Source organism: Burkholderia sp. Bp9140, assembly GCF_003853425.1.
GTDB lineage: Bacteria > Pseudomonadota > Gammaproteobacteria > Burkholderiales > Burkholderiaceae > Burkholderia.
The window spans coordinates 1-56,626 of the sequence record NZ_QTPQ01000049.1 but is presented as its reverse complement, the minus strand read 5'-3'; the positions used below and the strand labels follow the sequence as shown (position 1 = coordinate 56,626).

Sequence of the window (56,626 nt, the reverse complement as noted above, 5' to 3'; positions counted from 1 at the left end):
CCTGCCCGAGCCGCACGCTGTACCCGGCGATCACGTTCGTGCGCTCGAGCCGCGCGATGCGCGCGACGACTGTCGTGCGTGCGACGTCGAGCTGCCGCGCGAGATCGGCGACGCTTGCGCGCGCATCCGCTTGCAACAGCGCAACGAGTTGCCGGTCGAGGTCGTCGAGTTGGTCGAGGCGAGGTGGACGCATGAGGCTGGGCCGGCGTGCAGCGCGCCGGCGAAATGGAACGTGACGCGATGATAGCGCCGAACGCCGGTGCGCCCAAACGGCATCGCGCGCCGTCACGGGCTCACGCGTGGGCACCACCCTCCTCGCGCGCATGCGGCGCCCGGCGTGCCGATCGAACGCTACCGCCCTCCGCCCGCCATGTCCCTTTCAATTTCGATTCGTATCGGATGTAAGCAAGTGTCGCTTTCGCTGTCGCGCTGTACGCAACGTGCTACTAATAATGTGCGACGCGAGATGCGCGCTCGCGGCACTGGCCGCCGCGCCCGCTCGCACGACACCACCCCGGAGAGCCAACCATGAAGAAGATCTCGCTCACCCTCGCTACGCTCGCCGTTGCGGCCAGCGCATTCGCGCAAACCCCGCCGCAACCGCAGACGCCCGCACCGGCGCCGACGACGGCCGCGTCGGCGCCAAGCGCCGAGCAGCGTGCGGCACGCCACGAAGCACGCATCGAGCAGCGCATCAAGTACCTGCACGACCAGTTGAAGATCACGTCGGCGCAGGAACCGCAATGGAAAACGTTCGCCGACACGATGCGCGAGAACGGCGACACGATGGGCCGCCTCTATCGCACCCGGATGGAAAGCCACAACGTGTCCGCGGTCGACGACATGAAGCAGTACGCGGAACTCGCGCAGGCGAACGCGGACGGCGCGAAGAAGCTCGCCGACGCATTCGCGCCGCTCTACGAGCGCTTCCCGGCCGACCAGAAGGCGCTCGCCGACACGACGTTCCGCAGCTGGCTGCACCACGGCGGCGAACACCGCGGCAAGGGCAACGCCAAGAGCAAGGAAGGCAAGGCAGCCGCCGCGCCGGCTGCCAGCACGCCCACCCAACCCTGACGTCCGCCATGCCGGCGCCGCACGGCCCGCAACGGCCAAACGGCGTCGCGCTTCCCGCGGGAAACCGGCGCGTCACACGGCGCGCCGATTTCGGGATAAGCTCCCGGCTTTTCCCGCACTTCCCCCGCCATGCTCGAACTCAAGCACATCGATCTGCGTACCGACCCGCAGGCCCGTCGCGTCGTCAAGGACGAAACCGTCACGGTCGCCTTCGCGGATGCCGACGGCGAACTGATGAGCCTCGAAGGCCCGAACCGCTACGTCGCGGGCGACGCGCTGATCACCGGCTCGACCGGCGACCGCTGGGTCGTGTCGCGCGCGCGCTTCGACGCGAAGTACCTGCCTGCCGATCCGGCGCTCGCGCACGGCACGCCGGGCGCCTACCGGAACCGGCCGGCCGTCGTGCTCGCCCGCCGCATGGACGAGCCGTTCACGATCGCCCGCTCGGAAAACGGCGACACGCTGCGCGGCGTCGCCGGCGACTGGGTGATGCAGTATGCGCCCGGCGACTACGGTGTCGTGCAGGCGCAGCGTTTCGCACAGGTCTACCGCGACGCGTAACACGTAACGCGCTATACGCCGGCGTCGCGCCGGCGCGCGCGTGAGCGCTCAAGCGAAGTCTTCGTCGAGTTCGAGTTCCGCGTCGCGCTCGACGGCCTCGCCGGCCGCGTGCCGCTCCTCGAGCGAGCCCAGCATCGCTTCCGTGTACGCATGCAGCACCGCATGGCTGCGGGCGCGCTGCATCGGCCTGAGCGCCAGATAGCGCGCGAGCGCCGCCGGCACGATGCGGATGTCGAGCGTCATCCGCTTCGGCGCCGAGCCGAAGCGCATCGCGAGCCAGTGCACGGACAGAAACCGGCCGCGTTCGTCGCTGCTTTCGGCAAAGCGCGTCTGCTCCGGAAAGAGATCGCAGATCACGCGCGCGAGCGCGTCGAATTCGGCGCTCCGGCATTCGATCAGATAGTCGTCCATTCCGCCCTCCCGTCAGGCCGCCGCGTGCGGCGACCGGCACGTCTTCACCAGCACGGCGACCAGGATCGCGGCCAGCACGAAATACACGGCCTCGAGCGACCCGGCCGGCAGCACGCGCACCTGGTACAGCAGCGCCGGCGCGGCAGCCAGCGCATGCAGCACGATCGCGAGCGGCAGCGCACCCGCGCGGCCGGCGCGCACGCCGCGCCAGACCAGCACCGACAGCGCGAGCTGCACCACGAACGCCGCGCAGCGCTCGAGCAGCAACAGCAGGATCGACTGTGCCGACAGCGTCGCCAGCATCACGTGCAGCCGCACGACGGTATCGCCGGGCAGGTCCGCGAGCTGCGTCTCGAGCTGCCCGCGGCTCGCGAGCCACGCGAGATACGACCACTGGCCCCATACGAGCACGCCGACGAACCAGGCTTCGGCACCGGCATGGCCGATCCCGTAGCCGATGCCGCGCCCGTCGCCGGCCGACGCGCCGTAGCGGCGGTTCAGGAAGCGCATCCCGAGATAGCGGCCGATTTCCTCGAACACGGCGGTCGCGAGCGCGCTGTACGCGACGAACGCGAGCGGCTGCGTGAGCCAGCCGCCGGCGGGCGTCTGGCTCAGCACGAGGCCATGGAAGGCGCGTTCGACGATCATCGCGAACAGCGTGAAGACGGCGACGCCGACGATCGTGTCGCGGCGGTCGAGCGCAAGCGGCTTGCGCAGGGTACGGAAGAGAACGAACGGCAGTAGCGCGATGATCAGCGTGGCGGCGATCAGCACCGCCAGCGTGACGGGGGCGACAGTCATGAATTTCCTTGTTCGGGGCAGCGCACCTGACGCGCTGCGTGCCCCGAATGATACTCAGCTTGCGGTCGACGCGCGCGCAATCAGCTCGCCGCGCAGCATCGCGACGCGCACGTCGCCGGCCGCACCGTCGATGCGCTCGTGCACGAATTCGACAGCCTTGTAGCCGATCTCGTAGGTCGGCTGGCGGATCGTCGTGATGCCGATCAGTTCGGCCCACTCCGGATCGTCGATCGACAGCAGCGCGGCCTTTTCCTGCCACGCGGCGCCGAAACGCGCGCGCAGGTGGCGCGCGATCGCGAGCGCAACCGGCGCATTCGCGGCGAACAGCGCCGCACGCACGCCGCGCCGCGTTGCGTCGTCGATGCGCGCGTCGAGGTCGGCGAGTGCCGCGGCTGCCGCGGCGGGTGCGTTCAGATCGAGCACGACCGTCGGCGGCACCGGCAGCCCGCGCGCGTCGAGGGCCGCGCGGAACGCAGCCTCGCGCAGGCGCCGCGAGCTGACGCGCTCGAACGGCTGCACGACGAAATGGATCGCATCGAAACCGCGCGCGATCAGGTGCGCGAGCGCCGTCTCGATCGCATCGGTGTTGTCGAGCCCGATCAGGTCGGCCTCGAAACCCTCGACCGTCCGGTCGACGAGCACGGCCGGGATGTCGCCGCCGCGCAGCGGGCGCAGCACGTCTTCCTCGGCGCCGAGCGCGTTGACGATCAGACCTTCGACCCGGTAGGTCGTGAGCAGCTGCAGGAAGCGCCGTTCCATCTCGACTTCATTCGCCGCGTGACAGATGAGCGGCATGTAGCCGAGCGCGTGACACGCCGCCTCGACACCCTGCAGCACTTCGACGGTATACGGATTGGTCAGGTCGGCCGCGAGCATGCCGAGCAGCCGGTTGCGGCCGCGCTTCAGCCCGCGCGCCATCTGATTCGGCCGGTAGTTGAGGCGCGCGATCGCCGCCTCGATCCGCTGGCGCAGATCGGCGGACAGCACGTGCGTCTCGCCGTTCAGATAGCGCGAAACACTGGTCTTGCCCGTGCCGGCTTCGCGCGCGACGTCGCTGATCGTCGCCGGACGCTGCGTGGAAGGGTGCGAATCGCTCAAGTCGTGCCTCGCGACGTACGATCCGCGCCGCTTCGTGTGCGGACGGACCTTTGTTGTTGGATACGAAAGCCACCGGGCGGACGCCGCTGCCCCCATGCTTCGCGGTCGACCGAAACCGGCGCGTTCGCGCCCGCCCCGGTCACCTGAAACGGACGGCGATCGGCCGCACCGGACCTGGCACGGATGCCCGCCGCCGGACGCCGCCGGCCGCGTGGCCGGGTCGTCGATGCGACGAGCGGGCGATCATAACGCAGCCTGCCCTCCCGCACCAAGACCATCGACTCTAACGGCGCCGGCAGCCCCGCCGGCCGGCCGTCGCCCCTCAGGCGCGCGCAAGCGCGTCGGGGTTGACGAGGTTCGTGCGCAGCGTGCCGGCCAGCGCGCCGACCAGGTTTTCCGCGGCGCAGCGCGCCATCGCATGGCGCGTCTCGTGCGTCGCCGAGCCGATATGCGGCAGCGCGACAACGTTGTTCATCCGCAGCAGCGCCGAATCCGCCGGCAACGGCTCCTGCTCGAACACGTCGAGCCCCGCGCCGCGGATCGTGCCCGCGCGCAGCGCGTCGATCAGCGCGGCCTCGTCGACCACCGGCCCGCGCGATGCGTTGATCAGGATCGCGCCGCGCTTCGTCTTCGCGAATTCGGCCGCGCCGATCAGGTGATGCGTTTGCGGCGACAGCGGCACCTGCAGGCACACGAAATCCGACTGCGCGAGCAGCTCGTCGAGCGTCACGCGGCGCGCGCCGTACTGCCTCTCGGCTTCGGCATGCGCGGAGCGGTTCGTGTACAGCACCTGCATCCGGAAACCGAGCGCCGCGCGGCGCGCGACCGCGCCGCCGATCCGCCCGAGCCCGACGATGCCGAGCGTCTTGCCCTGCACGTCGGTGCCGTACAGATCGGGGCCGATGCTGCGATGCCAGTGGCCGGCCTTCACCCACTCCGCCAGCTCGACCACGCGCCGCGCGGACGCAAGGATCAGCGAGAACACGGTGTCGGCGGTCGATTCGGTCAGCACGTCGGGCGTATGCGCGAGCACGATCCCGCGCCGCGTGAAGTCCGCGACGTCGAAGTTGTCGTAGCCGACCGAGATCGTCGACCAGGCCTTCAGCCGCGGCGCGCGATCGAGCATCCGCGGCGCGACCTTCAGGCTCGCGCCGATCGCGCCATGGGCGTCGCCGAGGGCATCGGCAAGCGCGTCGGCGCCGTCGGCCTGCACGACGTCCGCATGCTCGCGCAGGTACGCGAGGACGTCATCGGGCAGCGGCTTGTACGCGACGATACGAGGCTTCATCGTTCTCATTTTCCTTGCAGCGGCGCCGCGAGCGAGTGCGCATCGCGCGCCTGGGGTTTGACGGACAGCGTGAGGATCACCGCGGCGACGAGCGCGGCGCTCATGAACGCATACGACGCGACGGGCGACCCGGTCGCCCCGTTCAGGTAGCCGACGAAATACGAGCCGACGAACGAGCCGAGCGCGCCCATGCTGTTGATCAGCGCCATCGCGCCGCCGGCGACGTTCTTCGGCAGCAATTCCGGGACGATCGCGAAGAACGGGCCGTACGGTGCGTACATCGCGGCGCCCGCGACGACGAGCAGCGCATACGAGATCCAGAAGTGCGACGAGCCGAGCGCATACGATGCGGCGAACGCGGCCGCGCCGACCAGCAGGAACGGCCACACGAAGCCGCGGCGCGAGCCGACCTTGTCGGACGCCCACGACGCGGCGAGCATCGCGATCGTCGCCGCGAGATACGGCAGCGCCGACAGCCAGCCGGTCGCGACCATCCCGAGCTCGGAACCGTTCTTGACGATCGACGGCAGCCACAGCACGAAGCCGTACACGCCGATGCTCCAGCAGAAGTACTGCGCGCACAGCTTGATCACGGCCGGCGAGCGGAACGCCTCGCCGTAGTTGCGCACGGGCTTGATCGCCGCCTGTTCGGCCGCGAGCGCGGCGTCGAGGTCGCGCTTTTCCTGCGCGGTGAGCCACGGCGAATCGGCCGGCTTGTCCTGCACGAGGAACCACCAGCACACGGCCCAGATGATGGCCGGCACGCCTTCGGCGATGAACATGTGGCGCCAGCCGAACTCGTGGACCAGATAGCCCGACACGATCGACATCCACAGCACGGTGACCGGGTTGCCGAGGATCAGGAACGTGTTCGCGCGTGAGCGCTCGTTCTTCGTGAACCAGTTGCTGATGTAGATCAGCATCGCCGGCATCACGGCCGCTTCGACCACGCCGAGCATGAAGCGGATCACCATCAGCGACGGGATGTTGGCGACCACGCCCGTGAGTGCCGCGCAGGCGCCCCACAGCACGAGGCTGGCGAACACGAGCTTCTTGACGCTGCGGCGCTCCGCATAGATCGCGCCCGGAATCTGGAAGAAGAAATAGCCGAGGAAGAACAGCGCGCCGATCAGCGACGACAGGCCCTTGCTGATCCCGAGGTCCTGGTTGATGCCGGCCGCGGCCGCGAACCCGTAGTTCGCGCGGTCGAGGTAGGCGAGGCTGTAGGTGATGAACACGATCGGCATGATCGTCCACCAGCGTCGTGCTGCGAGATTGGCTGCCATCAAAGTGTCTCCTTGGTAGACCGGCATCGACGAATCGTTGCGCCGTCCGGCCTCATGCAAAACCGTGCGCGAAGCACGAAATGGGTCCGCGGATTGTGCCGTGTCCGGCCTCTCATTGCGCGGTGACGCTTTCCTCTAAGCGATCGGTGCGATTGCTGACGTTTTCGAGCTGATCGAGTGCCGCACGGGTCGGCAGGCCTTCCGAATCGCCGATCACCTGGATCGCGAGCGCCCCGATACGGTTGCCGCGCGCGACCGCCTGCTCGACGGACCGGCCTTCCAGCAGCGCGCTGACCACGCCGACCGCGAAGCCGTCGCCGGCGCCGACCGTGTCGACCACGTTCGCGACGCGCTCGCCCGCGACGGTGCCCTCGCGGCCGTCGGCCATGCGGAAATACGCGCCTTCGGCGCCCAGCTTGATCACCACGCCGCGCGCGCCCTGTGCCAGGTAGAAGCCCGCGATGTCGGCCGGCGCGTCATGCCCGGTAAGCTGCCGCCCTTCGGCGAGACCCGGCAGCACCCAGTCGGCGAGCGTCGCGAGCGCATTCAGCGTCTTCGCCATCACGTCGGCGGACGGCCACAGCGTCGGGCGCAGGTTCGGGTCGAACGAGATCGTCTTGCCGGCCGCGCGCATCTCGCGCGCCAGCCGGAACGCGAGTTCGCACGACGTCGCGGAGATCGCCGGCGCAACGCCCGTCAGGTGCAGGTGCCGCGCGCCGAGCACGTAGTCGGCCACGTAGTCGTCGCACGACAGGTGGCTCGCGGCCGAGCCCTTGCGGAAATATTCGACGGTCGGGTCGCTGCCGTCGTCGTTGCGCGACTTCAGCTGGAAGCCGGTCGGGTAACGCGGATCGACGGTCACGCACGACGCGTCGATGCCTTCGCGCGCAAGCGTGTCGAGCACGTAGCCGCCGAACGAATCGCGGCCGACCCGGCTCATCCAGCCGACCCGGAAGCCGAGCCGCGACAGGCCGATCGCGACGTTCAGGTCCGCGCCCGCGATCCGTTTCGTGAATTGCGCGGCGTGCGCGAGGTGGCCGGGCTCGGCGGCAACGAACATCGCCATCGCTTCGCCGTAGGTCACGACATCGAGTGCTGCTTTCATGAATGAACTCCTCCGTATCCTTCCGGCGTCACGCGGCGGCGAGCCACGCGACGCGCCGGCCGGCATCGCCCGCCGGATCGGCCGCATCGAACGGAAACTCGATGCCGCGCGGCGCCGCTTGCGGCAGGGCCGCGAGCACGTCCGTGACGAGCAGATCGCCCGGCGCCGGCGCCACCGCGAAACGGCGCGCGCCCTCGCCCTCGACTGCCTTGCAATGAATGTATTCCACGTGCGGCGCGAGTGCGTGCGCGCACGCGAGCGGCGCTTCGCCCGGCCACTGCCAGTTGCCGATGTCGAACGTCATGCCGAGCGCATCCGGCATGCCCGCCTCGGTCAGCGCATCGAACAGCCCGCGGAACTGCGCGAGCGCGCCGCCCACCGCCAACTGGCCGTTCTCGACCACCACGCGGGCACGCGCGCCGCGCGACAGCGCGACGATCTCGGCCGCATGCGCGTCGCCGGCAAAACCGCCGAGCTGGAACTTGACGAAGCGCGCGCCAAGCGCGTCGGCTTGCGCGAGCGTGTCGCGCAGCGCATCGGCGTCGAGCGCGCCTGCTTCCGTGTACAACGTGGCCGGCGTCGAATAGACCGACCACAGCCCGTGCGCGGCGAGTGCCGTGCCGAGCTCGGCCAACGCGCCGGGCGCCGCGTCTTCTTCCGATGCGAACAGCTCGCGCCGCACCTCGAAGCCGGTCGCGCCGGACGCCGCCGCGGTCGCGATGAATGCGCGGTGGCCCTCCTGGCGCACGCGGTCCATCCCGAATGCGCTCGCCACGATCACGATGTCTGCCATGTCTGCCCTTTTTACCGGAATGGAACCGGTTCCATTTACTTGAGACGGATGGTGCGCTTCGCGCCTTGTGCCCGCCATAGAGGAAATCCCTAAGGCCGGTCGCCGCGTGAATACGCGCCCGTGCACGTGCATCCGGCGCGCTCCCGCAGCGGCTTGCGCCGCTTATCCGGCGTGGTGCGTGAGGCTCAGGTCGAGAAACTGCGCGGCCACGCGCGACGGCGCGGCGCCGTGCGGCACCAGGATCGAGAAATGGCGCGTGAGCGGCGCGGGCGCCAGCGAGCGCGGCACGAGCGCCGCATCCTCGTGGCGCAGCGACATCGCGGACACGAACCCGACGCCCATCCCCGCGCGCACGGCCTCCTTCACGGCCTCGACGCCCGCGATCTCGAACGCGACGCGCATCGGCGCGCCGCCGTGCGCGAACGCGCGTTCGACGAGCTGCCGCACGCCGGAGCCCGCCTCGCGCAGCACGAGCGGATGCGCGGCGAGTGCGTCGAGCGTCACGCCGGCGTCATAGCCGGGCGCGGCGAGCGGATGTCCGGCCGGCACGACCGCGACGATCTCGTCCTCGTGCCACGCATGCACCGCGGTGCCGGGCGGCAGCGCCTCGCCGGGCGGCCCCTCGATCATCGCGATGTCGAGCGACGCCAGCGCGGCGACCACGTCGGCCGTATTGCCGCTCATCGTCTGGATTGCCACCCGCGGCGCGCGCGGCTGGAACGCCGCGATCAGGTACGGCAGCAGGTAGCTTGCCGGCGTCGTGCTCGCGCCGATCCGCAGCGTGCCGGCGTCGAGCCCGCGCACCGCGTCGCGAAACGCGCGCGCCTGCGCGAACGTGTCGCGCTGCGCGTTCGCGTACTGCGCGAGCTGTTCGCCGACCGGCGTCAGGCGGATGCCGCGGCCGTCACGCTGGTACAGCGGCTCGCCGAATTCGTCCTGCAGCAGGCGCAGCTGGCCCGACACGGCCGGCTGCGACAGATGCAGCGCCACGGCAGCGTGGCTGATGTTCAGATGTTCGGCGACGGCCGCGAACGTTATCAGTTGATCCGGGGTCATGGGGTTGAATTATCGGCTTTCCGGATAGTTTACGTCACAAATCACAATTTTTCATATCGATATAACCAAATTAGGATTAAGGCATCGCAACCTGCTTCATCACGGTGCCCCATGTCCACTGCCCCGACTCCCCCTCTCAGCCACGCCGCGCCGTCGATGCGCGGCCAATTGAACGGCGTGCTGTTCGTCGCGCTGTTCGCCGCCGCCGTCACGAGCCTGTCGCAACTGCCGGCGATCGCCGGGCTCGGCCTGTCGCCGCTGATCGTCGGCATCGTCGCGGGCGCGCTGTACGGCAACGCGCTGCGCGACGGCATGCCCGCGAGCTGGGCGGCCGGCGTCAACTTCTCCGCGCGCAAGCTGCTGCGCATCGCGGTCGCGTTCTTCGGCCTGCGCGTGAGCCTGCAGGAAATCGCGCAGGTCGGCCTGCCGGGCCTGACGGTATCGGTGCTGGTCGTGATCAGCACGCTCGCGATCGGCACCTGGGTCGGCATGAAGGTGATGAAGCTCGATCGCGATGTGGCACTGCTGACCGCCGCCGGCAGCGCGATCTGCGGCGCGGCCGCCGTGCTCGCGTTCGAGTCGACGCTGCAGTCGAAGCCGCACCAGAGCGCAATGGCCGTGGGCAGCGTGGTGCTGTTCGGCACGCTGTCGATGTTCCTGTACCCGCTCGCGTATCACGCCGGTCTGCTGAATCTCGACCCGGCCGGCCTCGGCCTGTTCTTCGGCGGCACGATTCACGAGGTCGCGCAGGTGGTCGGCGCGGCGAGCGACATCAGCCCGGAGGTCGCGCACGTCGCGACCATCGTGAAGATGACCCGCGTGATGCTGCTGGTGCCGGTGCTGCTCGCGCTCGGCTGGTGGCTCGCCCGCTCGGCACGCTCGGCCAATGCCGCCGCCGACGGCGCGCACGGCAAGCGCAAGGTGGCCGTGCCGTGGTTCGCGCTCGGCTTTCTTGGCTTCGTGATCGTCAATTCGCTGAACGTGCTGCCCGCCGACGTCACGCATACGCTGAACGTGCTCGACACCTTCGCGCTGACGATGGCGATGACCGCGCTCGGCATCGAGACCCGCGTGTCGCAGATCCGCGAGGCCGGCCCGCGCGCGCTGACCACCGGCCTGATCCTGTATGTCTGGCTGATCGCCGGCGGTTACGGGATCACCTGGGCGGTGCAGCACTGGCTTGGCTGAGCCGCACGTCCACGCCGCGACACGCGCCGCGCCCGACGGGAAGGTCCCGCGGGCGCGGCGCAGTGCTATGCTTCGCGTCGTTTTCCTTCGTCCTCTTCATCACCCTCTTTCAGCCGTGCTCTCGTTCCTGCTGAAGCTGCGCACTCGCGCCCAGACGCTGTTCCGCCTGTCGGACGCCCATACGATGCTGATCTGGTCGGCCATCGTCGGCGTCGGCGGCGCCTTCGCCACCATCGCATTCCGCGAAGGCATCGACCTGATGCAGCACCTGATCTCCGGGCACAGCGGCAGCTTCGTGCAGATGGCGAGAAGCCTGCCGTGGTACGTGCGCTTCTGGATGCCGGCCGCGGGCGGCTTCCTGGCCGGCTGCGTGCTGCTGCTCGCGACGCGCGGCGACAGGAAATCCGGCAAGACCGACTACATGGAAGCCGTCGCGCTCGGCGATGGCGTCGTGCCGGTGCGCCAGAGCCTGTGGCGCAGCGTGTCGTCGCTGCTGACGATCGGCAGCGGCGGCTCGATCGGCCGCGAAGGCCCGATGGTGCAGCTCGCGGCGCTCGCCGCGTCGCTGGTCGGCCGCTTCGTGCACTTCGACCCGCCGCGCCTGCGCCTGCTCGTCGCATGCGGCGCGGCGGCCGGCATTACGTCCGCGTACAACGCGCCGATCGCCGGCGCGTTCTTCGTATCCGAAATCGTGCTCGGCGCGATCGCGATGGAGAGCTTCGGGCCGATGGTCGTCGCATCCGTCGTCGCCAACATCGTGATGCGGGAATTCGCCGGCTACCGGCCGCCGTACGAGATGCCGGTGTTCCCGGCCGTGACGGGCCCCGAGGTGCTGCTGTTCGTCGTGCTCGGTGCGCTGTGCGGCGTGCTCGCGCCGCAGTTCCTGCACCTGCTCGATGCGTCGAAGAACCAGTTCAAGCGGCTGCCCGTGCCGCTGCCGGTGCGGCTCGCGCTGGGCGGCCTCGTGGTCGGCGTGATCTCGGTGTGGATTCCGGACGTATGGGGCAACGGCTACAGCGTCGTGAACCACATCCTGCACTCGCCGTGGACCTGGCAGGCGCTCGTCGCGGTGCTGGTGTTCAAGGTGATCGCGACGGCCGCGACGGCCGGCTCGGGCGCGGTCGGCGGCGTGTTCACGCCGACGCTGTTCGTCGGCGCCGTGTTCGGCTCGCTGTTCGGGCTCGCGATGAACGCGCTGTGGCCCGGCCATACGTCCGCGTACTTCGCGTATGCGATGGTCGGGATGGGCGCGTTCATGGCCGGCGCCACGCAGGCGCCGCTGATGGCGATCCTGATGATCTTCGAGATGACACTGAGCTACCAGGTCGTGCTGCCGCTCCTGGTGTCGTGCGTGTTCGCGTATTTCGTCGCACGCGCGACCGGCACGACGTCGATGTACGAGATCACGCTGCGCCACCACCAGGACGCGCAGGAACGGCTGCGGCTGCGCACCACCCAGATGCGGGAGCTGATCCAGCCCGCGCAGACGGTCGTGCCGCTCACCGCGAGCGTGGCCGACATGACGCGCGTGTTTCTCGAATATCCGGTGAAGTATCTGTACGTGACCGACGACGCCGGGCGCTTCCGCGGCGCGGTCGCATTGAAGGACATCACGTCCGACCTGCTCGACAAGCGCGACACGACCGACAAGACCGCCGCGCACTACGCACATACGCCGTTTCCGCTGCTCACGCCCGACATGCCGCTCGCGACCGCACTCGAACGCTTCATGGCGTTCCAGGGCGAACGGCTGCCGGTGATCGAAAGCGAAACCGAGCCGACGCTCGCGGGCGTCGTCTACAAGACGTCGCTGCTCGACGCGTACCGTCGCATGACGGGTGAGCGCTGACGCACAGGGTGCGCGGCACCCGGTGCGGCTTGCACTGCCGCACTGCATTCCCTGCCGCCTGATCGTTCAGTCCGGCGCGCGCCCCAGCACGACCCGTGCGAAGAACCCCGCAAGCACCGATTCGGCCGCGTCGGCCGACACGTGCTGCGGATCGGCCGTGTAGTACGACTGCACGCCGTCGCACAGGCACATCAGCCCGAATGCGAGCGTCTCGGCCGGCAGCAGCAGCGGCGTGCCCGCGCGCTCGGCGAAGCGCTGGATGAACTCGGCCATCTGCAGCCGCTTGCCGTGCAGGAACTGATTGAAGCGCACGCGAAACTTCGCGTCGCGCGCCGCCTGCAGCTTCGCCTCGCCCCACAGCAGCGAATACTCGTCGTCGCGAAAGAGCGTCCGGTAGTACGCGAGCGCCGTCGACTCCATCTGCTCGCGCGGCCCGCCTTCCTCGAAGATCGCCTCGAAATCGGCCCGCACCGAATCATGGTCGCGCTCGAGCAGCTCGAGCAGCAGTTCCGACTTGCTGCGGAAATTCGAGTAGAACGCGCCGCGCGTGTAACCCGCCGCCGCCGCGACGTCCTCGACGCTCGCGGCGACATAGCCTTTCTTCAGAAAAATCCGGTGCGCGGCATTCAGCAGACGTTCACGCGTCTGGTCCCTGCTCTGCTCGCGAGTCAAGCGCTGTGGTTTCATGGCGCGCAGTCTAGCATCAACTCCCTTTCGGATTCATCTTTGCATTCAGATACAGGTGTGTATTAGAATCCGCCACAGTTTCCGAACGACCTCGTTCGTCTCTGTCCGTGCGCGCCGTGCTGGCGCCACTCGGGGCAAGCGCCCGCCGCGCTTGCCGGCTTCGTTCCGCTCTCACCTCATCTGGGGGTTTCGTGAATCGCTCCGGTTCCCGCGCCGTGCTGCTGATCGGCACCGCGCTCGTCCTCGCCGCCTGTCATCCGAAGGAAACCGCGCCGCCCGCGCCGCGCCCGGTCGTCGCGCTGCCCGCGCACGCCGACGGTGCCGCGGCCGCGGCCACGCTGCCCGGCGAGATCCAGCCGCGCTATGCGACGCCGCTGTCGTTCCGCATCGCGGGCAAGATCGTCGAGCGCAAGGTGCGGCTCGGCGATACCGTCAAGGCCGGCCAGGTCGTCGCACTGCTCGATCCGTCCGACGTCGAGAAGAACGCCGCAAGCGCGCAGGCGCAGCTCGATGCCGCGTCGCACAGCCTCGCGTTCGCGAAGCAGCAGCTCGACCGCGATCGCGCGCAGGCGCGCGAGAATCTGATCGCGGCCGCGCAGCTCGAGCAGACCCAGAACAGCTACACGTCGGCGCTCGCGCAGCGCGACCAGGCGCAGCAGCAGCTCGCGCTCGCGAAGAACCAGCTCCGCTATGCGATGCTCGTCGCCGATCACGCGGGCACCATCACCGCCGAACAGGCCGACACGGGCCAGAACGTATCGGCCGGCCAGGCCGTCTACCAGCTCGCGTGGTCCGGCGACGTCGACGTCGTCAGCGACGTGCCCGAAGCCACGCTCGCGTCGCTCACGCCCGGTCACGCGGCGAGCGTCACGCTGCCGTCGCTGCCGGGCCGCCAGTTCGCCGCGAAAGTCCGCGAAATCGCGCCGGCCGCTGATCCGCAAAGCCGCACGTATCGCGTGAAGCTCACGCTTGCCGAACCCGATCCGGCCGTGCGCCTCGGGATGACCGCGAACGTCGCGTTCGACAGCGCGCCGGTTGCCGGCAACGCGCCGAGCATCACGCTGCCCGCGACCGCGCTGTTCCACGAAGGCCCGCATCCGGCCGTATGGGTCGTGCGCACGAAGGACGACACGCTCGAACTGCGTCGCGTCGACGTCGCACGCTTCAACGAACGCACCGTCACCGTGTCGCACGGGCTGCAGCCGGGCGAGCGCGTCGTGCTGCAGGGCGTGCATACGGTCAGCGCGGGCGAGAAGGTGCGGCCGATCGCGCCGCTGCATCCGGAGGACTTCGCGTCATGAGCGGCCCCCGCGAAGAAGGCCGCTTCAACCTGTCGGCGTGGGCGCTGCGCCACCAGGCACTGGTCGTCTACCTGATCGTGCTCGCGACGCTCGCGGGCATCCTCGCGTACACGCGGCTCGCGCAATCCGAAGACCCGCCGTTCACGTTCCGCGTGATGGTGATCCGCACGTTCTGGCCCGGCGCGAGCGCGCGGCAGGTCCAGGAACAGGTGACCGACCGGATCGGCCGCAAGCTGCAGGAAACGCCGGCCATCGACTTCCTGCGCAGCTATTCGCGGCCCGGCGAATCGCTGATCTTCTTCACGATGAAGGACTCGGCGCCGGTGAAGGACGTGCCCGAGACCTGGTACCAGATCCGCAAGAAGGTCGGCGACATCGGCCATACGCTGCCGCCCGGCGTGCAGGGCCCGTTCTTCAATGACGAATTCGGCGACGTCTACACGAACATCTGGACGCTCGAAGGCGACGGCTTCACGCCCGCGCAGCTCCACGACTATGCGGACCAGCTGCGCACCGTGCTGCTGCGCGTGCCGGGCGTCGGCAAGGTCGACTACTTCGGCGATCCCGACCAGCGGATCTTCATCGAGGTGAACAACGCGCAGCTCACGCGCCTCGGCATCTCGCCGCAGCAGCTCGGGCAGGCGATCAACGCGCAGAACGACATCTCGTCGGCCGGCGTGCTGACGAGTGCCGACGATCGCGTGTTCGTGCGGCCGAGCGGCCAGTTCGACAACGTCGCCGCGATCGCCGACACGCTGATCCGCATCAACGGCCGCACGTTCCGGCTCGGCGATCTCGCGACCGTGAAGCGCGGCTACGACGATCCGCCCGTCACGCAAATGCGCACGGCCGGCAAGGCCGTGCTCGGCATCGGCGTCACGATGCAGCCTGGCGGCGACGTGATCCGGCTCGGCAAGGCGCTCGACGCCGAATCGAAGAACCTGCAGGCGCAGCTGCCGGCCGGCCTGAAGCTGACGCTGGTGTCGAGCATGCCGCATGCGGTGTCGCATTCGGTCGACGACTTCCTGGAAGCGGTTGCCGAAGCGGTTGCGATCGTGCTGGTCGTGAGCCTCGTGTCGCTCGGCCTGCGCACCGGGATGGTCGTCGTGATCTCGATTCCGGTCGTGCTCGCGGTCACCGCCCTCTTCATGTACCTGTTCGACATCGGGCTGCACAAGGTGTCGCTCGGCACGCTGGTGCTCGCGCTCGGGCTGCTCGTCGACGACGCGATCATCGCGGTCGAGATGATGGCCGTGAAGCTCGAGCAGGGCTACAGCCGCGCGCGCGCCGCCGCGTTCGCGTACACGAGCACCGCGTTCCCGATGCTGACGGGCACGCTCGTCACGGTGTCGGGCTTCCTGCCGATCGCGCTCGCGAAATCGAGCACCGGTGAGTACACGCGCTCGATCTTCGAGGTGTCGGCCATCGCGCTGATCGCGTCGTGGTTCGCGGCCGTCGTGCTGATTCCGCTGCTCGGCTATCACCTGCTGCCCGAACGCAAGAAGCACGCGCACGAAGCCCACCTGCCGGACGATCACGAGCACGACATCTACGACACGCGCTTCTACACGCGGCTGCGCGGCTGGATCGACTGGTGCATCGAGCGGCGCTTCGTCGTGCTGCTGATTACCGGGGTGCTGTTCGTCGTCGCGCTGGCAGGCTTCTCGCTCGTGCCGCAGCAGTTCTTCCCCAGTTCCGACCGCCCCGAGCTGCTGGTCGACCTGCGGCTGCCCGAAGGCGCGTCGTTCGCGGCGACGCTGCGCGAGACCGAACGCCTCGAGAAGGTGCTCGACAAGCGGCCCGAGATCGATCATTCGGTGAACTTCGTCGGCAGCGGCGCGCCGCGCTTCTACCTGCCGCTCGACCAGCAGCTGCAGTTGCCGAACTTCGCGCAGTTCGTCGTCACCGCGAAATCGGTCGAGGATCGCGAGAAGCTCGCGACCTGGCTCGAAACCACGCTGCGCGACCGGTTCCCGGCCGTGCGCTGGCGCCTGTCGCGGCTCGAGAACGGGCCGCCCGTCGGCTACCCCGTGCAGTTCCGCGTGAGCGGCGACGACATCGCGACGGTGCGCTCGATCGCCGAGAAGGTCGCGGCGACGATGCGCGGCGACGCGCGCACGGTGAACGTGCAGTTCGACTGGGACGAGCCGGCCGAGCGCTCGGTGCGCTTCGAGCTCGACCAGAAGAAGGCGCGCGAACTGAACGTCACGTCGCAGGACGTGTCGAGCTTCCTCGCGATGACGCTGTCCGGCACGACCGTCACGCAGTATCGCGAACGCGACAAGCTGATCGCGGTCGACCTGCGCGCGCCGCGTCCCGATCGCATCGATCCCGCGAAGCTCGCGGGCCTCGCGATGCCGACGCCGAACGGCCCCGTGCCGCTCGGCTCGCTCGGCCGCTTCACGCCGACACTCGAATACGGCGTGGTGTGGGAGCGCGATCGCCAGCCGACCCTCACCGTGCAGTCTGACGTGCGCGCCGGCGCACAGGGCATCGACGTCACGCATGCGATCGACGGCAAGCTGAACGCGTTGCGCGTGCAACTGCCGGTCGGCTACCAGATCAACATCGGCGGGTCGGTCGAGGAAAGCGCGAAGGCGCAGACGTCGATCAACGCGCAGATGCCGCTGATGGCGATCGCCGTGTTCACGCTGCTGATGATCCAGCTGCAGAGCTTCTCGCGCGTGCTGATGGTCGTGCTGACCGCGCCGCTCGGGCTGATCGGCGTGGTCGGCACGCTGCTGCTGTTCGGCCAGCCGTTCGGCTTCGTCGCGATGCTCGGCGTGATCGCGATGTTCGGGATCATCATGCGCAACTCGGTGATTCTCGTCGACCAGATCGAGCAGGACATCGCGGCCGGCCATGGACGCTTCGACGCGATCGTCGGCGCGACCGTGCGGCGCTTCCGCCCGATCACGCTGACGGCCGCGGCCGCCGTGCTCGCGCTGATCCCGTTGTTGCGCTCGAACTTCTTCGGGCCGATGGCAACCGCGCTGATGGGCGGGATCACGAGCGCGACCGTGCTGACGCTGTTCTACCTGCCCGCGCTGTACGCCGCGTGGTTCCGCGTGAAGCGCGACGAACGCGACCCGCTCGACGGCCCGCCGCACGATGGCGGCACGCCTGCCGCGCCGTCGGGAGCCTGACCATGGACTTGTCGATGAACCTGAAAACCCAAGCCGTGCGCGCGCTCGCGGTCGCGAGCCTCGCCGGCCCGCTCGCCGGCTGCGCGTGGTTCGCGCCGAGCGGCGAGCCGCCCGCGATGCCGTCGCCCGCGCATTACGGCGCCGCGCCGCAGGTGCAGCAGACCGTCGCCGCGCAAGGCGTCGCGCAGCAGTTCGAAGTCGGCGCGCAGCCCGTGCCCGACTGGTGGACGCAGTACCGCTCCGATGCGCTGAACGCGCTCGTCGACGAAGGGCTGCGCAACAACCCGACGCTCGGCGCGGCGTCGCATTCGCTGGATGCCGCGCGCGAACAGCTGCGCGGGCAGATCGGCAGCTCGATGCTGCCGTCGATCGACGCGGGCGGCCAGGCCACGCGCCAGCGTGCGCTCGGCGTGCCGATCCCCGCGCTCGGCGCGCCGACGCTGCTGTACGACACGTTCGTCGGGCAACTGCAGGCGAGCTACACGATCGACCTGTTCGGCGCGGCGCGCTTCGCGAACCGCGCGCTCGCGAAACGCGTAGACGTCAGCGCGTTCCAGCTCGAATCGGCGCGACGCGCGCTCGCCGCGAACATCGTCACAGCGTCGATCACCGTGTCGGTACTCAACGCGCAGATCGAAACCACCGAGCGGCTCGTCGCGCTCGCGAACGACCAGGCGCACGACGCCGAGCGCCGTTACGCGCTCGGCTCGGCGTCGCGCAGCGATGCGCTGAACGCACGACAAAGCGCCGACACGTTCGCGGCCAGCCTGCCCGCGCTGCGCCAGCAACGCGACTCGGCACGCCACGCGCTCGCGGTGCTGGTCGGCCGCACGCCCGACCGGCCGCCGGCCGATCTCACGCTCGCCGACCTGCACCTGCCCGAGCAGGTGCCCGTCGTCGTGCCGTCGGACCTGTTGCAAAGCCGCCCCGACATCCAGGCGGCCGACGCGGGGTTGAAGGCGGCCGCGGCCGAAGTCGGCGTCGCGACCGCGCAGATGTTCCCGCAGCTGTCGCTGTCGGCGGCGATGGGCAAAGGCGGCTTCAGCTGGCCGACGATGCTGTCGGGCGCCGGCGCGATCTGGAGCGTCGGCGCATCGCTGAGCCAGCCGCTGTTCCATGGCGGCGCGCTGCTCGCGCAGCGCCGCGCGGCGAAGGCGACCTACGAAGCCGCGGTCGACCAGTACAAGCAGGCCGTGCTCGCCGCGTTCCAGAACGTCGCCGATTCGCTGGCCGCGCTCGAGCACGACGCAGAGGCGCTCGATGCGTCGTCCCGCGCCGCGCTGTCCGCACGCGGCGCATACGACGACGCGGCCGCCCGCGTGCGGCTCGGCGCGTTGCCGCCGTCGGCCGCGCGCGCCAGCGAGCTGCAGTACCGCAACGCACGGCTCGACGAAATCCGCGCGACCGGCGCGCGCTTCGCGGATACGGCGCGGCTCTACCAGGCGATGGGCACGCCGCAGGCCGACCCGACCGGGAAGGCCGGGAAGGCGGCGAAAGCCGACACGGCCGGCGACACCGGCAATGCGGCGCAAAACGCTCCCGGCACCCAGGCGCGCACGGCCACGCCCGACGCGTCGCCGCCACCGCAATAACGCGTTCCTTCCTGCCGGCGCACGGCGCGCGGGACCGTCCCGCGCGCCGCTTCGCGATCTTCCGCTTGACCCTCACGTAGCGTAACGTTCGAGACTCCAGTGTGCGCACCGAACGGAGGACACCATGCGGCTGAAAGTGGGAGAACTGGCGAAACGCAGCGGGCTGACCGTCCGCACGCTTCATCACTATCACGCGATCGGCCTCTTGACGCCTTCGGCGCGTGCCGACAACGGCTACCGGCTGTACGACCGCGACGACGTCGCCCGGCTCCATCAGATCCAGGCGCTGCGTCGCTTCGGGCTGTCGCTCGCCGAAATCGGCGCCTACCTGCACCAGCCCGGTACCCCGCTCGTCGAGCTCGTCGCGCAACAGATCGCGTCGCTCGACCGTCAGCTCGCGCAGACCGCGCAGCTGCGCGAGCGGCTCGTGCACCTGCACGCGCAACTCGCCGCGGGCGCCGAGCCGGAACTGGCCGATTGGCTCACCACACTGGAGTTGATGACCGTGTACGACAAATATTTCTCCGAGGAAGAACTCGCGCGCATGCCGATGTACCGCAAGAGCCAGACGGGCGACGCGGAATGGATCGCGCTCGTCGGCGAGGTCCGTGCGCTGCGCGATGCGGGCGTGCCCGCCGAGGACGAGCGCGCCCGTATGCTCGCCGCTCGCTGGATGGCGCTGCTCGTGCGCGACACGAACAACGATCCGCGACTGCTGGCGAAGCTCAACCTGATGCACGAACACGAGCCGGCGATGCAGTCGAAGATCGGCATTTCGACCGCACTGCGCGACTATGTGCTGCGCGCGTCGTCGGAAACGAAGATGCGGATCTTCGAAAAGTACCTCGCGCCGGACGAGATCCGCTTCATGCGGGCGCACTACGGCGAACGCGCGATGGAATGGCCGCAACTGATGGGCGACGTGCGCGACGCGATCGAGGCGGGCGCGAAGCCCGATTCGCCGCAAGGCCGCGCGCTCGCGCAGCGCTGGCTCGAGCTGTTCTGCAGCTATGCGGGCCACGACCCGGCCACGCATGCGAAATTCCGCGAGGCGATGATGACCGAGCCGGTGCTGACGAAGGATTCGTGGGTCGACGACACGCTGATCGGCTTCGTGCGGGAGGCGATGGCGCAGCTTGCGCCGGCGCGCTGAGCGCGTGACCGTGCGGGCGGCAGGCCGGGTTTCCCGCGTGCCGCCCGCTTCGCCATTTGCGGCCCCGCCGCCTCGGCACCGCGCGGTTGCGATGTGTCAGTCCGGCTCGCCGACACCGTCATCGCTGAACGCGAGCAGGTCGCCAGGCTGGCAGCCGTGTCGATGCCAGCCAGCCATGACGCGCCCGCTCACCGGTCGCGCACCCCGAGCCCGAGCGCCTTCATCCGCCGGTACAGCGTGCGCTCGCTCATCCCGACGTGCTCGGCCAGCGCCTTGCGCGTGCCGTCGAACGTGCCGGCAATCCGCACGAGCTGCGCGTCCGACACGCCGCGCGCGTCCGCCGCGCGCGCCTGCGGCGCGGCCGATGCCGCGACCAGTTCGGCCGGCAGATGCTCGACGCGAATCGTCCCGTCGTCCGCGAACAGGCACGCGCGTTCGAGCACGTTGCGCAGCTCGCGGATGTTGCCCGGCCATGCATACGCATCGAGACACGCACGCGCCCGCTCGGTCAGCACGAACGGCCGCGCGCTCGCGTCGCCCGCGCCGGCACGCGCATTCGCGATCCGCCGCAGGATCGACTCGGCCAGCAGCGCGACGTCGCCGCGCCGCTCGCGCAGCGCGGGCAGCGGAATCGGGAACGCGTTGATCCGGTAGTACAGATCCTGGCGGAACCGGCCGTCGTCGATCATCTCGCGCAGCGGCTTGTGGGTCGCCGCGACGAGCCGGAAATCCGCGCGCAGCGCCTCGACGCCGCCGACGCGCCGGAACGTCCCCGACTCGATCAGCCGCAGCAGCTTCACCTGCATCGGCAACGGCACGTCGCCGATTTCGTCGAGAAACAGCGTGCCGCCCTGCGCGGTCTCGACGAGCCCCGGCTTGCGCTGGCTCGCGCCGGTGAACGCGCCCTTCTCATAGCCGAACAGCTCGCTCTCGAACAGCGTTTCGGCGATGCCCGAACAATCGACGACCACGAACGGCCCCATCGCACGCTCGCTCGCCTCGTGCAGCGCCCGCGCGAACAGCTCCTTGCCGGTGCCCGATTCGCCGAGCAACAGCACGGGCAGCATCGACGGCGCGACGCGCTGCAGCGCGCCGAGTGCCGCATTGAACGCGTCGGCGCCGCCGACGAGCCCTTCCGCGCTCGGTTGAGCGGACGCGCTGCGCACCGTCGTCAGCCGTTCGACGTACGCGATCACGTCGCCACGCGCATCGAAGATCGGCCGCAACTCCACATCGACGTGCTCGGGACCGCGCGGCGTATGGTGAATGTGCAGCACGCGGTTCAGGCTGCGCGACTCGAGCGCCTGCTTCATCGGGCAATGCTCGCCGGCCTGGTCGCACGGCACGTCGTAGTGATGCGAGACCTGAAAGCAGTGCCGGCCGACATGCTCGACGCCCGCCACGCCGAACTGGCGCCGGTACGCATCGTTCGCCGCGAGGATGCGGTACGCGGGATCGAGGACGATCATCGGCTGCGGATCCTGTTCCAGATAGGCGACGAGCGCGCGCACATCGGGCATCACGTCGGGCGACGGCGACGGCGCCGGAACGATCGGAATGGTGTCGTGCGAATTCATGGGGGCTCGAGAACGGATGGCCGGACGAACTGCCAGGCCGACTGCCAATTCTGCCACGACACTGCCAGATCTGGCAGCCCCTGCCGGCAGCCATTCGCCGGCCATCCCCGCGACGCACCGCGAGCCTGCCGAAAATCCGAGCCGAATCAAGTACCTGCCCGATCGGCCGACCGCGCGGCACGGACTGGCACGCTTCTTGAAGATGGGATTCCCGATTGCAGATGCAGAACCCGATCGAGGACATCCCGTGAGCCATGCCCCCCTGCTGTCGGTCGAAGGCTTTTTCGACCCGGCGACCCACACCGTCAGCTATCTGCTGCTCGACACCGCGAGCCGCGCGTGCGCGCTGATCGACAGCGTGCTCGACTACGACCCGAAATCCGGCCGCACGCACACCGCCAGCGCCGACCGGCTGATCGCGCGCGTCGCCGAACTCGGCGCGACCGTGCACTGGCTGCTGGAAACGCACGTGCACGCCGACCACCTGTCGGCCGCGCCGTACCTGAAGGCGCACGTCGGCGGCCGGATCGCGATCGGCTCGCACGTGCGCCGCGTGCAGCACGTGTTCGGCACGCTGTTCAACGCCGGCCCCGGCTTCGCGCAGGACGGCAGCCAGTTCGACCGCCTGCTCGACGACGGCGACACGCTCGCGCTCGGCGGGCTGACGATCCGCGCGCTGCACACGCCGGGCCATACGCCCGCGTGCCTGACCTACTGCGTCGACGACGCGGCGCAGCGCGCGGCGTTCGTCGGCGACACGCTGTTCATGCCCGACTACGGCACCGCCCGCTGCGACTTCCCCGGCGGCGACGCACGCACGCTGTACCGCTCGATCGCGCGCGTGCTGGCGCTGCCGCCCGACACGCGCCTGTACCTGTGCCACGACTACCAGCCGGGCGGCCGCGACGTGCAGTTCGTGACGACCGTCGCCGAGCAGCGCCGCGCGAACCTGCACGTGAAGGACGGCGTGACCGAGGACGATTTCGTCGCGATGCGCACCGCACGCGACGCGACGCTCGACATGCCCGTGCTGATGCTGCCGTCCGTGCAGGTGAACATGCGCGCCGGCCACCTGCCCGAGCCCGAAAACAATGGCGTGCGCTACCTGAAGATCCCGCTCGACGCGATCTGAGCCGCCGCCCCGACCGGAGAACCCCCGACATGACCATCCGCACGCTGACCGACCTGCTGTCGGTCTCGCCCCAGATCGCCGCGACCGACCTGCCCGCGCTGCACGCGGCGGGCATCCGCTCGATCATCTGCAACCGCCCGGACGGCGAAGGCGCCGACCAGCCGACCGTCGCCGAGATCCGCGCGGCGGCCGCACCGCTCGGTATCGCCGTCCACTACCTGCCCGTCGATACCGGCAAGGTCACTGACGACCAGGCCGCGCAGTTCGGCGCGCTCGTCACGACGCTGGCCGGCCCGGCACTCGCGTACTGCCGCAGCGGCACGCGTTCGGCGACGCTGTGGGCGCTGTCGCAGGCAGGCAGGCGCCCGGCCGGCGACATCGTCGCGATCGCCGCCACGGCCGGCTACGACCTCGGCGCGCTCGCGCCACGTCTTGCGCAGGGCGGTCATCAAGCCGCGCCGGGCGTCGACGCGCAGCACGACATCGTGATCGTCGGCGCGGGCGCAGCCGGCGTCGCGGTCGCGTCGAGCCTGCTTGCACGCGACGCATCGCTCGATATCGCGGTGATCGACCCGGCCGATACGCACTACTACCAGCCGGGCTGGACGATGGTCGGCGCGGGCGTGTTCCGGCCCGACACGACCGCGCGCCGGATGGCCGACCTGCTGCCGCGCGGCGTGAAATGGATCCAGGCAGCCGTCGCCGGCTTCGAGCCCGACGCGCACGCGGTCGTGCTCGACGGCTGCCGGCGCATCGGCTACCGCAGGCTGGTCGTGTGCCCGGGGCTCAAGCTCGACTGGCACGCGATCGACGGCCTCGCGGAAACGCTCGGCCGCAACGGCGTCACGTCGAACTATCGCTACGATCTCGCGCCGTACACGTGGGAGCTGGTGCAGGCGTTGCGCGGCGGCCATGCGCTGTTCACGCAGCCGCCGATGCCGATCAAGTGCGCGGGCGCGCCGCAAAAGGCGATGTACCTGTCGTGCGATCACTGGCGGCGCACGGGCCGCCTGGGCGCCGCGAACGTCGAGTTCCTGAATGCGGGCGGCGCGCTGTTCGGTGTCGCCGACTACGTGCCCGCGCTGATGGAGTACGTGAAACGCTACGACATCGCGCTGTCGTTCGGCCACAACCTCATCGCGATCGACGGACCGGCACGGCGCGCGACGTTCCGGCGCACGCTGCCCGACGGCGGCACGCAAACCGTCGAGCGCGCGTTCGACATGATCCACGTCGTGCCGCCGCAGCAGGCGCCCGATTTCGTGCGCGCGAGCGCGCTCGCCGACGCGGCCGGCTGGATCGACGTCGATCCGGCGACGCTGCGCCACAAGCAGTTCGCGGATATCTTCGCGCTCGGCGACGTCACCAACACGACCAACGCGAAAACCGCCGCGGCCGCGCGCAAGCAGGCACCCGTGGTCGCGCACAACCTGCTCGCGTCGCTGGGTCGCGCGCGTGGCGGTGCCGCGTACGACGGCTACGGATCGTGCCCGCTCACCGTCGAGCGCGGCAAGATCGTGCTCGCCGAATTCCTGTACGGCGGCAAGGTCGCGCCGACCTTCCCCGCGTGGCTGATCGACGGCAAGCGTCCGTCGCGGCTCGCGTGGCTGCTCAAGGAGCGCGTGCTGCCGCCGCTCTACTGGAAGGCGATGCTCAAGGGCCGCGAATGGCTCGCGAAGCCCGCGATCGCACGTTGACCGGAACCCGATGACACCATGCTGATTTCCCTCGTACTCGGCGGCTTCGTCGGCGCGGTGCTCGGCCTCACCGGCGCGGGCGGCGGCATTCTCGCGGTGCCGGCGCTCGTCGTCGGGATGGGCTGGCCGATGCCGCAGGCCACGCCCGTCGCACTCGTCGCGGTCGCGGGCAGCGCCGCGCTCGGCGCGCTCGAAGGGTTTCGCCGCGGGCTGGTGCGCTATCGCGCGGCGCTGCTGATGGCCGTGGCCGGCGTGCCGCTCACGACGCTCGGCGTGCGGCTCGCGCACGTGCTGCCGCAACGCGTGCTGCTGGCGCTGTTCGCGCTGACGATGCTGGTCGTCGCGGCGCGCCTGCTGCGGCAGGCGCTGCGCCACGCGCCCGGCGACACGGACGAGTCGCCGCTGTGCGTCGGCCGCGTGAATCCCGATACGGGCCGGCTCGTGTGGTCCTGGCCGGTCGGGCTCGCGCTCGCGTCGACCGGCGCGGTGACGGGGCTGATGACCGGCTTGCTCGGTGTCGGCGGCGGCTTCGTGATCGTGCCGATGCTGCGCAAGTTCACGAACGTGTCGATGCACGGCGTGGTCGCGACCTCGCTGATGGTGATCGCGCTGGTCGGCACCGGCGGCGTGTTCGCGACGCTCGTGTCGGGCACGCACGCCCCGCTCGACATGATGCTGTGGTTCACGGTCGCGACCGCGATCGGGATGGCCGCCGGCCGCCACGCGTCCCGGCACCTGTCCGCGCGGCACGTGCAGGCCGGCTTCGCGGCCGTGCTCGTCTGCGTGGCGTTCGGGCTGCTGGCGAAGACGGCGTTCGGCGCATGAGCCGCACGCGGCGCAATCCGCCAAACGAAACGCCCGGTCCGACTCGTCGTCGGTACCGGGCGTTTTTCGTTGCGTCGGCAACCTGTGCGTGAGGACCTCAGGCGGCGAACGCGGCCATCCGCTTGCGCTCCTGGCGCAGCATCACGAAGTTCGCGATCACGACGCCGGCCGTCACCGCGACGATGAACAGCGTCGCGAGCGCATTCATCTCCGGATTCAGGCCGAGGCGCACGCGCGAGAACACGACGAGCGGCAGCGTCGTCGAGCCGGGACCCGACAGGAACGCCGACAGCACGAGGTCGTCGATCGACAGCGTGAACGACAGCAGCCAGCCCGCGATCAGCGCCTGCGAGATCAGCGGCAGCGTGATCGTGAAGAACACCTTCAGCGGCGTCGCACCCAGATCGAGCGCGGCTTCCTCGAGCGACGGGTTCAGCTCGCGCACGCGCGACTGCACGATGATCGCGACGTACGAGATGCACAGCATCACGTGGCCGAGCCAGATCGTGAAGATGCCCCGCTCGGCCGGCCAGCCGATCCACTTCGCGAGTTCGATGAACAGCAGCAGCAGCGAGATCCCCTGGATCACCTCGGGAATCACGAGCGGCGCGTTGATCATCCCGCTGAACAGCGCAAAGCCGCGAAAGCGGCCCATCCGCGCGAGCACGAAGCCGGCCCACGTGCCGATGAACACCGACGCGAACGCGGTCAGCAAGCCGATCTTCAGCGACAGCCACGCGGCCGTCAGCAGCTCGTCGTCCTCCACGAGCGCCGAGTACCAGCGGAACGAAAAGCCCGACCATACGGTGACGAGCTTCGACTCGTTGAACGAATAGACGATCAGGCTGATGATCGGGATGTACAGGAACGCGAAGCCGGCAAACAGCGCCGCGAACTGCAGGTAACGATTCGGCTTCATCGGCGGCGGCCCTCCTGGTCCTTCGCCTGGAAGTGCTGGAACATCGCCATCGGCACGAGCAGCAGCAGCACCATCGCGCAGGTCACGGCCGACGCCATCGGCCAGTCTGCGTTGTTGAAGAACTCATTCCACATCACGCGACCGATCATCAGCGTGTTCGCGCCGCCGAGCAGTTCCGGAATCACGTACTCGCCGACCGCCGGAATGAACACGAGCAGGCAGCCCGCGATGATGCCGTTCCTCGACAGCGGCAGCGTGATCTGCACGAACGCCCGCCACGGCTTCGCGCCGAGGTCGTACGCGGCTTCGAGCAGGCGCAGGTCCATCTTCACGAGGTGCGCGTACAGCGGCATCACGAGGAACGGCAGGTACGAATACACCATCCCGATGTACACCGCGTAGTTCGTGCGGTACAGCTCGATCGGCGTGTGGGTCAGGCCGATCCACATCAGGAAGTTGTTCAGGAGCCCGTTGTTCTTCAGGATCCCGATCCAGGCGTACACGCGGATCAGGAACGACGTCCAGAACGGCAGCATCACGCCCATCATCAGCAGGTTGCGGGTCGCCGGGTTCGAACGCGCGATGTAGTACGCCATCGGATAGCCGATCAGCAAACACAGCAGCGTCGTGATCGCGGCGACCACCACCGAATTCACGTAGGTCGCGAAATACAGGCTGTCGGTGAGCAGGAACGCGTAGTGCGACAGGTTCAGCGCGATGTGCACCACGCCGTCCGTGTACGACGCGAGCTCCGTGTACGGCGGGATGCCGAGCTGCAGCTCCGCGAAGCTGATCTTCACGACCAGCACGAACGGCACGAGGAAGAACAGCACGAGCCACGTGTACGGCCCCGCGACGACCGCCGCGCCGCCGGTCAGGTTGAAGCGCCGCACCGGCCAGGCGAGCAGGGACTTGAGCGCGTTCATGACGTCAGCACCACGCCTGCGGTCGCGCTCCAGCGCACGTAGATCTCGTCGCCCAGCGCCGGCGTGTCGAGCTCGGTGATCGCGAGGCTCGACACGTTCGCGATCACCGTCTTGCCCGCGTCGAGCTTCACGTGATACAGCGAATAGCCGCCCATGTACGCGATGTTGGTGATCCTGCCGCGCGCCCAGTTGAACGCGCCTTCGGGCGGCTTGCGCGTGAGCGCGATCCGCTCGGGGCGCACCGACACCGTGACCGGCATCCCGAGCGGGCCCGTGATCCCGTGGCTCACGTACAGCCGGCTCGGCAGCTCCGGCGATTCGATGTACACGTGGTCGGGTTCGTCCTCGATCGTGACGCCGTCGAACAGGTTCGTCGAGCCGATGAACTCCGCCGAGAAGCGGCTGTTCGGATATTCGTAGACTTCGTTCGGCGAGCCGATCTGCACGATCTGCCCTTCGCTCATCACGGCGAGCCGGTTCGCCATCGTCATCGCCTCTTCCTGGTCGTGCGTGACCATGATGCAGGTGACGCCGACCTTCTTCAGGATGTTGACGAGCTCGATCTGCGTGCGCTGGCGGATCTGCTTGTCGAGCGCCGACATCGGCTCGTCGAGCAGCAGCACCTTCGGGCGCTTGACGAGCGAACGCGCGAGCGCGACGCGCTGCTGCTGGCCGCCCGACAGCTGGTGCGGCTTGCGCTTCGCATACTTGCTCATCTGCACGAGCTCGAGTGCCGCGGCGACCCGCTCCTTCAGCTCGGCCTTCGGCGTGCCTTCCTGCTTCAGGCCGTATGCGACGTTGGATTCGACCGACATGTGCGGGAACAGCGCATACGACTGGAACATCATGTTCACGGGCCGCTTGTACGGCGGCATCTGCGCGAGGTCCTCGCCGTCGATCAGGATCTTGCCCGACGTGACCGTCTCGAGGCCCGCGAGCATCCGCAAGAGCGTCGACTTGCCGGAACCCGAGCTGCCGAGCAGCGCGAACAGCTCGCCCTGGCGCACCGTCAGGTTCACGTTGCGCACCACTTCGGTCTCGCCGAATTTCTTGACGGCGTCGACGATCTGGACAAAATTCTCGGCACGCGAATCGGCACCGGACGAAGGAACGAAGGACGGCGCGCCCGCGACCGGCGCGCCCGACTGGCTATTCATGATGTGCTGCTTCTCTCCTGCGTTTGACGAACAAAGCCCCCGGGGACACCAGGGGCTTCATGACTGCTGGCTTACTCCGGCTCGCGTCAGCGGCCCGATTTCAGCTCGGTCCACAGACGCGTCTGCAGACGCTGGATTTCAGGCGGCAGCGGCTTGAGCAGGAACAGCGTCTTCACGACGTCGGCCGGCGGGTAGACGGCCGGGTCGTTCGCCACGTCCGGCCGCACGTACTTGCGGGCCTCGGCGTTCGCGCTCGGGTAGTACACGGCGTTCGTGATCGCCGCGTGCACCTTCGGATCCTCGATGTAGTTGATCCACTGCAGCGCGGCGTCCTTGTTCTTCGCGTCCTTCGGGATCGCCATCACGTCGAACCAGACCGGCGCGCCGCCCTTCGGAATGTAGTACTCGACCTTGTACGGCTTCTTCGCCTCGATCGCGCGATGCTTCGCGATCACGACGTCGCCCGACCAGCCGAACGCGAAGCAGATGTCGCCGCCGACCAGGTCGTTGATGTAGCCCGACGAGTTGAACTGCGTGATGTACGGGCGGATCTTCTTCAGCACGTCCATCGCGGCCTTGTAGTCGGCCGGGTTCGTGCTCATCGGATCCTTGCCGATATAGTGCAGCGCCGCCGCGAACATCTGGTCCGGCGCGTCGAGCACCGACACGCCGCAGGTCTTCAGCTTCGCGAGGTTTTCCGGCTTGAACAGGATGTCCCAGTTGTCAAGCGGGACCTTGCCGAGCGCCTGCTGCGCCTTCGTCAGGTTGTATGCGAGACCGGTCGTGCCGTATGCCCAGGGCACCGTGTACTTGTTGCCCGGGTCGGCGCCTGCGACGAGCGCCATCAGCTGCGGATCGAGGTGCTTGAGGTTCGGCAGCTTCGACTTGTCGAGCGGCGTGAAGATGCCGGCCGCGATCTGCTTGCCCGCGTAGTTGCTGGTCGGCACGACGATGTCGTAGCCCGAGCTGCCCGTCAGCAGCTTCGCCTGCAGCGTGTCGTCGCTGTCGTAGTTGTCGTAGCGGACCTTGACGCCCGCCTGCTTCTCGAAGTTCGGGATCGTGTCCTTCGCAATGTAGTCCGACCAGTTATAGACATTGAGCTGCGTATCCTTCGCCGCCGCCGCCGATGCACCCACGCACAGCGCAAGCGCTGCGAACCGGCCCGCTACCTTTGCTTTCATCCCGTTCTCCCTCCGGCCGGACCGCTTGTCCGGCTGCCGTCTGCCTCGTCATGGCGGCGCATTCTGGCACGCCGCCCCTCGAAAACCCCGAACGCTACCACCATTCGCGCTCCGTCACAAAAAAATCATGCCCGTGTCGCGCAAACGGAACAGATTCCCGCCACGAGCCGCCCGGGCGGCCCGCACGACGGGGCGTTCCGGGGGAATTCTATCGGGTAATCGGCGTCTGTCCATCAGGAAAAGAAGGCGGTGACGAAACCGTCCGGACGGGCGGCCGTCGCGCCGCCGGCATCGCTGCCCGGCCGCGTCATCCCGATGCATTAAAATGACGCCCTGACGATTCAAAGCGCGAACCTTCCCGATGGCCTCCAATCTCCACGACCTGCCCGACAGCCCCTGCATCGGCGTGTGCTCGACCCTCTTCGACGAAGTCTGCAAGGGCTGCGGCCGAACGGCCACCGAAGTGTCGAACTGGGTATTCCTGAGCGACGACGAAAAGCGCACCGTGTGGGAGCGCATCACGCGCGAAGGCACCGCGATGCGTTTCCAGTACGACAAGCTGTAAGCCGTCCCGCGTCGGCGCGTGCCGACGCGATGCGCCCGCCCGGGCGCTCCCGGCCCGATCACGGGCCACCCGCCGGCCGACTCCGACCGCCCGCCCCCGTCCCGCCCCCGCACACGCCCCGTCGCGATCAACGCGACGCACGCCGCTTCCGTTCCGACTTCCCGCTGCCGGCAAACGCCATGGTCGCAATGACGCCGCGCGTCCTCGGTCAGGATCGTCCATCGCCAACCCGCATGCCAGGATCGCGCCACCCGATCTTCGACATTGTCCGCTCAGATCAAAGCCATACCGCTCAATCGTTACCGAAGCTGAAAAATATTGCATCTGACATTCGTAACGATCAAAACACCAGCTTCCATCGATAAATCGAATTATTTTCACGATTAACCAACGTTAATTTCGTAAAAATAGCCAAAAAAATCTGTACAAGTACGATTTCAATTCACAAATCCAATTGATAAATTCCACCCGTTCTCCGGAAATTCCGGCGAGCGATCCAACTTCCATTAATCAAAACCCGGATCACCGAATTAATTTCGTAATTCCGGCCAGTTATCAGGAACCCATTCAGATGAAATTCGTTAAGATGACGAAACAAGCCTCGAGCCTCGTGGTTGCAGGCCTGCTCGCGCTGGGAAGCGCATCTGCGTACGCCGACTCGTTCGACGTCAAGGTCACCGGGAAGATCAAACCCGGCGCCTGCACGCCGACGCTCGCCGGCGGCGGCACGTTCGATTACGGACTGATCGGCGTGGCCGAACTCAACCCGACCTCGCCCACGCTGCTCGCGGTCATGTCGGATTCGATCACGATCACCTGTGACGCCGCCGCCCGCGTCGCGCTGACCGCACAGGATAATCGTGCCGGCACCGGCGCATTTACCGGCAACATCAACTTCTTCGGCTCGTCCAATTCGGTCGCCACGCAATTCGGCCTCGGCTCGGCGGGCGGCAAGAATATCGGCGCCTTTGCATTCCGTTTCAGAACGAATACGTTCCAGGCGGATGGTGCAGCAGTCGATTCGATTTATTCAAGCACCAACGGCGCCAGCTGGGTGACGTCCAACGGAATCGTCAACAACACCGGCGGCTACGAGTCGTGGGCGAAGAAAGGCCAGACCGTCCCGGTCGCGGCGAAGGTCTTCACCGGCACGCTCGACGTGCAGGCCGCGATCGACAAGACGTCGAACCTCGACCTGAGCCAGGAAATCAATCTCGACGGCCTCGCCACCGTGTCGCTCGTGTACCTGTAATTCCGGTACGCGTCTTTCCTCCGATCGTGTCGATCGCCTGACTGGCGTCGACCGCGCCGCCGCTTCGCCGAAGCGGCGGCGCGCTGCACGATGCCCCCTAGCCTGCCACCGCCATGAAATTCCCTGCACGCCACACCCTGCGGGTGTCATTGCTCATCCCGCTCCTCGGTTGCCTGATCGATTCGAACGCCGTACACGCCATGGGCGTCGTGCCCGAAACGTCCGTGGTGATCGTCGACGAAGCCGACGGCGAAGGAACGATCTCGGTCAAGAATACCGACAGCCATCCAACGCTCCTGCACACGACGATCGAGCCCATTCCCGAGGACAGGGCCGAGCTCGTCATCGTGACACCCCCGATCGCGCGCGTCGAAGGCGGTGCGGTGCAGCTCGTCCGGTTCGTTCTCGCTGTGAACCAGCCGCTCGCCACGCAGCGCCTCGCCCGTGCGTCGTTCTCCGGCATTCCGCCGAAACGCCCGGGCAGAAACGAGATCCAGACGATCATTCGCCAGAACCTGCCGGTGCTGATCCAGCCGCAGGACCTCGCGCGCAACGACAGACCGTGGGAACTGCTGAAGTGGTCGATCGAGGACGGCAAGCTGATCGTGCGCAACGACAGCCGCTACGTGGTGCGTCTCGAACAGAAAGTGCAGTTGCTGCCGTCGCAGCAGATCGTGTCGCTGCCGGCACCCTACGTGCTGGCCGGCCAGACCCGCCGGATCGCATTGGCCCGCGAGGCCGCGACGCCCGAGCGCGTGCGCCTCTTCCCCGCCACCGTCTATGGCTACTCGGTCGACCACTACGACGCATCGCTCGCCCCCGCCGCGACCGAAGCGGTCACGCACCGGTAAGCACCGCGCCTTCGAATCCGGATCTGCAATGTCAGGTGCCATCCAGGGCCGGGGCGGCCTGCTCGCGCTCGGGCTGTCCCTCGTCGCGGGCTGCATGCCGTGCGCCGCCGCAGCCAACCCGGGCGGCACCGCGCCCGACGCGCTCGAGTTCGATGCCGGCATGCTGCGCGAGCACGGGATCGACGCCGCGGCGAGCCGCTATTTCGCGCACGCGCCGCGCTTCATGCCCGGCACGGCCTCCGTTCGGCTGACGGTCAACGGCAAGCGCGCCGGCCGCGCCGATGTGCGATTCGACGACAACGGCAACCTGTGCGCGACACCCGGCCTGCTGCGTGTGGCCGGCCTCGTCGTGCCCGACGCGCTCCGGGAGACAACCGCGCGCGACACCAGCGCCGACATGCCCCCATGCTACGACTACCGGCACGCCTATCCGCAAGCGATTGTCACGCTGCGCCCGGCCGACGGCGCCGTCGACCTCGTCGTGCCGGCCGATGCACTCGATACGGGCCGGCGCACGCCCGACACGTTCGAGCGCGGCGGTTTCGCCGGGCTCGTCAACTACGACTTGCTCGCGATGACAACGCGCAATCCGGCCGGCACGTCGCAATACTGGCAAGCCACGACCGAAGCCGGCTTCAACGCGGCGGACTGGATCGTGCGCAGCAGCCAGATCGCCACGGCCGTGGACGGCCATGTCGGCGTCGACCATCAGGCTGCCTATGCACAGCGCACGTTCGCGTCGCGCGGCACGATATTGCAGGCCGGGCAGATCGTCCCGCGCTCGACGCTGTTCTCGATCGGCCGGATGTTCGGGGTGCAAACGTTTCCCGACGAGGCGCTGGCGGCCGCGCCCGGCACGGCCGCACGGGTCACCGGAATCGCGCGCACGCAAGCGCGTGTCGAGGTGCGCCAGCTCGGCGTACTGATCCACTCGTCGCAGTTGCCGCCCGGCCCGTTCGCGCTGGGCGACCTGCCGCTCGTCAGCGGCACGGCGGACCTCGACGTCACCATCGTCGAGGCAACCGGCGACATCCAGCATTTCATCGTGCCGGGCTCGTCGCTGCCCGGCGCCGGGCTCGCCGCCGGGCAAGGACTGGCGCTCGCGGTCGGCCGCCTGCAGAACGACGGATACGCGCAAGCCCCATGGCTCGCGACCGCCACGCACGGCTGGCAACTCTGGCAACGCGCCCGGCTCAATGCCGGCATCCTGGTATCGTCGCCGTTGCAGTCGGGTGCCGCGAGCGTCACGTTCACCCCGCTTGCCGGTATCGACGCGGCCGTCGGCCTCGACGTCAGCCGTACCGCCGGTCGACGCGGCACCCAGGCCCGTGTCGCGCTGGCGAGCAGCCGCGGCACGGCACTGAGCGCCAATGTGTCGTTCGTCCGGCGCACGCCCGGATATCGGGAGCTGACCGATGCGGTCCAGGAGACGGACACATTCACGCCGCCCTCGCATACCCAGTTCGCCGCTGCGCTGGGCTGGCACGCTCGCGCGCTCGGCATGCTGTCGCTCGACTACACGCGGGTCGGATTATTCGACGGCCCCGCCATGCAGCGCGTCGCCGGCACGTGGACTCGCCTGCTCCGGCGGGGATCGGTTGCGCTGAACGTGAACCGTACGCTCGGCACCCGCGGCAGCGGCGGTACGCAGGTCTATGTCACCATCACCGTGCCGATCGGCACGCGCAGCGTCAGCGCGTATGCGAACGTCACCGGCGATTCGGTGCGCTCGGGCGCCCGCTATTCCGACACGTTCGGCCGCACCGGCAGCTATGGTGTCGCGGCCGACTACGACACCGCGATCCGGTCGCCGTCGATCCGCGCGACGGTCAGCGCCACGCCGAACCATGCGCGCGCGACCCTGAACGCCGGCCTCTACGGCGCCGGCCGCTCGACGATCGGCGTCAATCTGCGCGGCGCGGTCGCGCTGCTCGATGGCGTCGGCATGCTGTCGCCGTACGAGATTCGCGACACGTTCGCGCTCGCCAGCGTCGGCGAGCGCGCCGGCATCGAACTCGCGACGCCGTCGGGCCCGGTCTGGACCGACCGGCACGGCCGAGCCGTCATCGCATCGCTGCCCCCGTACGCGCAAGCGTTCATTCGGATCAATACGAAAAGCCTGCCGCGCGATGTCGACCTGAAGAACGGCATGCAGACCGTCGAAGCCGGCCGCGGTTCGGTCAGCCGCGTCGAATTCGCCGTCGAGCAAACGCGGCGCGTGCTGCTGACCGTGACGCAGGCGAACGGCGCACCGCTGCCCGTGCTGTCGACCGTCATCGACGACGGCGACCGGTTCGTGACCGTCACCGGAAGCGAAGGCAGGCTGCTGCTCACGGGCACCCAGCTGACGACGCCGCTGCGGGTCGCGTTGCCGAACGGCACGTACTGCCGCCTGGCGATCGCGCTGCCGGACACGCCGCCTGCCACGACGCGCTATTACGAGCGGGCCGAGGCGCGCTGCGAGTCGTTGCCCGCGTCCGTCGCGGATGCCGCACAAAAAAAGAGCGGCATGCCGACTGCCATGCCGCCAACCCCAACTCTGTTCTTTCCCGCGCGCGCCTAGAACTTCATCCCGACGCCCACGCCCACGATCAGCGGATCGATGTGCAGCGTGCCGATGCCCTTGTCGCCGAGCGTCGCATCGGTGCTCATCCAGATCTTCTTGACGTCGACGTTCATGAACACCTTCTTCGTCAACTGCACGTCGACGCCGAACTGCAGCGCCGGACCGAAGCTGCTCTTGTTGATCGACACGCCCTCGCCGCCGACGTTGAGCCCGTTGTTGTAGAAGTACGTGTAGTTCAGGCCCGCGCCGACGTACGGACGCACCTTGCCGGCATGGTTGAAGTGGTATTGCAGCAGCAGTGTCGGCGGCAGCACGCCCACGCCGCCGAGATTGCCGAGGCTCGACGTCATCTGGTGCCGCGACGTGGCGAGGATCAGCTCCACGCCCAGGTAGTCGCGGATCATGTAGGTGAAGTCGAGCTCCGGCACGATCGCGTTGTTCACGCCGGTGTTGATCGCGCCGAGCGTGTCGCTCGCGCGCTCGTTCGGCTGGATGCTGATCGCGCGCAGCCGGACCAGTACGTCACCCTGGTTGATGCCGTCGCCCGGCGATGCCGCGTGCGACAGCGAAGGCATCGCGGCGAAACTTGCCGCAACGGCGGCAGCGGTGACACAAGTTCGAATCGTTTTATGCATGGTACGGACCCCCAAAGAATGGTTTCCATTCTCCCAGTAGGGTCTTTTCGCCATCTTGATATCCGTCAAGCCAGCGTAAACGTGGGGCGGTTTGCCGCAGGCTCGGTCGCACGGCCCGTCAGCAGCAGGTCGAGCAGATCGCGCACGCTGCGGATCGCACGGCCGAACGGCAGCGCTTCGCGGCCGCGGAAGAACAGCCCGTTCGCGACGTCGCCGCGCAGCGCGGCCGCGAGCCGCGTGTCGATGCAGAAATGGCCGAACTTCTCGATGCCGTCGCGCAAGCCGCAGACGCTCAGGCATTCGAGCGCGGTCGGACAGCGCTGCTTCAGCACGCCGAGCTTGTCGCGGATGCGCGTTTCGTTGCGCAGGTAGCGATCGAGCCAGGGGGTCTTCACCGCGCGCGCCGGCAGCCCCGTCACGCTGACGAATTCGACGATGTCGTCGGGCAGCGCATCGGCCAGCACGCGCTTGAAGTTCGGATGCGCATCCCCCTCTTCCGTCACCGCGAACGGCGTGCCCACCTGCACGCCGTTCGCACCGGCCGCGAGCGCCGCTCGCACCGTGTCGTGACTGTTGATCCCGCCCGCGACGATCAGCGGAATCGTGTCGCGCGCAAGGCCGAGCGATGCCATGACCTGCGCGGTCTCGTCGAGCACGCGCGCGAAATCGAAGCGCGCATCATGCATGTCGTCGATCTGCGTGACGCCGAGGTGGCCGCCCGCATGCGCGGGATGCTCGATCACGATCGCATCGGGCAGCCGCCCCTTCTTCATCCACTTCTTCAGCACCAGCGCGATCCCGCGGCTGTCCGACAGGATCGGGATCAGCGCGATGTCGTGACCCTGCGTGAGGTCAGGCAGATCGAGCGGCAGGCCCGCACCCATCACGATCGCGTCCGCGCCCTCTTCGCACGCGACGCGCACGTAATCCGCATGTGCGCTCACTGCCTTCATCACGTTGACCGCGATCATCCCGCGTCCTTCGCTGTAGGTCTTCGCGAGACGAATCTCGCGCGCGAGCGCTTCGAGGTTCGCGGCCTCGAGCGTCGCACGATCGGGATTCGCCCGACAGCGCGCGAGCAGGTCCGCATGGTGGTGACGCAGGTCGATGCTGGCGATCGTGCCGAGCGCGCCTTCGCGCGCGACGCTGCCGGCGAGGCGGTGCGCGGAGATGCCGACGCCCATGCCGCCCTGCACCACGGGCAGCAACGTGCGGCCGCGAATCGTGAGCGGCGGGAAGGAAGTGCGTGCGGTCATCTGAACCTCGTCGAAACATCGGCAATCGGAAACGCGATGATCGACGATCCACCGGCGCGCACCTTGACGGTCGTCAATAAAAAAACGGCACGCGAGCGTGCCGTTTTCCGGTCATGCGGCTTGAAACGCTCAGCCCTGATTCGCCGGCTTGAGCTGCATCGACTTGTACTCGAGATACTCTTCGAGCCCGTACACGCCGTTCTCGCGGCCGTGTCCCGACTGCTTGTAGCCGCCGAACGGCGCTGCGCCGTTCCACGTGCCGCCGTTGATGTCGACCTGCCCCGTGCGGATGCGGCGCGCGACGCGCATCGCACGTTCGTCGCTGCCCGCCCATACCGCGCCGCCGAGCCCGTACGGCGAATCGTTCGCGATCCGCACCGCTTCCTCTTCGTCGCGATACGTGATGATCGACAGCACCGGCCCGAAGATCTCTTCCTGCGCGATCGTCGATTTCGGGTCGACGCGGCCGAACACCGTCGGCTTCACGAAGAAGCCCTTCGCGAGCCCTTCCGGCAGGCCCGTGCCGCCCGTCACGAGCTCCGCGCCGTCGTCGATCCCGCGCTGGATGTAGGCCTGCACGCGCTGCTGCTGAACGGCCGATGCCAGTGCGCCGAGGCGCGTCGTTTCCTGACGCGGGTCGCCCGCCACATACGCTTCGGCCGCCGCCTTCGCGATCGCGCGCGCCTCGTCGTAGCGCGCCTGCGGCACCAGCATCCGCGTGTGCGCCGAACAGGTCTGGCCCGCGTTCAGGTAGCACGCATTGACCGTGCCCTTCACCGCCGTCACGAAATCGGCATCGTCGAGGATCACCGACGCCGACTTGCCGCCCAGTTCGAGCGCGACGCGCTTCACGCCCGCGGCCGCGAGTTCAGCCACGCGCTTGCCGGCACGCGTCGAACCCGTGAACGACACCATGTCGACGTCCGGATCGCTCGCCAGCGCCTCGCCGACGACCGGGCCATAACCGCACACGAGGTTGAACACGCCCGGCGGCAGACCCGCCTCGTGAATCGCCTCGGCGAGCATGAACGCATTGAGCGGCGCGACTTCGGACGGCTTCAGGACGACCGTGCAGCCGGCCGCGAGTGCCGGTGCGACCTTCAGCGTGACCTGGTTGAGCGGGTAGTTCCACGGCGTGATCGCCGCGACGACGCCGACCGGCTCGCGCACCACCAGCGAGTTGCCGACCGTCGCCTCGAATTCGAACGATTCGGCGAGCTTCGCGTACGCCTTCCAGTTGTAGATCGGGCCGCCGACCTGGATCGCGCGCGACAGCTTGATCGGCATCCCGACTTCGCCGGTGATCGATTGCGCGAGTTCCTCGCTGCGCGCCTGCAGGCGCTCGACGATCTTGCGCAGGTAGCCCGCGCGCGTCGCGGCCGGCGTCGCGGCCCACGCGTCGAATGCCGCCCGCGCCGCGCGGACCGCGTCCTGCGCGTCCGACGCGACACCTTCGGGAATCCGGCCGATCACGGCCTCGGTGCCCGAGTCGATCACGTCGATCGTGCCCGTTCCGGCCGGTTTGCGCCATGCGCCGTCGATGTAGAACTGGTCGTAGGTTTTCATCGCTTCCTGTCTCCCGGAAAACGGCCATTCTAACGAGTGTGGCGCGGCACGGCGACGATGTCGAACGAGGCCGCAAGGGCAGGCCAATGGTCCGCCAGCACGCCGGCGGAACGCGTGCCGGACGCCCGCTTCCCGCGGCTGCGGCATCCGCGCCACGCGGTCGCACCAGGTGGCCCGCATCGTGCTATGTTTTTAGTATCGGCGCCGGCCGCTGCAGGCCGCGCCACCCGGAATCGATGCCTTCGTGAGCGCTGCCATGACCGACGCATCCCGTACCCTCGGCTCGCAAGATCGCCTGGAGCTGCTGTGCTGGCTCACCTGCGGCAATCTCGGCGCGTTTTACCTGAATGAATCGTGGCCGGACGCATCGTTCCAGGTGCAGGCGGCGCACCGGTGGCTCGACCGCCATCACCGGCAGGCCGACTGGCTCGCGATCGCGAAGCTGGCCGCGCTGGCGCAGGACATCGCCAAGCGGCACGCCGGCTTCGTCGACGCGTCATGGGCACGCGACGCGGTCGAGGAAATCGTCGATACCGACGATCTCGACTACCGGGCGAAACTCGTGCAATGGGTGTACGAAGATTGCTGCAAGGCGCTCGCCGACAAGCGGCTGGCGGATTGACGCGCCCGGCAGTGCGCGAGGCGGTGCTCACGTCGCGATCGCGGCGACGGCCGGCCGGGGTTGGCGCCGCCGCGCCGAATCGTCATCGCGGGCGCAATGCCCGACCTGACATTTGCCCTTCAACGGCCCGTCGGGCCGGCGATGGCCGACATCCGCCCGGATACGAAAAAACCCGCCAGGCTTCCACCTGGCGGGCTTCCGGTACATCAGGCCGGGCATGATCGCCCGGGCACTTACTCCTGCCCCTGACTCGTCAGGAACTCCTCGTAATTGCCACCGAAGTCGAACAGCGTGCCATCCGTGCGCACTTCGACGATCCGGTTCGCCAGCCCGCTCACGAATTCGCGGTCGTGCGACACGAAGATCAGCGTGCCTTCGAACTGCTCGAGCGCGATCTGCAGCGACTCGATCGACTCCATGTCCATGTGGTTGGTCGGCTCGTCCATCAGCAGCACGTTGTGGCGGCCGAGCATCAGCTTGCCCCAGATCATGCGGCCCTTCTCGCCGCCCGACAGCACCTTCACCGACTTCTTGATGTCGTCCGACGAGAACAGCAGGCGGCCCAGCGTGCCGCGCACCATCGTCTCGTCGTCGCCGTCCTTGCGGTACTGGTCGATCCAGTCCATCAGCGTGATGTCGTTCGGGAATTCCTCGTACGTGTCCTGCGGCATGTAGCCGACATTCGCGTTCTCGGACCACTTCACCGAGCCGTGGTCGAGTGCCAGCGCGCCGAGCAGCGAACGCAGCAGCGTCGTCTTGCCCGCGCCGTTCTCGCCGATGATCGCGATGCGCTCGCCCGGCTGCACCGACAGGTTGAAGTTCTGGAAGATCGTGCGCTCGTACTTCTTCGTGATGTCTTCGGCGACCACCGCGACGTTGTGCAGCTTCTTCTCGAACTCGAAGCGGATGAACGGGTTCTGGCGCGACGACGGCTTGAATTCCTCGATCTTGATCTTGTCGATCTGCTTCGCGCGGCTCGTTGCCTGGCGGGCCTTCGACTTGTTCGCCGAGAAGCGGCGCACGAAGTCCTGCAGCTCCGCCACGCGCTCCTTCGCGCGCGCGTTCGCCGCGGCCTGGCGCTCGCGCGCCTGTGCCGACGCGAGCATGTAGTCGTCGTAGTTGCCCGGCCAGACCTTCAGCGTGCCGAAGTCCATGTCGGCCATGTGCGTGCACACCGAGTTCAGGAAGTGACGATCGTGCGAGATGATGATCATCGTCGAGTTGTACTCGTTGAGCGTGTGCTCGAGCCAACGGATCGAGTTGATGTCGAGGTTGTTGGTCGGTTCGTCGAGCAGCAGCACGTCCGGCTTCGAGAACAGCGCCTGCGCGAGCAGCACGCGCAGCTTCCAGCCCGGCGCGACGTCGGCCATCGTGCCGTTGTGGAACTTCTCCTCGATGCCGATGCCGAGCAGCAGCGCGCCCGCGCGCGCCTCGGCGTCGTAGCCGCCGTATTCAGCGAACTTGCCCTCGAGCTCGGCCGCGTGCATGTAGTCGTCGTCGGTGGCTTCCGGGTTCGCGTAGATCGCGTCGCGCTCGGTCATCGCGGCCCACATCTCGGTGTGGCCCATCATCACGACGTCGAGCACGCGCACGTCTTCATACGCGAACTGATCCTGGCGCAGCTTGCCGAGACGCACGTTCGGCTCCAGCGCGACGTTGCCGGCGCTCGACTCGAGGTCGCCGCCGAGGATCTTCATGAAGGTCGACTTGCCGCAGCCGTTCGCGCCGATCAGACCATAGCGGTTGCCCTCGCCGAATTTGACCGAGATATTCTCGAACAAGGGCTTCGGCCCGAATTGCATCGTGATGTTGGCAGTAGAAAGCACGGCAGGTCCCGTAAGAGAGAAATCGACGGAAAACCGTGTATTTTAGCAGGTGTCGGAGAAACTGCCGACCGCACTGTTCCGGCCCCGCCAGCCGGGCCGCTGCATGCGGCGCCGGCACCTGCGTCGGGCACCGTCACTTGCCGGCCTTCGCCGCCGCCTTCTGCGCCGCCTTGGCCTTCATCTGCCCGAACAGCTCCGAGCACGGCACGTCGCGGTTGTTGCTCGGCGCGATCAGCGGGATCAGCGCCGCGAACGGGTTGATCAGCCCGAGCCCGACCATCGCGCCGGCGCGCAGCGCGAGCGCACCCGCGTCGACACCGACCTTCGGGTTCTTGAACGTGCCCTTCGCATACAGCGGCGAGCGCAGCGAGAAGACCCGGAAACCCTTCGTGTGCGGATGGATCTTCAGGTCGAGCGATTCGTCGCGCAGGTTGATCGGGCCGTCGACGTTGATCAGCGCGTCGTCCGTATCGAACGCGAACACCTTCGTGTCGAGGATGCCGTCGGTCGCAACGAAATCGATCGCCGCGCAATTGATGTTCACGTCGCGACTGCCGAACAGCTTCTCGTAGACGACGTTCGCGACGTTCAGCCCCGCGGCCTCCATCAGCAGGAGGCTGATGCGGCCGTCCGTGATGAGCGCCTTCACTTCGCCGGTCGACGTCGCCGCGAGCGCGGCCGGCGAGTTGCCCGTCGCCGACAACGACGCGTCGCCGTTGATCTCGCCGAGCGCGGATTGCATCACCTTCTGCGTCGGGAACAGCTGCTTGAGCTTCAGGTGCCGCGCGGCCACCGTGAAGCGGCCCTTGAGTGGCGCGCCGCTGCCGTCCAGATGCGCGGTCGTCGCGAGCGTGCCGCCCGCGACGCCGAACTGCAGCGGTTCGAGCGTCAGCACGCCGTCCTGCATCAAGATGTGCGTGTACAGGTTCGTGATCGGCAGGTTCGCGCGCTTGATCAGCTTGCGGCCCGTGAACTTCACGTCCGCGTCGATCGCGCGCCAGCGGTCGGTGCGGAACGTCTCGACCGGCAGCACGCGGTCCGTCGGCTGGCGCGTGGTATCGCCGCGCCGGGCCTTGCTCGCGGCCGTGTCGGCGCCGATCACCGGTGCGAGGTCGGAGAACTGCAGCAGGTTCGACACGAGCTCGCCCGACAGCTTCGGCCGCGGCTCGCGCTGCGCCCAGGTGAGCGTGCCGCCGAGATCGCTGCCACCGACGCGGCCATTGAAGTTCTCGTAGCGGAACGTGCTCGCGTGCGGCTTGAAGTTGCCGATCAGGTGCCCCTCGGTCGCATACGGCGGCGTGTCGGGCAGCGTGATGCCGGTAATCTGGTAGAGGTGCGACATCGACGTGCCCTGCAGCCACAGCCGCAGGTCGAGCGCCCCGAGACGCCTCGGGTCGGTCAGCGTGCCGACGATCGCGAGCCGCGTGTCGCCGGCCTTCACGTCGGCCTGCAGCGGGAACGGCTGCGTCGTGCGCTCGATCGCCAGCACGCCGCCCACCTTGCCGGTGCCGCTGATCGGCACGTTCTTGTAGCGGCCGTCGACCTTGAGCCCGAATGCATACGTCGGGCCGGACGGCTTCGCCGGCACGGCAGCACCGGATGCACCGCTCGCGCCGGATGCCGCGGCGGCTGTCGATGCGGAGGAAACCGAAGTAGTCGCTGAAGCGGACGCCGCACCCGATGCGGCCGCGGGCGTCGACGCGGCGCTCGCTGCCTGCGCCGCCGACGCGCCCGACGCGGCCTCGGCACTCGCCTTCGCGCTCAGTTGCGCGGCGCCGCGCTTGCCGACGCGCTGCGCCGACGCCTCGCGCGACGTCTGTTCCTGTTCCTTCAGCACGTCGCCGAGCGGAATCGGCTGGCCGAGCGTATCGATCGCGACCGTGAGATCGGCCTTCGTGATCGCGTCGCGATACGTGACGATGCCCTTCGCGAAACCGAAGCTGTCGAGCCGTACCTTCCATGGCGACGGCTGCGCCGATTGCTTGAACTGGAAGGTCCACGTATTGCGGCCGTCGGCGAGCCGCTCGAGATCGACCGCGGGATTGACGACGTCGATCGACGGAATGACGATCTCGTGCGCGAGGAGCGGCAGGACCGCGAGGTCGAAATGCGCGGCATCGAGCGTGACGAACTTGGGCCCTTTCGCCCAGTCGGGATTGCCGATCTCGAGTTGCGTGGCCGAGAAGCTCGGCCAGGGTACCCATGCGCGCCAGCCGGTCTCGCCGTCGGGGCGGCGCCAGCCGACCTTGAGATCGCCGTTGATCGCGAACGGGCGGCCGAGCGCGGCACTCACCTGTTCGTTGACCCACGGCTTTGCGCGGTTCCAGTCGAACGTGAAGATAAAGATGCCGGCTGCCGCGACGATCAGTGCGACGATACCGACGATCCATGCAGCCGATTTGCCGATGGCTCGGGCTAGCGTCATGGCGGTTCCGTTGTTGTTCTGCAGAGTTGCCGCGCCATGTCGGGCCGCTTGCGTGAACGAACGGCGCACGACAATCGCGGCTTTTCGATGGGTATTATGACGCACGCCGCGGCAACGCTTCGGCGCCGTTAACGCTTTTTTTCATTTGTGACATGACAGCTCCCACCGGTCTCATCGATGCGCAGCACATCACGCGCCGCGACGCCGGCAGCGGCAAGACCCTGCTCGCGCCGACCGACTTCAGCCTCGCCGCGGGATCGCGAATTGCTATCACGGGGCCGTCGGGTTCCGGCAAGAGCGTGCTGCTGCGCGCACTCGCGTTGCTCGATCCGCTCGACGGCGGTCACATCCTGTGGCGCGGCCAGCGGATCAGGCGCGGCGCGATTCCGCGCTACCGGCGCAGTGTCGCGTACGTGCGCCAGCGGCCCGCGCAGATGGACGGTACCGTCGACACGCAATTGCGCTACCCGTACTCGCTCGCGATCTATCGCGACGTGACGTTCGACCGCGCGCGCGCCGAAGCGCTCGCGGCACGCGCCGGTCGCGGCGCCGATTTTCTCGACAAGCGTGCGAGCGAACTGTCGGGCGGCGAAGCGCAGATCGCCGCGCTGCTGCGCGTGCTGCAGCTCGACCCCGACGTGCTGCTGCTCGACGAGCCGACGTCCGCGCTCGACCCCGATTCGACGCGCGCGATCGAAGCGCTCGTCGGCGCCTGGTTCGACGCGGCATCCGACGCGCGCGCGTACATGTGGATCTCGCACGACCCGGCGCAGGCCGCACGGATCGGCACGATGCGGCTCGTGATGCAGGCCGGCGTGCTGCACGCCGCGAGTGCGACGGAGGCCGCGCAATGAGCCCGGCGCTGCAGGACCTGAGTCTCGTCGACGTCGGCATCGCCGCCGCGCTCGTCGCGGTCAACGGTGCGATCTCGGCCGCGCTGTCGCTCGGCCTCGGGCGCAAGCTCGCGCTTGCCGCCGTGCGCACCGTCGTGCAACTGCTCGCGATCGGCTACGTGCTCGGCTGGGTGTTCGGCCATCCGCACTGGACCGTCGTGCTGCCGCTCACCGCGTTGATGACGCTGATCGCGGGCTTCGCGGGCGCCGGTCGCGGCAAGCACACCTATCGCGGACAGCGCATCGACAGCATCGCGTCGATCTGGTTCAGCAGCTGGTTCGTCGCGGCCATCGGCCTGTTCGTCGTGATCCGCATTCATCCGTGGTACGCGCCGCAATATGCGATCCCGATTCTCGGGATGATCCTCGGCAATACGCTGACGGGCGTGTCGCTGGGCGTCGAACGGATGATGGAGGAACTGACCGCACGGCGCGACCGCGTCGAGACCGCGCTCGCGCTCGGTGCGACGCGCTGGGAAGCCGCGCAGGACGCCGCGCGCCAGGCCGTGCGCGCGGGCATGCTGCCGACGCTCAACCAGATGGCCGTCGTCGGCGTCGTGAGCCTGCCGGGGATGATGACCGGTCAGGTGCTGGCCGGCCAGTCGCCGCTGCAGGCCGTGCGCTACCAGATCGTGATCATGTTCCTGATCGCCGCGGCGTCCGCGCTCGGCACCGTCGGCGCGGTGCTGATGACGTATCGCCGCTTGTTCTCGGCCGACCACCGCTTTCTTGCATCGCGGCTCGAGGAACGCGCGCATTGATGCGAGACGCCGCAATGCGCGCGGCATTCGCGCGGCGTGCGGTCAGCGGGCAGCGCGGCGCTTGCCGAGGGCCTGGCGCAACGCGGCCGTCACGTCGGCGTCGGGCGCCAGGCCGTCGACCGACGCGACGAGCCGCACCGCTTGCCGCGTCGTCACATAGGCCTGCGCACCGACATAGCCGCCGCTGCCGGCCGAGCGCGTCGTGACGACGAGCGCCTGCGGCGCACGTGCGCCGAGATCGGCGGTGAACGCATCGGCGACGGTGCCGTCACGCGCATGCAGCATGCCCGTCACGTAATCGTCCGTATCGAAGCCGGGCGCCGCGTGCGCGGTCGAATACACGCGTACCGCATAGCTGCCCGTCGAGCACGGTTCGAGCGCGCCGCTCGACACGACGGCGGCCTGCTGTCGCGACGGCAGCGCGACTTTTTTCACGAAGCTGCAATCGTCGGCCGCCTGCGCCTGGGCAGCGACGAACGCAGCGGCCGACAGCAGCGCGCACATGCGATGTTTCATCGGGATGTCGTTCGGGGAAGATGGAGGATGCCGGGAGCATAACGTGACAACCGCATGACGTCACGCAAGCCGCCGGGCAAATGACTGCGCCCTCGGCGCGCGCCCGGCGTGACGACGCAAACATCAAGCGACGGAAAAGCCCGAAGCCGCGCGCCACGAAACCGTCACGCGCGGCCCTGTCCGGATCGCCCGGCTGCGCACCGGGGTTGGTTGCGCGCGCACCGGACCGGCCCGCGCACACCGCTCAGCGCTTGATCGACACCGTCACCCTGGTGCCGTCGCTCATCGTGACGGACTTCGAACCGCCATTGGTCGAAATCGACACCCACTTGACCTGGCTCAACGACACGACGTCCGGACACAGCAGCGACTTGCCGCCCGCGCTCACGTTGCGCGTGCCTTTCGGCGCGGCCGCCTGGAAGCTCATCTGCACGTTCGCGATGCCCTTCGCGTCGACCGACGGCGCGAGCCGCACCTGGGTCTGGCGCACCATCGCGCCGTTCGCGTCGCGCGGCAGGTTGTCGGCGTTCGGGCAACCGTCCGGCATCGCGACCGCGCCGCCCGGCGGCACCGACTTCCAGTTGAAGTCGTCTGTTTCGCCCGAGCGGATCTTGCGGGTCTCCTGCGTATTGCCGAAGGTCTTCGACTCGACCTTGACGGTGTATTCGAGCTGCCCTGTCCCGCCGCCCTTCAGGCTGCCCTTCACCGGCGGCGCCGCGAATACGCTCGCGCTGACGCACGCCGCCGCGAACACGGCCGACCACGATGCGGCGACTGACAAGCTGCGTTGGCTCATGCTGACCTCCTTGTAATGCGGCGGCACGCGCGTGCCGCGCGGTTTTTGATGCATGATGCGTTGCCAGTCTACCGCCAAGCGGCATGCAATGCGCCGCAAACGCATCGGGTGTTACCCCGCTTGCGTTCGCGACGCGCCATCCCGTACGTGCGACGCCGGCGCTCAAGAAAACGCCGGGCCGCCCCAAGTTTTCCGCCCCGAAGGAAGTCCCCTCGGAGGGCCTGGCGCGAAGCGACAGGATTGGGGGCACTCAGAAGCCGCTCAGCACCAGCTTGCCGATCGCGCGTCCGGCCTCGAGCAGCTGGTGCGCGCGCCGCACGTTCGCCGCGTTGATCGTGCCGAGCTGTTCGCCGAGCGTCGTGCGCAGCGTGCCGCCGTCGACGAGGCGGGCCACCTCGCCCAGGATCTTGTGCTGCTCGATCATGTCCGGCGTCTCGAACATCGCGCGCGTGAACATGAATTCCCAGTGAAACGCGGCGCTCTTCGCCTTCAGCAGCTCGACCGGAACCGGCTTCCCGTTCTCGACGATCGTGCAAATGCCGCCCTGCGGCCGGATCACTTCCGCAGCGGCAGGAAAATGACGGTCCGTGTCGTTGAAAATCAGCACGTAGTCGACGTCCGGGTGGCCGATGTCACGCAACTGCGCGGGCAGGTCGCCGAAATGATCGACCACGTCGTCCGCACCGAGCGAGCGCACCCATTCGGCCGACGCCGGGCGCGACGCCGTCGCGATCACGCGCAGCCTGCCGAGCGTCTTCGCGAGCTGGATCGCGATCGAACCCACCCCGCCCGCGCCGCCGATGATCAGCACCGACTTGCCCGCGTCCGCGCCCTGCGGCGACACGCGCAGCCGGTCGAACAGCGCCTCCCACGCGGTCAGCGCAGTGAGCGGCAACGCGGCCGACGCCGCGAAATCGAGCGTGCGCGGCTTGCGCGCGGCGATCCGCTCGTCGACCGCGTGGAATTCGCTGTTCGCGCCGGGGCGCGTGATGCTGCCCGCGTAGAACACCTCGTCGCCGGGCCGGAACAGCGTGACCTCGGCACCGACCGCGACGACCGTGCCGGCCGCATCCCAGCCGAGCACGCGCGGGGTGTCCTCGACCTGGGGCTTCGGCGCGCGCACCTTGGTGTCGACCGGGTTCACGGAAATCGCCTCGACCTTCACGAGCAGGTCGCGCGGGCCCGGCACCGGTTGCGGCAGTTCCACGTCGAGCAGCGCCTGCGGGTCGTCGATCGGCAGGTAACGGGTCAATCCAACGGCTTTCATTACGAAACTCCTTCAGGGAAATCGGGCGGGCCGCGGCGCAGCCCCCAGTGCATGCCATCGTAGGCCGCCCGATCCTTCGCGAAAACCGCTATATTTCCTGAAACATTTTCAGGAATTTCAGAACAATGGCGCTCGATCCGATTCCGGCCCCCGACAAGCCGCTCGACCTGCTCGACGTCGGCCTGTTCGTGCGCGCCGCGCTGCTCGCGAACGTGACCGCGGCCGGGCGCGAGTTCGGCGTGTCGGCCGCGGTCGCAAGCGCACGCATCGCGCAGCTGGAGCGCCAGCTCGGCGCGCGATTGCTGCATCGCACCACGCGCCGCATCAGCCTCACGCAGGACGGCGAAGTCTTCATGGCTCGCGCCGAGGCGCTGCTGTCGGCCGCCGACGCCGCGCGTGCGTGCGTCGGCCATGGCCGCAGCGAGCCTTACGGGCGGCTCAAGGTGTCGATGTCGTCGTCGTTCGGCCGCCAGCACGTCGCGCCCGTGATTCCCGCGTTCCTGCGCCGCTATCCGTCCGTGTCGCTCGACCTGCGGCTGTCCGACGAGATCGTCGACCTCGTCGACGACGGCTACGACGTCGCGATCCGTCTCGGCGCACTGAAGGATTCGACGCTGGTCGCACGCAAGCTCGCGGTAAACCGCCGCGTGCTGTGCTGCTCGCCCGCGTATCTCGCCGAACGCGGCACGCCGCGCCATCCGGCCGACCTCGCGCAACACGAATGCGTGATCCTCGGCGACCAGCGCGACTGGTCGTTCGTCACGCCGCAAGGCCCGCTCACCGTGCGGGTCGGCGGCCGGCTCGTCGCGAGCAACGGCGAGGCGATCCGCGAAGCGCTCGTCGACGGCTTCGGCATCGCGATCAAGTCGACCTGGGACGTCGGCCCGCTGCTCGCGAGCGGCGCACTCGTCACCGTGCTCGACGACTACCCGTTCGCGAACGACATCGCGATCTGGGCCGTCTACCCGAGCCGCGCGCACGTGCCGCTGAAGACGCTCGCGTTCATCGCGTTCCTGGCCGAGCACTTCGGCGATCCACCTTACTGGGATCGCGCGGACGACCGCTGACCGCCATCCCGTGAGCGGCGCTTGCGGCGGCGCCGGCCGGGCATCCGCGGCGATCCGGTCGCGACCGGATACCAACCGGCTACAATGACGCGTTCGCGACGCAGCGGCCCGACGCCGGCCGCGCACGCGTTTCATTCGCTTCCAATCATTCCACCATGACCCACAACCTCGTCATCCAGAGTCTCGCGCCGCTGTCGGACGCACATCACAAACCGCTGCTCGCGCTGTCGCGCGGCACCCGCATCGTGCAGACCGACGATCATGCGCTGCGCATCGAAAACGCGAACCCCGCGCAGCGGCTCGACATCGACGCGTACTGCGGCACGCATGCGCTCGACTTCGGCTTCATCGAAGCCGGCCGCGCGCTCGGCGATTTCGGCCTCGCCGTGATGGACATGGATTCGACGCTGATCACGATCGAATGCATCGACGAGATCGCCGATTTCTGCGGGCTGAAGACGCAGGTCGCGGAGATCACCGAAGCGTCGATGCGCGGCGAGATCCGCGACTTCAACGAAAGCCTCACGCGCCGCGTCGCGCTGCTCGCCGGGCTCGACGCGCAGGCGCTCGAGCGCGTGTACGAGGAACGGCTGCAGTTGTCGCCGGGCGCGGAGACGATGCTCGCCGGCGTGAAGGCCGCGGGCCTGAAGACGTTGCTCGTGTCGGGCGGCTTCACGTTCTTCACCGAGCGCCTGAAGGCGCGCCTCGGCCTCGACTACGCGCACGCGAACACGCTCGAGATCGTCGACGGCAAGCTGACCGGCAAGGTGCTCGGCGAGATCGTCAACGCGGACGTGAAGGCGCGCATGCTGCGCGACACCTGTGCATCGCTCGGCCTCGAGCCGAGCCGCGCGATCGCGATGGGCGACGGGTCGAACGACCTGAAGATGATGGCCGAAGCCGGGCTGTCGGTCGCGTTCCACGCGAAGCCCGTCGTGCGCGATGCGGCCACCGTCGCATTCGACCACGTCGGCCTCGACGGGCTGCTGCGGCTGTTCTGATCCGCACGAGCCGCCCACGAAAAACGCCGGCGCGATGTTGCATCGCGCCGGCGTTTCGTTTTTCCGCTTCGGTTCCGTTATCGGCCGAGCGTGGCTTCCATCGCGCGCTCGATGTCCACGCGCAGGTCGGCCTCGTCTTCGAGACCGACGTAGAAGCGCACCAGCGTGCCGCGATGCGGCCAGTCCGCGCGCATCGACGCCACGTCGTAAGGCATCGCGAGGCTGCACGCGCCGCCCCAGCTCCAGCCGATCGCGAACAGCTCGAGCGCCTCGACGAAACGATCGATCTGCTCGCTGCCGTAGCGTTCGTCGAACACGACCGAGAACAGCCCGCCCGCGCCGGTGAAGTCGCGCACGAACGATGCATGCCCCGGGCAGTCCGGCAGTTGCGGATGCAGCACGGCCGCGATCTCCGGCCGCGCCTTCAGCCATTGCGCGAGCGCGAGCGCGCTCTTGCTGTGCGCGTCGAAGCGCACCTGCATGCTCGGCAGGCTGCGCAGCACGAGCGAGCAATCGTCGACCGACACACCGATCCCGCAGCGCATCCGCGCGAGCTTCAGTTGTGCGTGCAGTTCGGCGTTCGCGGTGATCGTCGCGCCCATCAGCACGTCGCTGCCGCCCGACTGATACTTGGTCAGCGCCTGCACCGAGATGTCGACACCGTGCTCGAACGGCTTGAACGCGAGCCCGGCCGAATACGTGTTGTCGATCGCGGTGACGATGCCGCGCGCCTGCGCGACCGTCGTGATCGCGCGCACGTCGGGCACTTCCATCGTCACCGAGCCCGGCGCCTCGATCCAGATCAGCCGCGTGTTCGGCTGGATCAGCTCGGCAATCCCGGCACCGACGAGCGGATCGTAGAAGCGCGCGGTGATGCCGAAATCCTTCGCGAGCCAGTTGCCGAAATCGGCGTTCGGCCCGTAGATGTTGTGCGGGATCAGCACGTCGTCGCCCGCCTTCACCATCCCGAAATAGACGTTCATGATCGCCGAGAGGCCCGACGGCTGCAGCAGCGCATGCGTGCCGCCCTCGATCTCGGCGAGCCGCTGCGCGAGCGCGAGCGACGTCGGGGTCGCATGCAGCCCGTAGCGCCACTGGTTGTCGTTGTGCCAGACCAGCGCGCGCATCGTCGCGAGATCGGGGAACACGACCGTCGATGCGCGCGCAACCGGCGGCACGAACGAACGGAAGCCTTCGGGAATGACGTCGTCGGGTTGAACGATGCGGGTCTGGAGTGCGCGCTTCGGAGTGGATGCAGTCATGGCAGGAGGCCGGAGCAAAGGCCGTTCGGTTGCGGAATAGGTCGCTAGATTAGCCAAATTCGGCGCGGTTGGCCCGGTACAATGCGCGCCGCATGCACCGAGCCAGCGCGCACTCAGTCGTCGGTGCGCAGGTTGACGATACCGCCAACCGTCTCGATTTCCTGTACGCGGCCGTCGCGTACCTGCAGCGCCGCGCGTTTGCCCGGCGCCAGTCGCAGCACGACCGGCTGCGGATCCGATTCGTCCGAGTTCATCCGGTCGGCCTTCAGGTCGCCCGTCGAATCGAAGCGACCGATCCACACGCCCGTGATGTTCGTGCCGTCGTTCGATTCCTCGATTTCGAGCGTGTTGCCGTCACGATCGCCGGCGAGCAGGACCACCTCGCCCGTGTCCGTGAACTGGTATTCGCCGTGCACGCCTTCCTCGCCCGTCTTCGGGCCGAGATGCACGACGATCGGCCGGTCGCCGAGCGTGCCCTCGTAGCGTGGCAAGCGGGCGAACTCCGGGTTCGACCGCAGCGGCCGCGCGGGCACCGCTTCATCCCGCTGCGCGCCCGGCGCGGCGGCCTGGGCCGCGACCACGCCCGGCATCGCGAGCCCCGCCGCCAGCGCGCCGGCGATCACCAGCGCCCGTTGCCATTCCGAATATCGACCCACCTTGTATTGCTCCTTGCTTCAGACTCGCTCGAAAATCGCGGCGATACGCTGCGCGTTGCCAACGCGCATCGTCACGATGCATATGGCGACCGCCATGCGAAAGCACCCATTGCGGTACGCGCGCCGCCCGCGCCCGTTCACCTCGCCCGTGATTCGGGGGCGCGAATGAGTGCGTCGCGTGGCCGGCGTGCGTGATCCGCGTCAGCCCTGCATCAGGCGTTCCACCGCATCGCGGTGCGGAATCGGCGCGACCGCGCCATAGCCCGTTGTCGACAGCGCCGCCGCCGCGTTCGCATAACGCGCGGCCGCGAATGGATCGTCGCCCGCGACGATCCGCGCGACGAACGCACCGCCGAAGCAGTCGCCCGCGCCCGTCGCATCAACGGCTTCGACGGCGAAGCCCGGCACCACGCGCCGTTCGCTCGGGGTCGCGACGTACGCGCCTTCCTTGCCGAGCTTCAGCGCGACGACCTGCGGCCCGTGCTCGAGCATTGCATCGACGATCGCGTCGCGATCGTTCGCGCCCGTGAGCGCCGTGACGTCGTCCCAGCTCGGCAGGCAGATGTCCGTCTGACGCAGCGCTTCGCGCATCACCGCGCGGGCGCGCGGCAGCGGCCACAGCTTCAGGCGCAGGTTCGTGTCGAAGCTGACCTGCGCGCCGTTGCCGCGCGCATGGTCGATCGCCGCGAACGCGGCGTCGCACGCGGCCGTGCTGATCGCAAGGCTGATGCCCGACAGGTGCACGGCCTTCGCCGCGGCCAGCGCATCGAGCGGCAGGTCGGCCACCGCATAGCGGCTCGCCGCGGAGCCCGCGCGCAGATAGTCGAACTGGTGGCCGTCGGCACCGTGCGTGACGAAATACACGCCGGTCGGCGCCGTGCGGTCGATCCGCACGTACGTCGTGTCGACGTGCTCCGCCGTCCACATGTCGGTCAGCAGGCGGCCGAACGGATCGGCGCCAATCGCCGACACGAAGCCCGTTGACGCGCCCTGGCGCGCCGCGGCGATGCAGAAGTTCGACGTGTCGCCGCCGAAGCCCTGCAGGAATTCCGGACGGCCCGGCTGCGACTGGTTGAATTCGATCATCGCCTCGCCGAGCGCGAGGATCTCCGGAAATGCGGCGGTCATTGCTTAAACCTCGCCCCACAGGTCGTGGCCGTCCGCGCCCGTGATCTTCACCGACACGAAATCGCCGACCTTGTAGCGCTTCGACGCCTTCGTCGCCGGCTCGACATAGACGACGCCGTCGATCTCCGGCGCATCCGCCGCCGTGCGGCCGATGCCGCCTTCGTCGCTGACTTCGTCGATCAGCACCTTCAGGGTCTTGCCGACCTTGCGCTGGATGCGCTGCGCCGACACTTCCTCGGCGACTTCCATGAAGCGCGCGCGGCGTTCCTCGCGCACGTCGTCCGGCAGCGCGCCGTCCAGTTCGTTCGCGGTCGCGCCTTCGACCGGCGAATACGCAAAGCAGCCGACGCGATCGAGCTCCGCCTCGCGGATGAAGTCGAGCAGCGTTTCGAACTGCGCTTCCGTTTCGCCGGGGAAGCCGGCGATGAACGTGCTGCGGATCGTCAGGTCCGGGCAGATCTCGCGCCACTTCTGCACACGCTCGAGCACCTTCTCCGCGTTGGCCGGGCGCTTCATGCGTTTCAGCACTTCCGGATGCGCGTGCTGGAACGGCACGTCGAGATACGGCAGCACGTGGCCCTTGAACGGACCTTCGGCCATCAGCGGAATGACTTCATCGACGCTCGGATACGGATACACGTAGTGCAGGCGCACCCATGCGCCATACTGCGCGGCGAGTTCGCCGAGTGCGGCGACCAGGTCGGTCATGCGCGTCTTGATCGGCTTGCCGTTCCAGAAGCCCGTGCGGTACTTCACGTCGACGCCGTACGCACTCGTGTCCTGCGAGATCACGAGCAGTTCCTTCACGCCCGACTTGAACAGGTTCTCCGCCTCGAGCATCACTTCGGCGACCGGACGCGATACGAGATCGCCGCGCATCGACGGGATGATGCAGAACGTGCAGCGGTGGTTGCAGCCTTCGGAGATCTTCAGGTATGCGTAGTGGCGCGGCGTGAGCTTGATGCCGGCGGCCGGCACCAGATCGACGAACGGGTCGTGCGGCTTCGGCAGGTGCGAATGCACGGCCTGCATTACTTCTCCGACTGCGTGCGGGCCGGTGACGGCGAGCACCTTCGGGTGGACTTCCTCGATGAGGTTCGAGCCGCTGGCGCTCGACTTCGCGCCGAGGCAGCCGGTGACGATCACCTTGCCGTTCTCGGTCAGCGCTTCGCCGATCGCGTCGAGGCTTTCCTGCACGGCTTCGTCGATGAATCCGCAGGTGTTGACGACGACGAGGTCGGCGCCGTCGTAGGTGCCGGAGATTTCATAACCTTCGGCGCGCAGCTGCGTGATGATTTGCTCGGAGTCGACGAGGGCCTTCGGGCACCCGAGGGACACGAAGCCTACTTTGGGGGACTGGGACATCTGGAATGTGGGGGCGTGGCGGCAAAAGTGTGAGTTTACAGCTATTTATGGGTCAGCGAGGCAAAACCGGCGGTCGGAGTGCCGTGGATGGCGCCCCCAATATGCGGTGCGCACGGGCGCATCGAGCCGCCACGGACGGTTGATCCAACCCTTTCCCGCCGACGGTGATGCGCCAACGGCCCCGATCACCCCACGCCACCGCCCTACAATCACCCCGGCCCCGCTCCGCCGCTATGCGAAAATCGCGATATCCGCTCTCTTCACTTACCCAACGGGGATCGCATGACCACCCACATCACGATCGAATTCACCGAGCACGCCGCTGAAACCATCGGCGAGCAGACCAGCACCAGCTTTTCCTATGACCAGGGCGCCCACGTGCCGCAACCCGGCGACTTCGTCGAACTGGAGAATTCGCGGCAGACGTTTCTCGTGATCGGCCGCGTGTTTTCGCTGAAGGCGAATTACTGCGCGGTGAAGCTCGTGCTCGATCTTCCTCCGGCGGACGACCATCAGGATTTCGATCCGGCACTTTGAGCGAAACGGGCGAACTGCGCCCGATTCTCGGCCAGGTACCGTTGCACGAGCCCGGCGCAACGGCACCGGCCCTTACCGGCCCTTACCGGCACGAACACGTGCCGTCAGGCGCGACACCTGCCGGCCTTGCTTCGCTGAGCATCTGGAATTCGATCGACCGGACAACGGTCATGCCCGCCCCCGCGCAGGGGCACAGGCATTCGGTGCCGACGATCAAGAACGACCGTCGGCGGTATCTTGCGGCAGCGGGCCGCCAGCCACCGTCGTGCCCGAGCACACGATCGGCGGCATCGCACCGCCGCAGGTCGCGGCACCGACCGTCCGGCGGCTCGCGCCGCCGCGGCCGGCCCGCCGCGCAAGCGTTACTTCTTCTCCGGCTCCGGCGTGCCCGGTTGCTTGAACGGGAACGTGCTGAACATCGACTTCGCCTGGTTCTGCATCTGCTCCTGCATCTGCACGAACATGTTCTTCGACTGCTCGATGTAGCTCGTCATCATCCCTTGCATCATCGGCGCCTGCATGTTCATGAACTGCGACCAGACTTCCGGATTCATCGCGTTGCCTTCGTAGAGGTTCTTCGATTGATCCGCGAGCTTGTTCTGGATGTCGATGAACGCCTGGATGTTCTTTTCCAGGTACGTGCCCATCATGCCCTGCATCGCATGACCGTAGAAACGGATGATCTGCGACAGCATCGACGACGAGAACATCGGCACGCCGCCGCTCTCTTCCTCGAGGATGATCTGCAGCAGGATGCTGCGCGTCAGGTCTTCGTTGGATTTCGCATCGACGACCTTGAAGTCCTCCTGTTCCAGCACGAGTTGCTTGACGTCGGTCAGCGTGATGTACGTGCTCGTCTCGGTATCGTAGAGCCGGCGGTTCGGGTACTTCTTGATGAGCCGCTCGGCCGTTTTCTTTGTAGTAGTCATGTAACGCCTTTGAGTGCAGCGTAGCGCAAGTGACAAATCCCCGCCGCCCGGTTCCGGGCGGCGGGGGCCTTCGGAGACGCCAGGCTGCGCGGCCACCCGGCCCGCGCAGCCCGCGCGTTCAGCCCATGTGCAGGCCGCCGTTTAGCGAGAAGTCGGCGCCCGTCGCGAAGCCGGAGTCGTTCGACGCGAGCCACGCGACGATCGAACCGATTTCCTCCGGCCCGCCGAGACGACGCACCGGGATCGTCGCGACGATCTTCTCGAGCACGTCCGGACGGATCGCCTTCACCATGTCGGTGCCGATGTAGCCGGGCGACACGGTGTTGACCGTCACGCCCTTCGTGGCGACTTCCTGCGCGAGCGACATCGTGAAGCCGTGGATGCCGGCCTTCGCGGTCGAGTAGTTCGTCTGACCGAATTGCCCCTTCTGGCCGTTCACCGACGAAATGTTGATGATCCGGCCCCAGCCGCGCTCGACCATCCCGTCGATCACCTGCTTCGTCACGTTGAACAGGCTCGTCAGGTTGGTGTCGATCACGGCCGTCCAGTCTTCATGCGTCATCTTGCGGAACACGACGTCGCGCGTGATGCCCGCGTTGTTGACCAGCACGTCGATCTCGCCGACTTCGGCCTTGACCTTGTCGAATGCCACCTTGGTCGATTCCCAGTCGCCGACATTGCCTTCCGACGCGATGAAATCGTAGCCGAGCGCCTTCTGGTCCTCGACCCATTTCACCCGGCGCGGCGAGTTCGGGCCGCAACCCGCGACCACCTTGAAACCGTCTTTCGACAGACGCTGGCAGATGCTGGTGCCGATGCCGCCCATCCCGCCCGTTACGTACGCAATTCGCTGAGACATAGATCTCACTCCATTTCTTGGTTTTGAGAGCCGCCGGAGGCCCCTCTGACTCCACGTGACGCCGGCCGAACGTAATCGACCGGCGCCCGGATTGGTTTGGCGGTGACTGCGCCCCGGTTACGGACGTTCGACCGCGAGCGCGACACCCATCCCGCCGCCGATGCACAGCGACGCCAGCCCGCGCTTCGCGTCGCGCTTGACCATCTCGTGCAGCAGCGTCAC

Annotated in this window: 51 protein-coding genes (1 of these 51 cut by a window edge); 21 read left to right on the top strand and 30 right to left on the bottom strand. The window is 68.1% G+C overall.

What is annotated here, in order from left to right:
• Positions 1 to 193: the 5' portion of an Lrp/AsnC family transcriptional regulator gene (locus DIE21_RS31870; RefSeq protein WP_006755043.1), read on the bottom strand. Its footprint begins 272 nt before the window's first position; 193 of the gene's 465 nt are visible here — the first part of the coding sequence; its start codon is at positions 191 to 193; its stop codon lies beyond the left edge, outside the window.
• Positions 194 to 528: 335 nt separating this feature from the next.
• Between DIE21_RS31870 and DIE21_RS31865 the strand changes: the two genes are divergently transcribed.
• Positions 529 to 1,074, top strand: coding sequence for a Spy/CpxP family protein refolding chaperone (locus DIE21_RS31865; protein WP_124501406.1), 546 nt, complete (start codon positions 529 to 531; stop codon positions 1,072 to 1,074).
• Between the two features lie 129 nt (positions 1,075 to 1,203).
• Entirely contained in the window at positions 1,204 to 1,635 is a 432-nt protein-coding gene (locus DIE21_RS31860; RefSeq protein ID WP_124501405.1) for a PGDYG domain-containing protein, read from the top strand.
• 48 nt (positions 1,636 to 1,683) lie between these two features.
• On the opposite strand, the gene DIE21_RS31855 is transcribed toward DIE21_RS31860, so the two are convergent.
• From DIE21_RS31855 to DIE21_RS31820, 8 genes are all read right to left on the bottom strand, one after another.
• A complete protein-coding gene (locus DIE21_RS31855) occupies positions 1,684 to 2,046 on the bottom strand; it encodes a DUF3022 domain-containing protein (protein WP_124501404.1) in 363 nt (120 codons plus the stop codon).
• A gap of 12 nt (positions 2,047 to 2,058) precedes the next feature.
• Positions 2,059 to 2,847 (bottom strand): YhfC family intramembrane metalloprotease, encoded by a 789-nt coding sequence (locus DIE21_RS31850; RefSeq protein WP_124501403.1) that lies wholly within the window; start codon positions 2,845 to 2,847, stop codon positions 2,059 to 2,061.
• A 54-nt stretch (positions 2,848 to 2,901) separates the two neighbouring features.
• Entirely contained in the window at positions 2,902 to 3,945 is a 1,044-nt protein-coding gene (locus DIE21_RS31845) for a LacI family DNA-binding transcriptional regulator (protein ID WP_124501402.1), read from the bottom strand.
• 322 nt (positions 3,946 to 4,267) lie between these two features.
• Complete coding sequence (locus DIE21_RS31840) at positions 4,268 to 5,233, bottom strand: NAD(P)-dependent oxidoreductase (protein WP_124501401.1); 966 nt, start codon at positions 5,231 to 5,233, stop codon at positions 4,268 to 4,270.
• Between the two features lie 5 nt (positions 5,234 to 5,238).
• On the bottom strand, positions 5,239 to 6,519 hold the full coding sequence (locus tag DIE21_RS31835) for an MFS transporter (RefSeq protein ID WP_124501400.1): 1,281 nt from the start codon (positions 6,517 to 6,519) through the stop codon (positions 5,239 to 5,241).
• A 112-nt stretch (positions 6,520 to 6,631) separates the two neighbouring features.
• The gene (locus DIE21_RS31830; RefSeq protein ID WP_124501399.1) at positions 6,632 to 7,624 is read right to left on the bottom strand and encodes a sugar kinase; all 993 of its coding nucleotides are present in this window, start codon (positions 7,622 to 7,624) and stop codon (positions 6,632 to 6,634) included.
• A gap of 28 nt (positions 7,625 to 7,652) precedes the next feature.
• A complete protein-coding gene (locus DIE21_RS31825; protein WP_124501398.1) occupies positions 7,653 to 8,417 on the bottom strand; it encodes a sugar phosphate isomerase/epimerase in 765 nt (254 codons plus the stop codon).
• 162 nt (positions 8,418 to 8,579) lie between these two features.
• Positions 8,580 to 9,473, bottom strand: a complete 894-nt coding sequence (locus DIE21_RS31820) for a LysR family transcriptional regulator (protein WP_124501397.1) — start codon at positions 9,471 to 9,473, stop codon at positions 8,580 to 8,582.
• Between the two features lie 111 nt (positions 9,474 to 9,584).
• Here DIE21_RS31820 and DIE21_RS31815 point away from each other — a divergent pair, with 111 nt between their 5' ends.
• Both DIE21_RS31815 and DIE21_RS31810 read left to right on the top strand, forming a co-directional pair.
• Positions 9,585 to 10,661, top strand: a complete 1,077-nt coding sequence (locus tag DIE21_RS31815) for a YeiH family protein (protein WP_124501396.1) — start codon at positions 9,585 to 9,587, stop codon at positions 10,659 to 10,661.
• A gap of 115 nt (positions 10,662 to 10,776) precedes the next feature.
• Positions 10,777 to 12,510: a ClcB-like voltage-gated chloride channel protein gene (locus DIE21_RS31810; protein WP_221622408.1), complete on the top strand. Its 1,734-nt coding sequence runs from the start codon at positions 10,777 to 10,779 to the stop codon at positions 12,508 to 12,510.
• 66 nt (positions 12,511 to 12,576) lie between these two features.
• Here the strand turns inward: DIE21_RS31810 and DIE21_RS31805 are convergent, their stop codons facing one another.
• The gene (locus DIE21_RS31805) at positions 12,577 to 13,197 is read right to left on the bottom strand and encodes a TetR/AcrR family transcriptional regulator (RefSeq protein ID WP_124501394.1); all 621 of its coding nucleotides are present in this window, start codon (positions 13,195 to 13,197) and stop codon (positions 12,577 to 12,579) included.
• A gap of 191 nt (positions 13,198 to 13,388) precedes the next feature.
• Between DIE21_RS31805 and DIE21_RS31800 the strand changes: the two genes are divergently transcribed.
• From DIE21_RS31800 to DIE21_RS31785, 4 genes are all read left to right on the top strand, one after another.
• Positions 13,389 to 14,498: an efflux RND transporter periplasmic adaptor subunit gene (locus DIE21_RS31800; protein WP_124501393.1), complete on the top strand. Its 1,110-nt coding sequence runs from the start codon at positions 13,389 to 13,391 to the stop codon at positions 14,496 to 14,498.
• Positions 14,495 to 17,644: an efflux RND transporter permease subunit gene (locus tag DIE21_RS31795; RefSeq protein ID WP_124501392.1), complete on the top strand. Its 3,150-nt coding sequence runs from the start codon at positions 14,495 to 14,497 to the stop codon at positions 17,642 to 17,644. The genes DIE21_RS31800 and DIE21_RS31795 overlap by 4 nt, the downstream gene beginning before the upstream one ends.
• Before the next feature lie 2 nt (positions 17,645 to 17,646).
• Entirely contained in the window at positions 17,647 to 19,236 is a 1,590-nt protein-coding gene (locus DIE21_RS31790) for an efflux transporter outer membrane subunit (RefSeq protein WP_124501391.1), read from the top strand.
• Positions 19,237 to 19,360: 124 nt separating this feature from the next.
• Positions 19,361 to 20,389, top strand: coding sequence for a MerR family transcriptional regulator (locus tag DIE21_RS31785; protein WP_124501390.1), 1,029 nt, complete (start codon positions 19,361 to 19,363; stop codon positions 20,387 to 20,389).
• Between the two features lie 188 nt (positions 20,390 to 20,577).
• Here the strand turns inward: DIE21_RS31785 and DIE21_RS31780 are convergent, their stop codons facing one another.
• The gene (locus DIE21_RS31780) at positions 20,578 to 21,966 is read right to left on the bottom strand and encodes a sigma-54-dependent Fis family transcriptional regulator (protein ID WP_124501389.1); all 1,389 of its coding nucleotides are present in this window, start codon (positions 21,964 to 21,966) and stop codon (positions 20,578 to 20,580) included.
• Between the two features lie 202 nt (positions 21,967 to 22,168).
• On the opposite strand from DIE21_RS31780, the gene DIE21_RS31775 reads away from it, so the two are divergent.
• Genes DIE21_RS31775 through DIE21_RS31765 form a run of 3 tightly spaced genes read left to right on the top strand, consistent with a single transcriptional unit; the run spans position 22,169 to position 25,620 of the window.
• The gene (locus DIE21_RS31775; RefSeq protein WP_409364662.1) at positions 22,169 to 23,098 is read left to right on the top strand and encodes an MBL fold metallo-hydrolase; all 930 of its coding nucleotides are present in this window, start codon (positions 22,169 to 22,171) and stop codon (positions 23,096 to 23,098) included.
• A 29-nt stretch (positions 23,099 to 23,127) separates the two neighbouring features.
• Positions 23,128 to 24,795, top strand: coding sequence for a bifunctional protein tyrosine phosphatase family protein/NAD(P)/FAD-dependent oxidoreductase (locus tag DIE21_RS31770; protein WP_124501387.1), 1,668 nt, complete (start codon positions 23,128 to 23,130; stop codon positions 24,793 to 24,795).
• 18 nt (positions 24,796 to 24,813) lie between these two features.
• Positions 24,814 to 25,620, top strand: coding sequence for a sulfite exporter TauE/SafE family protein (locus tag DIE21_RS31765; RefSeq protein WP_124501386.1), 807 nt, complete (start codon positions 24,814 to 24,816; stop codon positions 25,618 to 25,620).
• Between the two features lie 97 nt (positions 25,621 to 25,717).
• Here the strand turns inward: DIE21_RS31765 and DIE21_RS31760 are convergent, their stop codons facing one another.
• The 4 genes from DIE21_RS31760 to DIE21_RS31745 form a co-directional block, all read right to left on the bottom strand.
• The gene (locus DIE21_RS31760; RefSeq protein WP_124501385.1) at positions 25,718 to 26,539 is read right to left on the bottom strand and encodes an ABC transporter permease subunit; all 822 of its coding nucleotides are present in this window, start codon (positions 26,537 to 26,539) and stop codon (positions 25,718 to 25,720) included.
• A complete protein-coding gene (locus DIE21_RS31755) occupies positions 26,536 to 27,465 on the bottom strand; it encodes an ABC transporter permease subunit (protein WP_124501384.1) in 930 nt (309 codons plus the stop codon). Before DIE21_RS31755 ends, DIE21_RS31760 begins: the two co-directional genes overlap by 4 nt.
• Positions 27,462 to 28,622, bottom strand: coding sequence for an ABC transporter ATP-binding protein (locus tag DIE21_RS31750; protein WP_124501383.1), 1,161 nt, complete (start codon positions 28,620 to 28,622; stop codon positions 27,462 to 27,464). The genes DIE21_RS31755 and DIE21_RS31750 overlap by 4 nt, the downstream gene beginning before the upstream one ends.
• An 86-nt stretch (positions 28,623 to 28,708) precedes the next feature.
• Entirely contained in the window at positions 28,709 to 29,803 is a 1,095-nt protein-coding gene (locus DIE21_RS31745; protein ID WP_124501382.1) for a polyamine ABC transporter substrate-binding protein, read from the bottom strand.
• 361 nt (positions 29,804 to 30,164) lie between these two features.
• On the opposite strand from DIE21_RS31745, the gene DIE21_RS31740 reads away from it, so the two are divergent.
• From DIE21_RS31740 to DIE21_RS31725, 4 genes are all read left to right on the top strand, one after another.
• Entirely contained in the window at positions 30,165 to 30,368 is a 204-nt protein-coding gene (locus DIE21_RS31740; RefSeq protein ID WP_124501381.1) for a DUF1289 domain-containing protein, read from the top strand.
• 454 nt (positions 30,369 to 30,822) lie between these two features.
• Positions 30,823 to 31,620 (top strand): DUF1120 domain-containing protein, encoded by a 798-nt coding sequence (locus DIE21_RS31735; RefSeq protein WP_260426619.1) that lies wholly within the window; start codon positions 30,823 to 30,825, stop codon positions 31,618 to 31,620.
• A gap of 113 nt (positions 31,621 to 31,733) precedes the next feature.
• Positions 31,734 to 32,471, top strand: coding sequence for a fimbria/pilus chaperone family protein (locus DIE21_RS31730; RefSeq protein WP_124501380.1), 738 nt, complete (start codon positions 31,734 to 31,736; stop codon positions 32,469 to 32,471).
• Positions 32,472 to 32,499: 28 nt separating this feature from the next.
• Complete coding sequence (locus DIE21_RS31725; protein ID WP_124501379.1) at positions 32,500 to 35,034, top strand: fimbria/pilus outer membrane usher protein; 2,535 nt, start codon at positions 32,500 to 32,502, stop codon at positions 35,032 to 35,034.
• On the opposite strand, the gene DIE21_RS31720 is transcribed toward DIE21_RS31725, so the two are convergent.
• The 3 genes from DIE21_RS31720 to DIE21_RS31710 form a co-directional block, all read right to left on the bottom strand.
• Complete coding sequence (locus DIE21_RS31720; protein WP_124501378.1) at positions 35,031 to 35,672, bottom strand: OmpW family protein; 642 nt, start codon at positions 35,670 to 35,672, stop codon at positions 35,031 to 35,033. The two genes, DIE21_RS31725 and DIE21_RS31720, sit on opposite strands and share 4 nt — an antisense overlap.
• Before the next feature lie 65 nt (positions 35,673 to 35,737).
• Positions 35,738 to 36,928, bottom strand: a complete 1,191-nt coding sequence (locus DIE21_RS31715; RefSeq protein WP_124501377.1) for a nitronate monooxygenase family protein — start codon at positions 36,926 to 36,928, stop codon at positions 35,738 to 35,740.
• A gap of 129 nt (positions 36,929 to 37,057) precedes the next feature.
• Positions 37,058 to 38,494, bottom strand: coding sequence for an aldehyde dehydrogenase family protein (locus DIE21_RS31710; protein ID WP_124501376.1), 1,437 nt, complete (start codon positions 38,492 to 38,494; stop codon positions 37,058 to 37,060).
• A gap of 256 nt (positions 38,495 to 38,750) precedes the next feature.
• Here DIE21_RS31710 and DIE21_RS31705 point away from each other — a divergent pair, with 256 nt between their 5' ends.
• Positions 38,751 to 39,116 carry a hypothetical protein gene (locus tag DIE21_RS31705; protein ID WP_006753485.1) on the top strand — a complete coding sequence of 122 codons (366 nt, stop codon included), beginning with the start codon at positions 38,751 to 38,753 and terminating at the stop codon, positions 39,114 to 39,116.
• Positions 39,117 to 39,349: 233 nt separating this feature from the next.
• Here the strand turns inward: DIE21_RS31705 and DIE21_RS31700 are convergent, their stop codons facing one another.
• Together DIE21_RS31700 and DIE21_RS31695 are read right to left on the bottom strand one after the other, a co-directional pair.
• A complete protein-coding gene (locus tag DIE21_RS31700) occupies positions 39,350 to 40,942 on the bottom strand; it encodes an ABC-F family ATPase (protein WP_124501375.1) in 1,593 nt (530 codons plus the stop codon).
• A gap of 133 nt (positions 40,943 to 41,075) precedes the next feature.
• Positions 41,076 to 43,367: an AsmA family protein gene (locus DIE21_RS31695; protein WP_124501374.1), complete on the bottom strand. Its 2,292-nt coding sequence runs from the start codon at positions 43,365 to 43,367 to the stop codon at positions 41,076 to 41,078.
• Positions 43,368 to 43,519: 152 nt separating this feature from the next.
• Between DIE21_RS31695 and DIE21_RS31690 the strand changes: the two genes are divergently transcribed.
• Both DIE21_RS31690 and DIE21_RS31685 read left to right on the top strand, forming a co-directional pair.
• The gene (locus DIE21_RS31690) at positions 43,520 to 44,221 is read left to right on the top strand and encodes an ATP-binding cassette domain-containing protein (RefSeq protein ID WP_124501373.1); all 702 of its coding nucleotides are present in this window, start codon (positions 43,520 to 43,522) and stop codon (positions 44,219 to 44,221) included.
• Positions 44,218 to 45,021, top strand: a complete 804-nt coding sequence (locus DIE21_RS31685) for an ABC transporter permease (RefSeq protein WP_124501372.1) — start codon at positions 44,218 to 44,220, stop codon at positions 45,019 to 45,021. Before DIE21_RS31690 ends, DIE21_RS31685 begins: the two co-directional genes overlap by 4 nt.
• Positions 45,022 to 45,063: 42 nt before the next feature.
• On the opposite strand, the gene DIE21_RS31680 is transcribed toward DIE21_RS31685, so the two are convergent.
• The 3 genes from DIE21_RS31680 to DIE21_RS31670 all read right to left on the bottom strand — a co-directional run bounded on the left by DIE21_RS31680 (position 45,064) and on the right by DIE21_RS31670 (position 47,600).
• A complete protein-coding gene (locus tag DIE21_RS31680; protein ID WP_124501371.1) occupies positions 45,064 to 45,537 on the bottom strand; it encodes a PliI family lysozyme inhibitor of I-type lysozyme in 474 nt (157 codons plus the stop codon).
• A 244-nt stretch (positions 45,538 to 45,781) separates the two neighbouring features.
• A complete protein-coding gene (locus DIE21_RS31675; protein ID WP_124501370.1) occupies positions 45,782 to 46,333 on the bottom strand; it encodes a DUF6013 family protein in 552 nt (183 codons plus the stop codon).
• 250 nt (positions 46,334 to 46,583) lie between these two features.
• The gene (locus tag DIE21_RS31670) at positions 46,584 to 47,600 is read right to left on the bottom strand and encodes a zinc-binding alcohol dehydrogenase family protein (protein WP_124501369.1); all 1,017 of its coding nucleotides are present in this window, start codon (positions 47,598 to 47,600) and stop codon (positions 46,584 to 46,586) included.
• A gap of 125 nt (positions 47,601 to 47,725) precedes the next feature.
• Here DIE21_RS31670 and DIE21_RS31665 point away from each other — a divergent pair, with 125 nt between their 5' ends.
• Together DIE21_RS31665 and serB are read left to right on the top strand one after the other, a co-directional pair.
• Positions 47,726 to 48,667 (top strand): LysR family transcriptional regulator, encoded by a 942-nt coding sequence (locus DIE21_RS31665; protein WP_124501368.1) that lies wholly within the window; start codon positions 47,726 to 47,728, stop codon positions 48,665 to 48,667.
• 155 nt (positions 48,668 to 48,822) lie between these two features.
• Complete coding sequence (gene serB, locus DIE21_RS31660) at positions 48,823 to 49,668, top strand: phosphoserine phosphatase SerB (protein ID WP_124501367.1); 846 nt, start codon at positions 48,823 to 48,825, stop codon at positions 49,666 to 49,668.
• Positions 49,669 to 49,745: 77 nt separating this feature from the next.
• Here the strand turns inward: serB and DIE21_RS31655 are convergent, their stop codons facing one another.
• From DIE21_RS31655 to rimO, 4 genes are all read right to left on the bottom strand, one after another.
• Complete coding sequence (locus DIE21_RS31655; protein ID WP_124501366.1) at positions 49,746 to 50,930, bottom strand: cystathionine beta-lyase; 1,185 nt, start codon at positions 50,928 to 50,930, stop codon at positions 49,746 to 49,748.
• Positions 50,931 to 51,043: 113 nt separating this feature from the next.
• Positions 51,044 to 51,586, bottom strand: a complete 543-nt coding sequence (locus tag DIE21_RS31650) for a hypothetical protein (RefSeq protein WP_124501365.1) — start codon at positions 51,584 to 51,586, stop codon at positions 51,044 to 51,046.
• 201 nt (positions 51,587 to 51,787) lie between these two features.
• Positions 51,788 to 52,714, bottom strand: a complete 927-nt coding sequence (locus DIE21_RS31645) for a sugar kinase (RefSeq protein WP_124501364.1) — start codon at positions 52,712 to 52,714, stop codon at positions 51,788 to 51,790.
• A 3-nt stretch (positions 52,715 to 52,717) separates the two neighbouring features.
• Entirely contained in the window at positions 52,718 to 54,079 is a 1,362-nt protein-coding gene (gene rimO, locus DIE21_RS31640) for a 30S ribosomal protein S12 methylthiotransferase RimO (RefSeq protein ID WP_124501363.1), read from the bottom strand.
• A 282-nt stretch (positions 54,080 to 54,361) separates the two neighbouring features.
• On the opposite strand from rimO, the gene DIE21_RS31635 reads away from it, so the two are divergent.
• Positions 54,362 to 54,616, top strand: coding sequence for a hypothetical protein (locus DIE21_RS31635; protein WP_059537455.1), 255 nt, complete (start codon positions 54,362 to 54,364; stop codon positions 54,614 to 54,616).
• Between the two features lie 362 nt (positions 54,617 to 54,978).
• On the opposite strand, the gene phaR is transcribed toward DIE21_RS31635, so the two are convergent.
• The 3 genes from phaR to DIE21_RS31620 all read right to left on the bottom strand — a co-directional run.
• Positions 54,979 to 55,545, bottom strand: coding sequence for a polyhydroxyalkanoate synthesis repressor PhaR (gene phaR, locus DIE21_RS31630; RefSeq protein ID WP_006478701.1), 567 nt, complete (start codon positions 55,543 to 55,545; stop codon positions 54,979 to 54,981).
• A 118-nt stretch (positions 55,546 to 55,663) separates the two neighbouring features.
• Positions 55,664 to 56,404, bottom strand: a complete 741-nt coding sequence (locus DIE21_RS31625) for a 3-ketoacyl-ACP reductase (protein WP_124501362.1) — start codon at positions 56,402 to 56,404, stop codon at positions 55,664 to 55,666.
• Positions 56,405 to 56,521: 117 nt separating this feature from the next.
• The coding region (locus DIE21_RS31620; protein WP_133118128.1) for a hypothetical protein at positions 56,522 to 56,626 on the bottom strand (105 nt) is incomplete at its 5' end.

What these genes read in the sequence shown, in the direction of transcription:
- DIE21_RS31865 (WP_124501406.1), top strand. Translation starts at nt 529, where the DNA reads ATGAAGAAGATCTCGCTCACCCTCGCTACGCTCGCCGTTGCGGCCAGC.
- DIE21_RS31860 (WP_124501405.1), top strand. Translation starts at nt 1,204, where the DNA reads ATGCTCGAACTCAAGCACATCGATCTGCGTACCGACCCGCAGGCCCGT.
- DIE21_RS31855 (WP_124501404.1), bottom strand. Translation starts at nt 2,046, where the DNA reads ATGGACGACTATCTGATCGAATGCCGGAGCGCCGAATTCGACGCGCTC.
- DIE21_RS31850 (WP_124501403.1), bottom strand. Translation starts at nt 2,847, where the DNA reads ATGACTGTCGCCCCCGTCACGCTGGCGGTGCTGATCGCCGCCACGCTG.
- DIE21_RS31840 (WP_124501401.1), bottom strand. Translation starts at nt 5,233, where the DNA reads ATGAAGCCTCGTATCGTCGCGTACAAGCCGCTGCCCGATGACGTCCTC.
- DIE21_RS31835 (WP_124501400.1), bottom strand. Translation starts at nt 6,519, where the DNA reads ATGGCAGCCAATCTCGCAGCACGACGCTGGTGGACGATCATGCCGATC.
- DIE21_RS31830 (WP_124501399.1), bottom strand. Translation starts at nt 7,624, where the DNA reads ATGAAAGCAGCACTCGATGTCGTGACCTACGGCGAAGCGATGGCGATG.
- DIE21_RS31825 (WP_124501398.1), bottom strand. Translation starts at nt 8,417, where the DNA reads ATGGCAGACATCGTGATCGTGGCGAGCGCATTCGGGATGGACCGCGTG.
- DIE21_RS31820 (WP_124501397.1), bottom strand. Translation starts at nt 9,473, where the DNA reads ATGACCCCGGATCAACTGATAACGTTCGCGGCCGTCGCCGAACATCTG.
- DIE21_RS31815 (WP_124501396.1), top strand. Translation starts at nt 9,585, where the DNA reads ATGTCCACTGCCCCGACTCCCCCTCTCAGCCACGCCGCGCCGTCGATG.
- DIE21_RS31805 (WP_124501394.1), bottom strand. Translation starts at nt 13,197, where the DNA reads ATGAAACCACAGCGCTTGACTCGCGAGCAGAGCAGGGACCAGACGCGT.
- DIE21_RS31795 (WP_124501392.1), top strand. Translation starts at nt 14,495, where the DNA reads ATGAGCGGCCCCCGCGAAGAAGGCCGCTTCAACCTGTCGGCGTGGGCG.
- DIE21_RS31790 (WP_124501391.1), top strand. Translation starts at nt 17,647, where the DNA reads ATGGACTTGTCGATGAACCTGAAAACCCAAGCCGTGCGCGCGCTCGCG.
- DIE21_RS31785 (WP_124501390.1), top strand. Translation starts at nt 19,361, where the DNA reads ATGCGGCTGAAAGTGGGAGAACTGGCGAAACGCAGCGGGCTGACCGTC.
- DIE21_RS31780 (WP_124501389.1), bottom strand. Translation starts at nt 21,966, where the DNA reads ATGAATTCGCACGACACCATTCCGATCGTTCCGGCGCCGTCGCCGTCG.
- DIE21_RS31775 (WP_409364662.1), top strand. Translation starts at nt 22,169, where the DNA reads ATGGGATTCCCGATTGCAGATGCAGAACCCGATCGAGGACATCCCGTG.
- DIE21_RS31770 (WP_124501387.1), top strand. Translation starts at nt 23,128, where the DNA reads ATGACCATCCGCACGCTGACCGACCTGCTGTCGGTCTCGCCCCAGATC.
- DIE21_RS31765 (WP_124501386.1), top strand. Translation starts at nt 24,814, where the DNA reads ATGCTGATTTCCCTCGTACTCGGCGGCTTCGTCGGCGCGGTGCTCGGC.
- DIE21_RS31760 (WP_124501385.1), bottom strand. Translation starts at nt 26,539, where the DNA reads ATGAAGCCGAATCGTTACCTGCAGTTCGCGGCGCTGTTTGCCGGCTTC.
- DIE21_RS31755 (WP_124501384.1), bottom strand. Translation starts at nt 27,465, where the DNA reads ATGAACGCGCTCAAGTCCCTGCTCGCCTGGCCGGTGCGGCGCTTCAAC.
- DIE21_RS31750 (WP_124501383.1), bottom strand. Translation starts at nt 28,622, where the DNA reads ATGAATAGCCAGTCGGGCGCGCCGGTCGCGGGCGCGCCGTCCTTCGTT.
- DIE21_RS31745 (WP_124501382.1), bottom strand. Translation starts at nt 29,803, where the DNA reads ATGAAAGCAAAGGTAGCGGGCCGGTTCGCAGCGCTTGCGCTGTGCGTG.
- DIE21_RS31740 (WP_124501381.1), top strand. Translation starts at nt 30,165, where the DNA reads ATGGCCTCCAATCTCCACGACCTGCCCGACAGCCCCTGCATCGGCGTG.
- DIE21_RS31730 (WP_124501380.1), top strand. Translation starts at nt 31,734, where the DNA reads ATGAAATTCCCTGCACGCCACACCCTGCGGGTGTCATTGCTCATCCCG.
- DIE21_RS31725 (WP_124501379.1), top strand. Translation starts at nt 32,500, where the DNA reads ATGTCAGGTGCCATCCAGGGCCGGGGCGGCCTGCTCGCGCTCGGGCTG.
- DIE21_RS31720 (WP_124501378.1), bottom strand. Translation starts at nt 35,672, where the DNA reads ATGCATAAAACGATTCGAACTTGTGTCACCGCTGCCGCCGTTGCGGCA.
- DIE21_RS31715 (WP_124501377.1), bottom strand. Translation starts at nt 36,928, where the DNA reads ATGACCGCACGCACTTCCTTCCCGCCGCTCACGATTCGCGGCCGCACG.
- DIE21_RS31710 (WP_124501376.1), bottom strand. Translation starts at nt 38,494, where the DNA reads ATGAAAACCTACGACCAGTTCTACATCGACGGCGCATGGCGCAAACCG.
- DIE21_RS31705 (WP_006753485.1), top strand. Translation starts at nt 38,751, where the DNA reads ATGACCGACGCATCCCGTACCCTCGGCTCGCAAGATCGCCTGGAGCTG.
- DIE21_RS31695 (WP_124501374.1), bottom strand. Translation starts at nt 43,367, where the DNA reads ATGACGCTAGCCCGAGCCATCGGCAAATCGGCTGCATGGATCGTCGGT.
- DIE21_RS31690 (WP_124501373.1), top strand. Translation starts at nt 43,520, where the DNA reads ATGACAGCTCCCACCGGTCTCATCGATGCGCAGCACATCACGCGCCGC.
- DIE21_RS31685 (WP_124501372.1), top strand. Translation starts at nt 44,218, where the DNA reads ATGAGCCCGGCGCTGCAGGACCTGAGTCTCGTCGACGTCGGCATCGCC.
- DIE21_RS31680 (WP_124501371.1), bottom strand. Translation starts at nt 45,537, where the DNA reads ATGAAACATCGCATGTGCGCGCTGCTGTCGGCCGCTGCGTTCGTCGCT.
- DIE21_RS31675 (WP_124501370.1), bottom strand. Translation starts at nt 46,333, where the DNA reads ATGAGCCAACGCAGCTTGTCAGTCGCCGCATCGTGGTCGGCCGTGTTC.
- DIE21_RS31670 (WP_124501369.1), bottom strand. Translation starts at nt 47,600, where the DNA reads ATGAAAGCCGTTGGATTGACCCGTTACCTGCCGATCGACGACCCGCAG.
- DIE21_RS31665 (WP_124501368.1), top strand. Translation starts at nt 47,726, where the DNA reads ATGGCGCTCGATCCGATTCCGGCCCCCGACAAGCCGCTCGACCTGCTC.
- serB (WP_124501367.1), top strand. Translation starts at nt 48,823, where the DNA reads ATGACCCACAACCTCGTCATCCAGAGTCTCGCGCCGCTGTCGGACGCA.
- DIE21_RS31655 (WP_124501366.1), bottom strand. Translation starts at nt 50,930, where the DNA reads ATGACTGCATCCACTCCGAAGCGCGCACTCCAGACCCGCATCGTTCAA.
- DIE21_RS31645 (WP_124501364.1), bottom strand. Translation starts at nt 52,714, where the DNA reads ATGACCGCCGCATTTCCGGAGATCCTCGCGCTCGGCGAGGCGATGATC.
- rimO (WP_124501363.1), bottom strand. Translation starts at nt 54,079, where the DNA reads ATGTCCCAGTCCCCCAAAGTAGGCTTCGTGTCCCTCGGGTGCCCGAAG.
- DIE21_RS31635 (WP_059537455.1), top strand. Translation starts at nt 54,362, where the DNA reads ATGACCACCCACATCACGATCGAATTCACCGAGCACGCCGCTGAAACC.
- phaR (WP_006478701.1), bottom strand. Translation starts at nt 55,545, where the DNA reads ATGACTACTACAAAGAAAACGGCCGAGCGGCTCATCAAGAAGTACCCG.
- DIE21_RS31625 (WP_124501362.1), bottom strand. Translation starts at nt 56,404, where the DNA reads ATGTCTCAGCGAATTGCGTACGTAACGGGCGGGATGGGCGGCATCGGC.